At 69.5% G+C, this 57454-nt stretch carries 50 protein-coding genes and 1 pseudogene (2 of these 51 cut by a window edge); 20 read left to right on the top strand and 31 right to left on the bottom strand.

The genetic code is table 11. The annotated features are described in order from the left end of the window. The 8 genes from EIZ44_RS07870 to EIZ44_RS07835 form a co-directional block, all read right to left on the bottom strand. Positions 1-1190, bottom strand: the 5' portion of a protein-coding gene (locus EIZ44_RS07870) for an MFS transporter (protein ID WP_167754032.1). 340 nt of this gene lie to the left of the window's left edge; only the first 1190 of its 1530 coding nucleotides appear in the window; the start codon lies at positions 1188-1190; its stop codon lies off the left edge, out of view. Between the two features lie 35 nt (positions 1191-1225). Further along, positions 1226-1483 (bottom strand): acyl carrier protein, encoded by a 258-nt coding sequence (locus tag EIZ44_RS07865; protein ID WP_037817205.1) that lies wholly within the window; start codon positions 1481-1483, stop codon positions 1226-1228. 100 nt (positions 1484-1583) lie between these two features. Continuing rightward, on the bottom strand, positions 1584-2789 hold the full coding sequence (locus EIZ44_RS07860) for a ketosynthase chain-length factor (protein WP_134728117.1): 1206 nt from the start codon (positions 2787-2789) through the stop codon (positions 1584-1586). Further along, the gene (locus EIZ44_RS07855; RefSeq protein WP_037817211.1) at positions 2786-4039 is read right to left on the bottom strand and encodes a beta-ketoacyl-[acyl-carrier-protein] synthase family protein; all 1254 of its coding nucleotides are present in this window, start codon (positions 4037-4039) and stop codon (positions 2786-2788) included. The genes EIZ44_RS07860 and EIZ44_RS07855 overlap by 4 nt, the downstream gene beginning before the upstream one ends. A gap of 203 nt (positions 4040-4242) precedes the next feature. Next, positions 4243-6330: an AfsR/SARP family transcriptional regulator gene (locus EIZ44_RS07850; RefSeq protein WP_134728116.1), complete on the bottom strand. Its 2088-nt coding sequence runs from the start codon at positions 6328-6330 to the stop codon at positions 4243-4245. Between the two features lie 122 nt (positions 6331-6452). Then, on the bottom strand, positions 6453-7208 hold the full coding sequence (locus EIZ44_RS07845) for an SDR family NAD(P)-dependent oxidoreductase (RefSeq protein WP_134728115.1): 756 nt from the start codon (positions 7206-7208) through the stop codon (positions 6453-6455). A gap of 85 nt (positions 7209-7293) precedes the next feature. Further along, positions 7294-8844: an FAD-dependent oxidoreductase gene (locus EIZ44_RS07840; protein ID WP_205673070.1), complete on the bottom strand. Its 1551-nt coding sequence runs from the start codon at positions 8842-8844 to the stop codon at positions 7294-7296. Then, complete coding sequence (locus EIZ44_RS07835; RefSeq protein WP_134728114.1) at positions 8841-9863, bottom strand: methyltransferase; 1023 nt, start codon at positions 9861-9863, stop codon at positions 8841-8843. Before EIZ44_RS07835 ends, EIZ44_RS07840 begins: the two co-directional genes overlap by 4 nt. A gap of 281 nt (positions 9864-10144) precedes the next feature. Here EIZ44_RS07835 and EIZ44_RS07830 point away from each other — a divergent pair, with 281 nt between their 5' ends. After that, positions 10145-11644: an FAD-dependent monooxygenase gene (locus EIZ44_RS07830; protein WP_240691239.1), complete on the top strand. Its 1500-nt coding sequence runs from the start codon at positions 10145-10147 to the stop codon at positions 11642-11644. A gap of 229 nt (positions 11645-11873) precedes the next feature. Beyond that, positions 11874-15557: a multifunctional oxoglutarate decarboxylase/oxoglutarate dehydrogenase thiamine pyrophosphate-binding subunit/dihydrolipoyllysine-residue succinyltransferase subunit gene (locus EIZ44_RS07825; protein WP_078870629.1), complete on the top strand. Its 3684-nt coding sequence runs from the start codon at positions 11874-11876 to the stop codon at positions 15555-15557. 97 nt (positions 15558-15654) lie between these two features. Here the strand turns inward: EIZ44_RS07825 and EIZ44_RS07820 are convergent, their stop codons facing one another. After that, on the bottom strand, positions 15655-16104 hold the full coding sequence (locus EIZ44_RS07820; protein ID WP_134728112.1) for a nitroreductase family deazaflavin-dependent oxidoreductase: 450 nt from the start codon (positions 16102-16104) through the stop codon (positions 15655-15657). A 149-nt stretch (positions 16105-16253) separates the two neighbouring features. On the opposite strand from EIZ44_RS07820, the gene EIZ44_RS07815 reads away from it, so the two are divergent. Both EIZ44_RS07815 and EIZ44_RS07810 read left to right on the top strand, forming a co-directional pair. Next, positions 16254-17492: an FAD-dependent oxidoreductase gene (locus EIZ44_RS07815; protein ID WP_240691238.1), complete on the top strand. Its 1239-nt coding sequence runs from the start codon at positions 16254-16256 to the stop codon at positions 17490-17492. A 59-nt stretch (positions 17493-17551) separates the two neighbouring features. Continuing rightward, positions 17552-18751 carry an MFS transporter gene (locus EIZ44_RS07810; RefSeq protein WP_134728111.1) on the top strand — a complete coding sequence of 400 codons (1200 nt, stop codon included), beginning with the start codon at positions 17552-17554 and terminating at the stop codon, positions 18749-18751. Here the strand turns inward: EIZ44_RS07810 and EIZ44_RS07805 are convergent. After that, positions 18644-19171, bottom strand: coding sequence for a WapI family immunity protein (locus EIZ44_RS07805; RefSeq protein ID WP_205673068.1), 528 nt, complete (start codon positions 19169-19171; stop codon positions 18644-18646). The two genes, EIZ44_RS07810 and EIZ44_RS07805, sit on opposite strands and share 108 nt — an antisense overlap. Positions 19172-19241: 70 nt before the next feature. Here EIZ44_RS07805 and EIZ44_RS07800 point away from each other — a divergent pair, with 70 nt between their 5' ends. Then, a complete protein-coding gene (locus tag EIZ44_RS07800) occupies positions 19242-19769 on the top strand; it encodes a GNAT family N-acetyltransferase (RefSeq protein WP_134728110.1) in 528 nt (175 codons plus the stop codon). A gap of 49 nt (positions 19770-19818) precedes the next feature. Here the strand turns inward: EIZ44_RS07800 and EIZ44_RS07795 are convergent, their stop codons facing one another. The 4 genes from EIZ44_RS07795 to EIZ44_RS07780 are packed head-to-tail and all read right to left on the bottom strand — an operon-like array spanning position 19819 to position 23190. Further along, the gene (locus EIZ44_RS07795; RefSeq protein WP_037817221.1) at positions 19819-20712 is read right to left on the bottom strand and encodes an ABC transporter substrate-binding protein; all 894 of its coding nucleotides are present in this window, start codon (positions 20710-20712) and stop codon (positions 19819-19821) included. Beyond that, positions 20709-21413 (bottom strand): ABC transporter permease, encoded by a 705-nt coding sequence (locus EIZ44_RS07790; RefSeq protein ID WP_037817223.1) that lies wholly within the window; start codon positions 21411-21413, stop codon positions 20709-20711. The genes EIZ44_RS07795 and EIZ44_RS07790 overlap by 4 nt, the downstream gene beginning before the upstream one ends. Beyond that, positions 21410-22102: an ABC transporter permease gene (locus tag EIZ44_RS07785; RefSeq protein ID WP_134728109.1), complete on the bottom strand. Its 693-nt coding sequence runs from the start codon at positions 22100-22102 to the stop codon at positions 21410-21412. Before EIZ44_RS07785 ends, EIZ44_RS07790 begins: the two co-directional genes overlap by 4 nt. Continuing rightward, positions 22102-23190: an ABC transporter ATP-binding protein gene (locus EIZ44_RS07780; protein WP_037817227.1), complete on the bottom strand. Its 1089-nt coding sequence runs from the start codon at positions 23188-23190 to the stop codon at positions 22102-22104. The genes EIZ44_RS07785 and EIZ44_RS07780 overlap by 1 nt, the downstream gene beginning before the upstream one ends. A 97-nt stretch (positions 23191-23287) precedes the next feature. Here EIZ44_RS07780 and EIZ44_RS07775 point away from each other — a divergent pair, with 97 nt between their 5' ends. Continuing rightward, complete coding sequence (locus EIZ44_RS07775; RefSeq protein WP_134728108.1) at positions 23288-24712, top strand: bis-aminopropyl spermidine synthase family protein; 1425 nt, start codon at positions 23288-23290, stop codon at positions 24710-24712. Between the two features lie 658 nt (positions 24713-25370). Here the strand turns inward: EIZ44_RS07775 and EIZ44_RS07765 are convergent. Together EIZ44_RS07765 and EIZ44_RS07760 are read right to left on the bottom strand one after the other, a co-directional pair. After that, positions 25371-26246, bottom strand: a complete 876-nt coding sequence (locus EIZ44_RS07765; RefSeq protein ID WP_134728106.1) for a TIGR03620 family F420-dependent LLM class oxidoreductase — start codon at positions 26244-26246, stop codon at positions 25371-25373. 106 nt (positions 26247-26352) lie between these two features. After that, positions 26353-27534 (bottom strand): NAD(P)-dependent malic enzyme, encoded by a 1182-nt coding sequence (locus EIZ44_RS07760; RefSeq protein ID WP_037816832.1) that lies wholly within the window; start codon positions 27532-27534, stop codon positions 26353-26355. Between the two features lie 373 nt (positions 27535-27907). Here EIZ44_RS07760 and EIZ44_RS07755 point away from each other — a divergent pair, with 373 nt between their 5' ends. Beyond that, positions 27908-28516 (top strand): dTDP-4-dehydrorhamnose 3,5-epimerase family protein, encoded by a 609-nt coding sequence (locus tag EIZ44_RS07755; protein ID WP_134728105.1) that lies wholly within the window; start codon positions 27908-27910, stop codon positions 28514-28516. Here the strand turns inward: EIZ44_RS07755 and EIZ44_RS07750 are convergent. Both EIZ44_RS07750 and EIZ44_RS07745 read right to left on the bottom strand, forming a co-directional pair. Then, on the bottom strand, positions 28513-30135 hold the full coding sequence (locus tag EIZ44_RS07750; RefSeq protein ID WP_043832876.1) for a GMC oxidoreductase: 1623 nt from the start codon (positions 30133-30135) through the stop codon (positions 28513-28515). The two genes, EIZ44_RS07755 and EIZ44_RS07750, sit on opposite strands and share 4 nt — an antisense overlap. 124 nt (positions 30136-30259) lie before the next feature. Continuing rightward, positions 30260-30736 (bottom strand): hotdog fold domain-containing protein, encoded by a 477-nt coding sequence (locus EIZ44_RS07745; protein WP_037816508.1) that lies wholly within the window; start codon positions 30734-30736, stop codon positions 30260-30262. Positions 30737-30822: 86 nt separating this feature from the next. Here EIZ44_RS07745 and EIZ44_RS07740 point away from each other — a divergent pair, with 86 nt between their 5' ends. Both EIZ44_RS07740 and EIZ44_RS07735 read left to right on the top strand, forming a co-directional pair. Further along, positions 30823-31413 (top strand): acid phosphatase, encoded by a 591-nt coding sequence (locus EIZ44_RS07740; protein WP_134728104.1) that lies wholly within the window; start codon positions 30823-30825, stop codon positions 31411-31413. A 1-nt stretch (position 31414) separates the two neighbouring features. Then, positions 31415-31897, top strand: coding sequence for a GNAT family N-acetyltransferase (locus tag EIZ44_RS07735; RefSeq protein WP_134728103.1), 483 nt, complete (start codon positions 31415-31417; stop codon positions 31895-31897). 51 nt (positions 31898-31948) lie between these two features. On the opposite strand, the gene EIZ44_RS07730 is transcribed toward EIZ44_RS07735, so the two are convergent. After that, complete coding sequence (locus tag EIZ44_RS07730) at positions 31949-33532, bottom strand: alpha/beta hydrolase (protein WP_134728102.1); 1584 nt, start codon at positions 33530-33532, stop codon at positions 31949-31951. Positions 33533-33652: 120 nt separating this feature from the next. Beyond that, positions 33653-34135: a hypothetical protein gene (locus tag EIZ44_RS07725; protein WP_037816520.1), complete on the bottom strand. Its 483-nt coding sequence runs from the start codon at positions 34133-34135 to the stop codon at positions 33653-33655. A 357-nt stretch (positions 34136-34492) separates the two neighbouring features. On the opposite strand from EIZ44_RS07725, the gene EIZ44_RS07720 reads away from it, so the two are divergent. Then, positions 34493-35419, top strand: a complete 927-nt coding sequence (locus EIZ44_RS07720; protein ID WP_037816524.1) for a diacylglycerol/lipid kinase family protein — start codon at positions 34493-34495, stop codon at positions 35417-35419. Between the two features lie 271 nt (positions 35420-35690). After that, positions 35691-35945: a WhiB family transcriptional regulator gene (locus EIZ44_RS07715; RefSeq protein ID WP_009082948.1), complete on the top strand. Its 255-nt coding sequence runs from the start codon at positions 35691-35693 to the stop codon at positions 35943-35945. Positions 35946-36206: 261 nt separating this feature from the next. Here EIZ44_RS07715 and EIZ44_RS07710 read toward each other — a convergent pair whose 3' ends face one another. Beyond that, positions 36207-37109: a GNAT family N-acetyltransferase gene (locus EIZ44_RS07710; protein WP_240691250.1), complete on the bottom strand. Its 903-nt coding sequence runs from the start codon at positions 37107-37109 to the stop codon at positions 36207-36209. Between the two features lie 101 nt (positions 37110-37210). After that, a complete protein-coding gene (locus EIZ44_RS07705) occupies positions 37211-38731 on the bottom strand; it encodes a sensor histidine kinase (RefSeq protein WP_009082952.1) in 1521 nt (506 codons plus the stop codon). A gap of 192 nt (positions 38732-38923) precedes the next feature. Here EIZ44_RS07705 and EIZ44_RS46245 point away from each other — a divergent pair, with 192 nt between their 5' ends. Further along, on the top strand, positions 38924-38998 hold the full coding sequence (locus tag EIZ44_RS46245; protein ID WP_098515123.1) for a 50S ribosomal protein bL37: 75 nt from the start codon (positions 38924-38926) through the stop codon (positions 38996-38998). 62 nt (positions 38999-39060) lie between these two features. On the opposite strand, the gene rsrA is transcribed toward EIZ44_RS46245, so the two are convergent. Next, a complete protein-coding gene (rsrA, locus tag EIZ44_RS07700) occupies positions 39061-39384 on the bottom strand; it encodes a mycothiol system anti-sigma-R factor (protein WP_037816528.1) in 324 nt (107 codons plus the stop codon). Continuing rightward, the gene (locus tag EIZ44_RS07695) at positions 39381-40007 is read right to left on the bottom strand and encodes a sigma-70 family RNA polymerase sigma factor (protein ID WP_037355674.1); all 627 of its coding nucleotides are present in this window, start codon (positions 40005-40007) and stop codon (positions 39381-39383) included. The genes rsrA and EIZ44_RS07695 overlap by 4 nt, the downstream gene beginning before the upstream one ends. A gap of 189 nt (positions 40008-40196) precedes the next feature. Between EIZ44_RS07695 and ybaK the strand changes: the two genes are divergently transcribed. Next, a complete protein-coding gene (ybaK, locus tag EIZ44_RS07690; protein ID WP_037816530.1) occupies positions 40197-40676 on the top strand; it encodes a Cys-tRNA(Pro) deacylase in 480 nt (159 codons plus the stop codon). On the opposite strand, the gene EIZ44_RS07685 is transcribed toward ybaK, so the two are convergent. Together EIZ44_RS07685 and EIZ44_RS07680 are read right to left on the bottom strand one after the other, a co-directional pair. Next, positions 40673-41377 (bottom strand): class I SAM-dependent methyltransferase, encoded by a 705-nt coding sequence (locus tag EIZ44_RS07685; protein WP_134728101.1) that lies wholly within the window; start codon positions 41375-41377, stop codon positions 40673-40675. The two genes, ybaK and EIZ44_RS07685, sit on opposite strands and share 4 nt — an antisense overlap. Continuing rightward, complete coding sequence (locus EIZ44_RS07680; protein ID WP_134728100.1) at positions 41374-43338, bottom strand: sensor histidine kinase; 1965 nt, start codon at positions 43336-43338, stop codon at positions 41374-41376. The genes EIZ44_RS07685 and EIZ44_RS07680 overlap by 4 nt, the downstream gene beginning before the upstream one ends. Positions 43339-43482: 144 nt before the next feature. Between EIZ44_RS07680 and EIZ44_RS07675 the strand changes: the two genes are divergently transcribed. Continuing rightward, positions 43483-44658 carry an alpha/beta hydrolase gene (locus tag EIZ44_RS07675; protein WP_134728099.1) on the top strand — a complete coding sequence of 392 codons (1176 nt, stop codon included), beginning with the start codon at positions 43483-43485 and terminating at the stop codon, positions 44656-44658. A gap of 3 nt (positions 44659-44661) precedes the next feature. Here EIZ44_RS07675 and EIZ44_RS07670 read toward each other — a convergent pair whose 3' ends face one another. Together EIZ44_RS07670 and EIZ44_RS07665 are read right to left on the bottom strand one after the other, a co-directional pair. Further along, the gene (locus EIZ44_RS07670) at positions 44662-45339 is read right to left on the bottom strand and encodes a response regulator transcription factor (protein WP_134728098.1); all 678 of its coding nucleotides are present in this window, start codon (positions 45337-45339) and stop codon (positions 44662-44664) included. A 99-nt stretch (positions 45340-45438) separates the two neighbouring features. Then, positions 45439-46413 carry an Lrp/AsnC family transcriptional regulator gene (locus EIZ44_RS07665; protein WP_134728097.1) on the bottom strand — a complete coding sequence of 325 codons (975 nt, stop codon included), beginning with the start codon at positions 46411-46413 and terminating at the stop codon, positions 45439-45441. A gap of 170 nt (positions 46414-46583) precedes the next feature. Here EIZ44_RS07665 and EIZ44_RS07660 point away from each other — a divergent pair, with 170 nt between their 5' ends. The 5 genes from EIZ44_RS07660 to EIZ44_RS07640 are packed head-to-tail and all read left to right on the top strand — an operon-like array spanning position 46584 to position 52450. Further along, positions 46584-47885, top strand: a complete 1302-nt coding sequence (locus tag EIZ44_RS07660; RefSeq protein ID WP_134728096.1) for an MFS transporter — start codon at positions 46584-46586, stop codon at positions 47883-47885. Continuing rightward, positions 47882-49042, top strand: coding sequence for a M20 family metallopeptidase (locus EIZ44_RS07655; protein ID WP_134728095.1), 1161 nt, complete (start codon positions 47882-47884; stop codon positions 49040-49042). The genes EIZ44_RS07660 and EIZ44_RS07655 overlap by 4 nt, the downstream gene beginning before the upstream one ends. Beyond that, entirely contained in the window at positions 49039-50145 is a 1107-nt protein-coding gene (gene menC / locus EIZ44_RS07650) for an o-succinylbenzoate synthase (protein ID WP_134728094.1), read from the top strand. Before EIZ44_RS07655 ends, menC begins: the two co-directional genes overlap by 4 nt. Beyond that, on the top strand, positions 50142-51038 hold the full coding sequence (locus EIZ44_RS07645) for an MBL fold metallo-hydrolase (RefSeq protein WP_134728093.1): 897 nt from the start codon (positions 50142-50144) through the stop codon (positions 51036-51038). Before menC ends, EIZ44_RS07645 begins: the two co-directional genes overlap by 4 nt. Then, a complete protein-coding gene (locus tag EIZ44_RS07640) occupies positions 51035-52450 on the top strand; it encodes a carboxylesterase/lipase family protein (protein WP_205673067.1) in 1416 nt (471 codons plus the stop codon). The genes EIZ44_RS07645 and EIZ44_RS07640 overlap by 4 nt, the downstream gene beginning before the upstream one ends. Positions 52451-52595: 145 nt before the next feature. Here the strand turns inward: EIZ44_RS07640 and EIZ44_RS45375 are convergent. Continuing rightward, positions 52596-52853: pseudogene (locus EIZ44_RS45375) on the bottom strand (alpha/beta family hydrolase); the annotation flags it as partial. 705 nt (positions 52854-53558) lie between these two features. Here EIZ44_RS45375 and EIZ44_RS07630 point away from each other — a divergent pair. Continuing rightward, positions 53559-56300 carry an AfsR/SARP family transcriptional regulator gene (locus EIZ44_RS07630; protein WP_134728091.1) on the top strand — a complete coding sequence of 914 codons (2742 nt, stop codon included), beginning with the start codon at positions 53559-53561 and terminating at the stop codon, positions 56298-56300. Here EIZ44_RS07630 and EIZ44_RS07625 read toward each other — a convergent pair whose 3' ends face one another. Together EIZ44_RS07625 and EIZ44_RS07620 are read right to left on the bottom strand one after the other, a co-directional pair. Then, a complete protein-coding gene (locus EIZ44_RS07625; RefSeq protein WP_037816548.1) occupies positions 56301-57350 on the bottom strand; it encodes a hypothetical protein in 1050 nt (349 codons plus the stop codon). Positions 57351-57359: 9 nt separating this feature from the next. Next, positions 57360-57454: the 3' portion of a hypothetical protein gene (locus EIZ44_RS07620; protein WP_037816550.1), read on the bottom strand. Its footprint extends 238 nt past the window's final position; the window shows 95 of its 333 coding nt (coding positions 239-333); its start codon lies off the right edge, out of view; its stop codon occupies positions 57360-57362.

Raw genomic sequence — 57454 nt, 5'->3', positions numbered from 1 at the left:
GAACCGACCCCGGCACGCTCGCGCGGGACCGCCGACATGATCGTGGTGGTCGCGGGCGGCATCACGTTGGCCATCGCGAGACCGACCAGGAAGTCGGCGACGAACACCGGCCACAACGGACTGTTCTGGTCCAGCAGCGCGAAAATCGCCACGCCGACAGCCAGCAGCAGCAAGCCGCCGACCAGCACGTTCTTGGTGCCGAACTTCGCCGACAGCGTCGCCGAGCGCGGCGAGAACACGGCCAGGGCCAGCGCCAGCGGCAGAATCGCCAAGCCGGTCATCAGCGGGCTCACGCCGAGCACGCTCTGCAGGTAGAAGATCAGGAAGAACGGCACGCCGAAGTTCACGAAGAACGCGAGCGACACCGCGCTGGTCGCACCCGCGACCCGGCGGTCCGACACCAGCCGCAGATCCAGCGCCGGAGCCGCGGACCGCAGTTCCACCAGGACGAACACGACCAGCAGCACCACGCCGAGCACCAGCGGGACGTACACCCGCGGATCGGCGATCGTGGCCAGGTTGCCCGCCTGGATGATCCCGTAGACGAGCGCGGTGCTCCACGCGACCGACAGCACCACGCCGGGCACGTCGAGCTTGCGCGCGGTCGAAGTGGACTCCGGGACCATCAGCACGGTCAGCACGATCGCGGCGAGCACGATCGGGCCGTTCACCAGGAAAATCGAACCCCACCAAGCGAACTGGATGAGGAAGCCGCCGAGCACCGGGGCCACCACGGCCGCGATGCCCGCGGCGGACACCCAGTACCCGATGGCGCGCGGGCGTTCCTTGTCGCCGAACACGTGCGAGATGGTCGCGAGCGTGGTCGGCGGGATCGCCGCGCCGCCCGCGCCCATCACGACGCGCCACAGCACCAGTTCGCCGGGCGAGTGCGCGAACGCCGCCAGCACGCTGGAAACGCCGAACACCACGAGCCCGATCAGGAGCACCTTCCGGTGCCCGAGCCGGTCCCCCAGCACGCCCCACGCCAGCAGCAAGCCGGCGTACACGAGCGTGAACCCGTTGACCACCCACTGCAGCTGGTCCGCGGACGCGCCGAGCCCGTCGACCGGATCGGCGAGCGCGCGGAAGGCGATCGTCACGATCGTCGCGTCCAGCACGGTGAGCAGAAAGGACGTCAGCAGCACCGCGAGGATCGCCCAGCGGCGCGGGTTCAGGGCAGGCTCGGACACCTGTCCTCCTTCGGAAGGCTTTGGCGGAATTCCCCTTACACCGCGGAACCGAGCCTGCTGTTCACCAGTTCGACCAGAGCGCGCGGCGTGTCGATGTCGACCACCGTTTCGTCCGGCAGCTCGACTCCGTAGTCGCGCTGGAGCATACTCGCGGTCTCCATCAGCGCGAGCGAGTCATAGCCCAATTCGGCGAAGGGAATGTCGCGCGCGTCGGTGGTTTGTGCCATTTCGTCGCTCTCTCCGGCGCAACGGCGGATGATCTCCATCAGATCCTCGTAGGTCAGCTCGCGCATGATCGCTCCTCCTGCCGCGCGAATGCGGCTGTCAGTGGGTTCTTCTTGCTGGACAAGGCTTTGCGGTTCGGCCGTTCGGGTGATCTTGAAAACTCTTCCCTCACACTCCGCGCAACACGAGCGCGGCGTTGTGGCCGCCGATGCCGCGGGCGAGGACGACCGCGGCCCGCACCGGCGTTTCCCGCGCGGCACCGGTGACCAGGTCGATCCCGTGCTCCGGCACCGGATCCGAGACGTTCGGCGTCGGCGGAACCACGCCGTGGCGGATCGCCAGCGCCGCGCACGCGACGTCCAGCCCGGCGCCGCCCGCGGCCAACCGGCCGACCCCGGCTTTTGGCGCGGTGACCGGGACACCGCGTTCGCCGAACACCGCGCTGATCGCCTCGGCTTCCTCACGGTCGAGCACGAGATCCCCGGCCGCGTCGGCAAAAACGACGTCAACTTCGGCGGCGGAAATGCCCGCGTCCGTCAGGGCGAGTTCGATCGCCCGCCGCAGTCCCGGCGGACGGCCGCTGCCCGGTTTCGGGTCGAAAGTGGACGCGTATCCGGCAATCTCGGCGTACGGCGGCTGCCGGTCCCGCGCCGAGTCCGCCGGTTCGAGCACGAGCACCGCGCCGCCTTCGCCGGGCACGTACCCGGCGGCGGACCGGTCGAACGGCAGATAAGCCTTCGCCGGTTCGCTGCTCGTGCTGAGCCGTCCGGAGGTGAGCATCGCCGCCCAGCCCCACGGGCACAGTGCGCTGTCGATGCCGCCGGTCAGCGCGACCGCGGTCCCGGAACGCACCGCGCGCCGGGCCTTTCCGATCGCGTCCAGCCCGCCGGCTTGTTCGGACACCACCACCGCACCCGGCCCGCGCATGCCGTGCCGGATGGAGATCTGCCCGGTGTTGACCGCGTAGAACCACGCGAACGACTGGTACGCGCTGACGTACTTGCCGCCCTTGCTCCACATGTTCTGCAGTTCGCGCTGCCCGAACTCGTAGCCGCCCGCCGAACTGGCGGTGATCACCGCGAGGTCGAACCCGTCGTGCGCCTCCGGGTCGACGCCGGCGTCGGCCAGCGCCCATTCCGCGCCCACGAGCGACATCCGCGTGGAATGGTCGGTCTGCGGCAGCAACCGGCTGGGCAGGATGCCCTTCGCGCTGAACCCGGCGACCTCGCCGGCGAGCGAGCTGGGATAACTCGAAGCGTCGAACCGGGTCACCGGGCCGATTCCGCTGGCCCCTTCGAGGGTGGCTTCCCAGAACTGCTTGACCCCGCTTCCGGTCGGCGCGAGCACGCCGAGCCCGGTGATCACCGCGTTCATGCCGGACCGCCGACGTTGCTGGTGAGCACCATCGCGCTCTGGAACCCGCCGAACCCGCTGCCGACCGTCAGCACCGTGTCCACCGCGGCTTCTCTTGCCACCAAAGGAATGTAGTCCAAGTCGAGCTCCGGGTCGGGTTCGTTGAGGTTGGCCGTCGGCGGCAGCAGCCCGTCGCGCATGGCGAGCAGGCTGGCGGCGATTTCGATCGAGCCGATCGCGCCGAGCGAATGCCCGACCATCGACTTGATCGAGCTCACCGGGACGCGATAAGCGTGTTCTCCCAGCGAATTCTTGAACGCCTGCGTCTCGTGCCGGTCGTTCTGCTTCGTGCCCGAACCGTGCGCGTTGACGTAGCCGATCGCTTCCGGCGTCACCCGCGCCTGGCCCATCGCCTGCCGGATCGCCTCGGTCATTTCGACGCCGTCCGCCCGCAAACCGGTCATGTGGTAGGCGTTGCACCGCGTCGCGAACCCGGCGATCTCGCCGTAGATCCGAGCCCCGCGGGCGAGCGCCCGGCCCAGTTCCTCCACCACGAACACCGCCGCGCCCTCGCCGAGCACGAACCCGTTGCGGGTGTTGTCGAACGGACGCGACGCCGTCGCCGCCTCGTCATTGCGCGGCGAGGTTGCCTTGATCGCGTCGAAGCACGCCACGGTGATCGGCGAGATCGGCGCGTCCGAACCGCCCGCGAGGACGACGTCCGCGCTGCCCTCGGCGATCAGGTCCCGCGCGTGGCCCACCGAGTCCAATCCGGACGTGCACCCGGTCGAGATGACCTGCACCGATCCTTCCGCGCCCGCTTCCCAGGCCACTTCCTTGGCCATCGAACTCGGCACGAACTGGTCGAACAGATGCGGCACCGCGTAGTCCGCGTCGACCTCCCACTTCCGGCCGCCGTCGCTCACCACGACGTACTCGCGTTCGAGGCTCATCGTGGCTCCGACCGCGCTGCCGATCGAAACCCCGGTCCGGTACGGGTCCACATCGGACGGTGCGAGCCCCGCGTCGGCCAGCGCCTCCCGCGTGCACGCCACCGCGAACTGGGCCACCCGGTCCATCCGCCGCACCTGCTGCGGACCGAGCCCCGCCGCCTCCGGATCGAAATCGCATTCGGCGGCGATCCGCGAGCGGAACTGGGAGGCGTCGAAGAACGACACCGGCCGGGTGGCGGTCCGCCCGCCCGACACCATGTCCCAGAACGGTTCGCGTCCCGGTTTCCCCGGCGCCACAACGCCTATCCCGGTGATCACCGCCCGCCGCGGACCTCCGCTGCCGTGCCGCGCCGGCACTCCCGCTGCCCCGGGGTGCCCCGCACTCGTACTCACTCCGTCTGCACCTGCCCTTCGCGCTCCGAGCGCCCGACGTCGCTGTTGTCGAGTCTGGGCCCGGGGTGTCCAAGACGGATCGAAGCGGGGTCGAACGCGCTCCAGCCGGATTCGACCCCGCCTCGTTCTCAGCCGGTGGCGACCGCCGCCTCGCGTGCTGCGGGCTCGGCTTCCCTTGCGAGCCAACGGCCCGCGAACGACGGGAGCCGGGGAACGCAATAGACCGCGTCCGCCGTGGACGGCCGCAGAACGTCTACATTGGACTCCGCGTCGTGGTACCGGTGCGGTCCCGAACCGCCGCGTTCGCCGATTTCCTCGGCCAGCCCGGCGGATTCGAGGTCCTCGAGCACTTCGCGCACCAGTTCTCCAGGGCGGCCGAGGAGCTTGACCGCGTCCGGCACGGTGAACTCGTCGATGCTCGCCAGCTGCCGGAACGCTTCCTGCGCCGGTCCGCACAGCGTCCGGTAACTCGCCCGGACGCTCGCGTCGACCGTGCCTTCCCCACACGGCAACCGAAGCACCGCGCCGGGATCGCGGGACAGCCGGTCGTGCATCCGGCGCAACGACCAGGCCGGGCGGTAGGCCAGGTACCCGCCGACCGCCGCGACGGCCAGCGGCAGCCTGCCGCACATCCGCACGAGCGCGCTGGCGCAGTCGAGGTCCTCCAGCATCCGCCGGCGCCCGATGAACTGGCCGAGCAGCTCCAGCGATTCGTTGACCGTCAGCGGCGGCAGGTTGACGGGCGCGACCACGCCGCGCAAGTACAGCCGCCGCCTGCTCGCGACCAGCAGCAAGCTGCCGGAACCGCTGGGGCGCAACAGATCCACTTCGGAAGACCGGGCGGCGTCGTCCACGACGACCAGCAGCCGCCGGGTGGCGGTGTAGTCGCGGTAGACGTTGACCAGCTCCGACATCGAGGGCGACGGCGACAGCGGAACACCGCACGCGCGCAGGCAGCCGGCGAGCACGTCGGCCATCGTCTCCTCGCCGCGGTGCACCGGCGTCAGCGACACGAAGATCTGCCCGTCCGGGAACGTCGCGCGGACCCGGTGCGCGACGTGCACGAGCAGCGCGGTCTTGCCCGCCCCCGGTCCGCCGGTGATCTCCACGACCGTGCTGCCGCCGGTGAGCTTGGTGCGCGCGGCGGAACACCGCCGCACCAGCTCGCGGATCTCCTCGTCCCGGCCGACGAAGTCGGGCACGTCGGACGGGAGGTGGTTCGGCCCCAGCACCTCCGGCGCCGCGGGCCGCAGCGGGACCAGATCACCCTCCGCATCGGCACGCACGACGGAAACCACTTCGACGACACTGCTCTCAGTCACGGTGTCGTTGTCGTCGATACTCCGGACGGCTACTTCCGCAGTGCGCTCATTTTGCGTGGTCTGCCCGGTTTGCCCATTGTCTAGACCAGTTGTGGCTTCACTCACACTGGAGCCGCGCGGGGCCGGAAGGGTGAGCGCGGGATCGTCCACCAGGATCTGCTGGTGCACCGAACGCAGCGTCGCCGACGGCTCGATGCCCAGCTGTGCGATGAAATCGCTGCGCACCCGGTGGTAGACGTCGAGCGCCTCGACCCGGCGGCCGCAGCGGTAGAGCGCGACCATCAGCTTCGCCGAGTACGCCTCGTGCGTCGGATTCGCCTTGACCACCCCGGCGAGTTCGTCGACCACGCGCCGGTGCCTGCCCAGCGCCAGTTCGGCCTCGAACCGCAGGTCAAGCGCCGCCTTGCGGCTCTCCTCCAGCTGAGTCGCCCGCGCGGCGAGGGTCGGGCCGAGCGGGAGATCGGAGAGCGCGGCCCCGCGCCACAGTGCGAGCGCCTGTCTGGACAGCTCGGCACAGGCTTCGAGATCACCGGCGTCGTGCCGGTCCCGAGCCTGGTCGAGCAGCGCCGAGAAGCGCACCGCGTCGACCACGTCCGCCCGCGGCACCTGCAGTTCGTAACCGTGCGGGCGCGTCAGCAGTACTGTCGCTCCCTCCTCGGCCGAACCGGCCAGGCGCAGCGATTTGCGCAGCTGGTAGACGTAGGTCTGCAACGTCGTGGCCGCGCTCGCCGGAGGGTTGTTCTCCCACAGCTCCTCGACGAACTGCTCGAAGTGCACTGCCCGGTTGGCGTTCAGTGCGAGCATGGCCAGCACCGTGCGGAGCTTCGGCGCGGACGGCGTCTTGCCCACTCCGTCCGCGCGTACGGCCAGCGGTCCCAATATTGCGATCTGCATCCGACCCCCAGATACCTGCCGAAAGAGCACGCCAGGCAGCTGCCCGCGTGCTTCGCTTTCCCCCAGTGAGACGCCAGCGACGCTAGCAGAGAAACGGCTTCCTGATCCCGGGCGGGAAAAACTTAACGTCCGCCTGATACTTCTGCGAACTGTCCGTTCGTATTGCCGTTGGCGGCCGAACACAGGAACACTGCGAGTTGTGCGACATCACCCGGACAGCTCAATCGGCCACTGGGCGTGATGGCTCGCTCGCGCTCCAGCATCTCGGCCGGAACCTGTTGCGCAACACGGGGAGTGACGGTCAGGCCAGGAAGAATGGTGTTGACCAGCACTCCGTCGCGGCCGACGTCCCAGGCGAGGCTCGTAGCGAAACCGTGCAATGCGGACTTCACCGCCCCATAAGCCTCGCGGCCCGGCTTGCCCGCGGTCGCCGCGCGCGACGAAATAAATGCGATCCGTCCCCATTTTTTCGCGCGCATACCGGGCAGCACCTTCGCCACGGTGTGGAACACCGGCGCGATATTCACATTGATGAACGAAGCGCAATCCTCCGTAGGTAGTTCTTCGAACAATTTTCCCGGCTTGCGCAGCGCGCCGGGACTGATCGCATTCGCGACCAGCACGTCCACCGGGCCCCAGTGCCGCTCCACGGTCTCGACCGCCGCGTCCACGCTGGCCAGTTCGGTCAGGTCGTAGTGCACGGCCAGCCCGCGGTCCGGCCCGCACTCGCGCGCGACCTCCTCGGCCGCCTCGCGGTTGGCCCGGTAGGTCACCGCGACCTTGGCCCCTTCCGCGGCGAACGTGCGCGCGAGTTCGGCCCCGATCCCGCCGCTGCCGCCGGTCACCAGCACGACCTTGCCGGTCAGCCCCAGATCCACCTTCGCTCCAGTCTCCTCAGGTCCGTGAAGGGCTCCTTGAGGGAATCTGATTCCCTCAAGGAGTCCTTCACGGACGTTCCGCTCCTCAGGCAGAGATGTGCGCGTGCCGCAGCACGGCGCGCACGACAGCGGCGGACATCCGGTCGCCACGGTCGGCCACGTAGCCGTCCGGGCGCGTCAGGATCCAGCCCGTCGCCGAAAGGCCGAGCGACCGCCGCAACGCGCCGTCGGCGTCCGGCAGGTCCCCGCCAGGGCCCGCCACCTGCGGTACCAGCCAGCCGCCCACGGACGGCAGTTCGGCTCGCTCCGCGTCCGGGCCGAGCACCAGCGTCCAGCCCGGTTCGCGCAACTGCGCCAGCAACGCTTGCCACGCCGGGGTTTCCGCGTCCGCACCGGCGACGACCGACAGCCGCTCGCCCGGTCGCGGTCCTGGCCCGGCCGCCGCGGGGCCGTCGCCATACGAAAGGCCCAGTGCGGACATTCCGCCCATGATCTTGCGTTCCAGCTTGCCGCGCAGCGCCGAAACGTTGCGCATCACGCCGAACGCCACCGGCAGCACCGCGGCGACGTACGGATTTTTCAGCTGTACCAGGAAAGTCGCCTTCTTTGTGGTGCGCAGCAGCTCCGCACCCACCGGCACGCGCTCGCGCGAGTAGCTGTCGAGCAACTGCTCGTCGGCGTACCCGTCGATCACCATCGCCAGCTTCCACGCGAGGTTGTACGCGTCCTGCACACCGGTGTTCATGCCCTGACCGGACGCCGGGCTGTGCACGTGCGCGGCGTCGCCAGCGACCAGACAGCGACCGGACCGCATCGACGGCACCATCCGCTGCTGGATGGAGAACACCGAAACCCACGTCGGCGGGGAAACCACGGTCGGCACGCCGGTCGCCGCGGACACCTTCTCCGAGAACCGCCGCGCGACCGCCGCGTCGTCGCCCGAGCCGGAGTACTCGACGTCCCGGGTGTCGAGCAGCCGCCATTTGCCCTCGTCCGGGAACGGCACCATCATCACCGAACCGCCCGGGGTCCGGATGAGATGAATACTGTCGCGCGGCAACGCGGTGTCCGCCTGCGCGTCGGCGATCAGCCAGGTCTCCGACGAGTCACCTTCGAGCTTCAGCCCCAGCTTCTTGCGCACCGCGCTGTGCCCGCCGTCGCAGCCGACCAGCCAGTCCGCCGAGGTCTCCTCGACCTCGCCGTCGCGTTCGAGCCGCACCTGGACGCCGTCTCCGGTGTCGGTGAAGTCGGCCAAGGCGACGCCCCATTCGACCTCGACGCCCTGCTTGGCCAGCGCGGTCCGCAGCACCTCCTCGGTGATGACCTGGTCGACCATCAACGTGAACGGCAGCCGCGTCGGCAGCCGCGAGTAGTCCGCCCGGAGACCGACCATTCGCTTGCCGCGCATGTGAATCGTGAACGCGCGCACCTGCTGCCCGCGCGGCAGCAGGTCGTCGAGCACGCCCATTTGGTCGTAGATCTCCAGCGAACGCGGATGCGTCGCCAGGGCCCGGCTGGTCACCGCCGGACCGGCGGCCCGGTCCACGATCCGCACCCGCACGCCGCGCCGGGCCAGTTCGTGCGCCGCGGTCAGCCCGACCGGCCCGGCCCCGACTACCAGCGCTTGCGCACTCACGGTTTCACCGCGACCACAACGGTGTCGTTGCCCTTCGGCAGAGTGGTGGCGGCGCGGAATTCCAACCCGGCCTCGGCCAGCCACTCGCGCAGCTGGGGCACGGTGTACTCGGAACCGCCGTCGGTGATCAGTCCGACGTTGATGCTGCCGACCAGGCTGCGCAGATCCGGGTTCTCGGCGTCGAGGATCTGGTCGTACACCACGACCGCGCCCCCGCTCGGCACCGCGTTTTTGGCTCGCACCAACAGTTCCACGCGCCGCTGCGGGTCCCAGTCGTGCAGCACGTGGCCGAACACGACGACGTCGGTCTCCGGCAGCGGCGTCTCGAAGAAGTCGCCGGGGTGGAACGTGACCCGGTCCGCGACGCCCAGCTCCGCCATCAGCTCGTCGAAGTGCGGTTCGATCGGCGGCAGCTCGAACACGCCGCCCTGCAGATGCGGGTGCGCGAGGCACAACTGCGCCGCGACGTTGCCGCGCGCGCCGCCGACGTCGACGAAGCTCTTGTACTCCGACCAGTCCACGTGCTCGGCCAGCTGCGGCGCGACCAACGCGTTGTTCGCGTCCATGTGCACCAGGAAAGCCTTGGCGCGCACCGGATCCTCATACAGCTTGGCGAACGCGCCGTGCCCGCCGATGTCCGCCTTCGGCTCGCCGTCGCGCAGCGCCTCGGACAGCTTGCCCCACATCGCGTAGTGCCGCTGCGACGTCGTGCGGACCCGCGCGCCGAGGTAGCCGCCGCCGGACGCGCCCGGCACCAGCACCTCCGCGGCCGCCGGCGCGTTGCTGAACTTCTCGCCGTCGCGCTCCAGCAGGCCGAGCGCGGCCAGCGCCTGGACGAAATCGCCGGTGAACCGCTGGTGCAGACCGAGTTCCCGGCGGATCTCGTCGATCGTCCTCGGCGCGTCCGCCAGCAGTTCGAACACTCCCAGTTCGACCGCGCTGTGCAGGATCTTCGACTGGGTGAACAGCATGTTGAGGCGGCCGATCGCCTGCGCGTCCACGGTGGTGTGGGCAGTCATCCCGGGTCGTACCTGCCTTCCTTATCTGGTGGTCCGCGCGCACGACAGCCGCGGAAACCTTCGTGTGCGGCGATGCTTCCGGCCGGGTCTCGAAGGCCCCTCAACACGCTCTCGACCTCCGCCGACGCCCCGCTCAGGCCGTCCCGGAGACCGTCCAAGACCGCTCGGCTAGCGCTGAATCCCCAGCACAGCGCGTATAGCCGCGGACCCGCGCGGTGCTCCAGGCTTGTCCGTGCTGACAACAGGGTGAGCACAGGCACGGACACATGGGGAGCACCGGGATGGATGTCGAGTACGACGTGGTGATCGTGGGCGGCGGCCCGGTCGGGCTGATGCTCGCGAGCGAACTCGGGCTGCGGCCCGGCCGGGTGCTCGTGCTCGAGCGGCTCGCCGAGCCGAGCGGGCAGTCCCGCGCGCTCGGCCTGCACTCGCGCACCGTCGAGGTGCTCGACCAGCGCGGCCTGCTGCCCCGCTTCAGCGAGGGCGCGCCGGTGTGGCCGAAGGGGCACTTCGCCGGCATGCGGCTGCTCGACCTCAGCAAGCTCAACGGGCGCCACACGTACGCGCTGATGGTCCCGCAGTCGCGCACCGAGGCGATCCTCGAAGAGCGCGCGCGGGAACTGGACGTCGAGATCCGCCGCGGGCACCGGCTCACCGAGCTGGAGAACGGGCCCGACGCGGTGGTCGCCACCGTGACCGGCCCGGACGGCGAGTACCGGATCCGCTCCCGCTACCTCGTCGGCTGCGACGGCGGCAGCAGCCTGGTCCGCAAACTGGCCGGCATCGACTTCCCCGGCACCGCCTCCAACATCGACGCGATGCTCGCCGACGTCCACCTCGACCAGGTGCCCGACGGCCCGCACCTGGCCCGCTGCAAGGGCGGCGTGTTCGGCACGGTCCCGCTCGGCGGCGACCTCTACCGCGTCGTGTCGGTCGAGTTCCGTCCGCCGACCGCGCACCGCGACGACCCGGTCGAACTGGAGGAACTCGCCGCTTCGGTCAAGCGGGTCACCGACCAGGAACTCCCGATGCGCGACCCGGTGTGGCTCTCGCGCTTCGGCGACGCGACCCGGCAGGCCGCGCAGTACCGCAAGGGCCGGGTCATGCTCGCCGGCGACGCCGCGCACGTGCACTTCCCGGCGGGCGGACAGGGCCTCAACACCGGCATCCAGGACGTGGTGAACCTCGGCTGGAAGCTCGCCGCGGTCGTCAACGGCAGCCCGGACCAGCTGCTCGACACCTACCACGACGAACGCCACCCGGTCGGCGCGCGCGTCTGCTTCAACACCCAGGCCCAGCTCGCCCTGATGGACCCGCGCCCGGAGATCGGCCCGCTGCGCGAGCTGTTCGGGACGCTGATGGAGTTCGACGAGGTCAACCGCTACCTCGCGGAGATGATCACCGCGCTCGACGTGCGCTACCCGACCTTCCCCGCCTCGGACCACCCGCTGGCCGGGACACGAGTGCCGGAGTGGTCGATCGTCGCGGACGGCGCCGCGACGACCACGATGAAGCTCCTGCACTCCGGCCGCGGCGTGCTCGTCGACCTCACCGACGGCCCCGCCGTCGCCCGCACCGCCGCGCCGTGGCTCGACCGGCTCGACCTCGTGTCCGGCACCCCGTGCACCAGCGACGTCCCCGCCGCCTTCCTGCTCCGCCCGGACGGGCACGTCGCCTGGCTCGCCGAAAGCCCGGACACCGATCCCGCCGATCTGCGCGAAGCCCTGCGCGCGTGGTTCGGACCAGCACCGGTGCGTTCGCTGCCCGCCGCGGCGAGCTGACGCTGTGTCCGGGATCACCCCAAACCGGCCGAGGTGACGGCATTCGGCCCTTGCGACGCGTACGGTGGGCCCTGCTGTCTGTCAGGCTGGGCCTCTCAACCGATCCAGACAATGACCTGTCTCACGAGCGTCCAGGTGGCGTGTTTCGGGCCACCGGCAGGGGACTAGCCTGGCGGTCAGCAGATGCTTGTGATATCGGATCGAGAATGGATAGAGGCGAGAGCCAGCCGTGGCCAGCAGCAGTCCCGCATCGCAGTTCGGTGCCAATGAGTGGCTCGTCGAAGAAATGTACGAGCGGTTTCTCGCGGACCCCCAGTCGGTAGACGCCGCCTGGCACGATTTCTTCGCCGACTACAAGCCCACTCCGGGCGGCAACGGCACCCAGGCGGAAGGGAACGGGGAAGCCAAGGCGGCCCCCGCCGCCAAGCCCGCCGCCCCCGCCGCGAAGGCCCCGGCGGCTCCGGCCGCCAAGGCAGCGCCCGCCCCGGCGGCCAAGGCCCCGGCCAAGCCCGCCCCGGCCGCGAAGCCCGCGGCTTCCGCGCCCGCCAAGTCCGCTCCGGCGAAGGACGCCGAGCCGGAGTCCAAGCAGCTGCGCGGCGCCGCGGCGGCGATCGCCAAGAACATGGACGCCTCGCTTTCCGTGCCCACCGCGACCAGCGTGCGCGCGGTCCCGGCGAAGCTGATGGCGGACAACCGCATCGTCATCAACAACCACCTCAAGCGCACCCGCGGCGGCAAGATCTCCTTCACGCACCTCATCGGCTACGCCATGGTGCGGGCGCTGAAGGACTTCCCGAACATGAACCGGCACTACAAGCTGATCGACGGGAAGCCGTTCGCGATCACGCCGGAGCACGTCAACTTCGGGCTTGCCATCGACATGAAGGGCAAGGACGACTCCCGCACTCTCGTCGTGGCCTCCATCAAGGCCACCGAGAACATGACCTTCATGCAGTTCTGGCAGGCCTACGAGGAGATCGTCAAGAAGGCCCGCACGAACAAGCTCACCGCGGACGACTTCGCGGGCACCACCATCTCGCTCACCAACCCGGGCGGCATCGGCACGAACCACTCGGTGCCGCGGCTGCAGGCGGGCCAGGGCGCGATCATCGGCGTCGGCGCGATGCAGTACCCGGCGTCGTTCGAGGGCACCAGCGAGAAGACCCTCGTCGACCTCGCGGTCAGCAAGATCATGACGCTGACCTCGACGTACGACCACCGCATCATCCAGGGCGCGGAGTCCGGCGAGTTCCTGAAGCGCATTCACGAACTGCTGCTCGGCGAGGACGGCTTCTACGACGACGTCTTCACCAGCCTGCGGCTGCCGTACGAGCCGATCCGCTGGGTCGCCGACATCCCGGACGGCCCGGTCGACAAGACCGCGCGCGTCATGGAGCTGATCGAGGCGTTCCGGATGCGCGGCCACCTGATGGCCGACACCGACCCGCTGAACTACCGCCAGCGCAGCCACCACGACCTCGACGTGCTCAGCCACGGCCTGACCCTGTGGGACCTGGACCGCGAGTTCGCCGTCGGCGACTTCTCCAGCCGCGAGCGGATGAAGCTGCGCGACATCCTCGGCGTGCTGCGCGACTCCTACTGCCGCACGGTCGGCGTGGAGTACACGCACATCCTCGACCCCGAGGAGCGGCGCTGGATCCAGGAGCGCGTCGAGGTCCGGCACAGCAAGCCGGAGCCGTCCGCGCAGAAGTACATCCTGTCGAAGCTCAACGCCGCCGAGGCGTTCGAGACCTTCCTGCAGACCAAGTACGTCGGCCAGCGGCGGTTCTCGCTGGAAGGCGGCGAGACCCTGGTCCCGCTGCTGGACACGGTGCTCGACAAGGCCGCCGAAGCCGAGCTCGACGAGGTCGTCATCGGCATGCCGCACCGCGGCCGGCTGAACGTGCTGGCGAACATCGTCGGCAAGCCGATCAGCCAGATCTTCCAGGAGTTCGAGGGCAACCTCGACCCGGGCCAGGCGCACGGCTCCGGCGACGTGAAGTACCACCTCGGAGCCGAGGGCAAGTACTTCCGGATGTTCGGCGACGGGGAGACCCGGGTCTCGCTGGCGTCCAACCCGTCGCACCTGGAGACCGTCGACCCGGTCCTCGAGGGCATCGTCCGCGCCAAGCAGGACGTCCTCGACAAGGGCGGCGAGGGCTACACCGTGCTGCCGGTCCTGATGCACGGCGACGCGGCCTTCGCGGGCCAGGGCGTCGTGGCCGAGACCCTGAACCTGGCGCTGCTGCGCGGCTACCGCACCGGCGGCACCGTGCACGTGGTCGTCAACAACCAGGTCGGCTTCACCACCGCGCCGGAGCACTCGCGGTCGAGCCAGTACGCCACGGACGTCGCGAAGATGATCGGCGCGCCGGTCTTCCACGTGAACGGCGACGACCCCGAGGCCGCGCACTGGGTCGCGAAGCTGGCGGTCGACTACCGCCAGGCGTTCCACAAGGACGTCGTGATCGACCTGATCTGCTACCGCCGCCGCGGCCACAACGAGGGCGACGACCCCTCGATGACGCAGCCGGCGATGTACGACATCATCGACACGAAGCGTTCGGTCCGGAAGATCTACACCGAATCGCTGATCGGCCGGGGCGACATCTCCGTCGAAGAGGCCGAGGCCGCGCTGCGCGACTTCTCCAGCCAGCTCGAGCACGTCTTCAACGAGGTGCGCGAACTGGAGAAGCACCCGGCGAAGGCGAGCCCTTCGGTCGAGGGCGAGCAGCAGATCCCGGCGAAGGTCACCACCGCCGTGTCGCGCGAGGTCGTCGAGAAGATCGGCGACGCGTTCGTCAACCTGCCCGAGGGCTTCACCCCGCACCCGCGGGTCAAGCCGGTCATGGAGCGCAGGCACAAGATGTCGCGCGAGGGCGGCGTCGACTGGGCGTTCGGCGAACTGCTGGCGTTCGGGTCGCTGGCGCTGGAAGGCCGTCTCGTGCGGCTGTCCGGCCAGGACTCCCGGCGCGGCACGTTCACCCAGCGGCACTCGGTGTTCATCGACCGCAAGAACGGCCAGGAGTACTCGCCGCTGCAGCACCTGGCCGACGGCCAGGGCCGCGTGATGATCTACGACTCGGCGCTGTCGGAGTACGCGGCCGTCGGCTTCGAGTACGGCTACTCGGTGGCGAACTCCGAGGCGCTCGTGATGTGGGAAGCGCAGTTCGGCGACTTCGTCAACGGCGCGCAGACCGTGATCGACGAGTACATCTCCTCCGGCGAGGCCAAGTGGGGCCAGCGCTCGGACGTCGTGCTGCTGCTGCCGCACGGCCACGAGGGCCAGGGCCCGGACCACACGTCCGGCCGGATCGAGCGGTTCCTGTCGCTGTGCGCGGAAGCGTCGATGACCGTCGCGGTGCCGTCCACCCCGGCGAACTACTTCCACCTGCTGCGCCGGCACGCCCTCGACGGCATCCAGCGTCCGCTGATCGTCTTCACTCCGAAGTCGATGCTGCGCAACAAGGCGGCGACGTCGACGGTCGAGGACTTCACCGGCCAGAGCCGCTTCATGTCGGTGATCGACGACGCCACGCAGGACCCGGCGAAGGTCCGCAAGGTGCTGCTCACCTCGGGCAAGCTCTACTGGGAGCTGGTGGCCGAGCGCGAGAAGCGCGGCGCCGACGACGTCGCGATCGTGCGGATCGAGCAGTACTACCCGCTGCCGAAGAAGAAGCTGCTGGCCGCGGTGGAGCGCTACTCGAACGCCAGCCAGATCGCGTGGGTCCAGGAGGAGCCGGAAAACCAGGGCGCGTGGCCGTTCTTCGGCCTCAACCTGCCCCGGAAGTTCCCGGAGTTCTTCACCGGCCTCGACGTGGTGGCGCGCCGCCCGATGGCCGCCCCGTCGGCGGGTTCGTCGAAGGTGCACGACGTCGAGCAGAAGGCGCTGATCGCCAAGGCGTTCGACTGATCCTCAGTTACGCAGAAGGCCGCCGCGGGACTCGTTCCCGCGGCGGCCTTCGCCGTTTCCTGCGCCTTGGCGATCGTGCGTCCGGCCTTCGCCGTTCTCAGATCGTTTCCACCCGAAAAACCGCGATCCTCCCCGCAGCAGCCGCCACCCCGTCCGGCGTCGGCGACTCCGCCAGTCCCGTCGTGACATAGCGCCGCCCCACGCTCGGCGGCCCGTCCGCGACCACCTCTCGCAGCACCGGCCCCCGCTCCGCGACCGGCAGTTCCGCGAACCGCACCCGTCGCGATCGCCGTCCCCGCGACAACGTGCCCTCCCCCGCCGCGCGGACGTTCGCCACCCACGCCGCCTTCGGGAACGCCTGGATCAGGTACTCCCCGCCCTGGACTTTCAATACCGCCAACGGAAACGTCCGCGGCTCGCCGCTGCGCCGCCCGGGGACGGTGAGCAGTTCCATCGGCCCGAACGCGAGCCCCGCGCGCTGCAGGGCGGTGATGACCCGGTTGATCGTGTTGACCTTGCGCCGGTATCCGGCTGCCTTCGTGTCCATGCCCCGAGCGTACGCCAACTTGTATGAGTTTCATACTTTCTGATCTTCATAGATATACCTTGCGGGTATGCCCGGGGTGCCGGATAGGCAGTGGCGACCTCCCGGCCGGACCCAGTTCACTGGGTGCCAAACACCCGAGGAGGGCTGGAGTGCACTACGACGTCGTCGTAGTCGGAGGCGGTGCTGGGGGTATCGCCTCCGCTGCCGGGGCGGCGCGCACCGGGGCGCGGGTGCTGCTGGTCGAGCAGTACCCGTACCTTGGCGGCGCGGCGACGATCAGTTCCGTGCTGACCCTCTGCGGTTTCTTCGACCAGACCGGCCAGCAGGTCGTCGCGGGCGTCGGCGAGGAGGTGCTGCGGCGGCTGCGGCACCGGGGCGCCTACGAAGAGAAGACGATGGGCTGGACCGGCAACAAGATCGTCTTGCTCGACCTGGAAACCACCAAACTGGTGTACGACGAGCTGGCCGCCGACGCCGGCGTGGACGTCCTCCTGCACACCAAGCTCATCGGCGCGCGGCGGACGCACGGCATCGTCACCGAGGTCGAACTGCACCACCGCGGCGGCCGGGAGCGGGTCACCGCCGGCGCGTTCGTCGACGCCAGCGGCGACGGCGCGCTCCTGGCCGCCGCCGGAGCCGCCGTCCGCGTCGCCCCGCTGCGCGACCGGCAAACCAGCACGCTCGTCTGCCGGTTCTCCGGCGTGTCCGAAGACGCGGACCTCTCGCGCGAGGGCTTGCGCGCCGCCGTCGCCGCGTACCAACGGGAAACCGGCGTCCAGTTGCCCCGCGATTACGGCATCGCCGTGCACCTTCCGTTGACCCGCAACGTAATCGCCCTCCTGGTGGACGAACAAACCGACGTCCTGGACGCCGCCTCGCTGAGCCGCGACGAAGCCGACGCGCGACGTCAGGCATGGCAATACCTGGACGCCCTGCGCAAACACCTCGCCGGCTGGTCGTCAGCGCGCCTCGAAGAAACCGGTCCCCAGCTAGGCATCCGCGAAGGCCGCCACCTGGTCGGCCGCGAACAGCTCACCGGCCGCGACGTCCTGACCGCCCGCAAACGCCCCGACGTGTCCATCGGCCGCTGCGGCTGGCCGATCGAAGACCACGCGGGCCCCGGCATCACCCGCTACGAACCGATCGCCGACCGAGGCTGGTACGACCTCCCCTACGGCGCGATCTGCTCCGCCGACACCGCGAACCTCTGGGCAGCCGGCCGCCTGACCAGCTCCGACGACGACGCGTACGCCTCCGTCCGCGTCATGGGCACCGCCTTCGCGACCGGCCACGCCGCGGGGATCGCCGCCGCCCAGTACGTCGGCGGCCGAGCCCACGACGTCCGCGCGATCCGGGCCGAGTTGCACCGTCAGGATGCCTTGGCTTGACCCGCGACCGCCGGTAACGGGAACCTTCCCTGATCATCCGTCAGGTCGAAGGAGGCCCCATGCCGAGCCGCTATCGCTGGGTCGTCCTGCTGCTCTGCTGGGCTGTGTTCACGATGACCTCGGTGGACCGGTCGACCTGGGGCCCCGCGTCCTCAGCGGTCAGCGATTCGCTCGGCGTGCCGCTGGCCGCGCTCGGGATCTTCGCCACCTGCTACTACATCGGCTACGTCATCTCCAACACCGCCGGCGGCTTCCTCTCCGACTGGCTCGGCAGCCGCGCGATCCTGGGCATCAGCTCCTTCGTCGCAGGCGCGCTCATGGTGGGATTCGGCTCGACCACGTCCATCGCCTGGGGCCTGGTCCTACAAGCTCTGCTGGGCCTGTTCGCAGGCGTCGACTTCTCCGCCGGACTGAAGCTGATCACCACCTGGTTCCGCCCGGAGGAGCACGGACTCGCGAGCGGCATCTTCATGACCGCGACGTCACTGGGCACGGTCGTAGCCAACGCCGTCGTGCCCACGCTCGTGAAAAACAGCGGCTGGCCAGTGTCGTACCACCTCTTCGGCGGCGTCACCGTCGTACTCGGTCTGCTGTGCCTGGTCTTCATCCGCAACGGCAACGTCGCCACGTCCACCCGCCGCGGTTTGCCGGACCCCCGCCCGCTCTTCCGCAACCGCGACCTGTTGCTGCTGGGCTTAGCCGGTTTCGGCGGACTGTGGGGCACCTACGGTTTCGTCACGTGGTCCAACACGCTGATGATCCGCGGCGAACACATCGACCCCGTACGGGCCGGCGTAGTCCTGGTCATCTTCTCCGGCACAGCGGTAGTGATCAAACCGCTGATCGGCTGGCTCACCGACAAAGTCGGCCTGGGCAGGCGAATCCCCATCATCGCCGTCCTCATCCTCTTCGGCGGCGCTCTGCTGGTCTTCGGTTCCCTGAGCAGCTACGGCGCTTTCCTAGTGGTGGCCCCGATTCTCGGCATCGGCGCGTACGCCTACAGCCCGCTGACCGCCGCCATGATCCCCGCGTTGACCGGTGTCCGCCTAGCCGGCTCCGCCGCAGGCGCGGTGAACGCCTTCTGGCAACTGGGCAGCGTCATCGTGCCCGCCGTCGTCGGCCCGGTCTTCCACGCGACCGGCTCGTTCTATTCAGCGTTCCTCACTCTGGCCGCCGGACCGCTCGTGGGAGCCGCCGTCCTCCTCTTCATGCGAGACGACCGCCCGGCCCGGGTCGCTCCCCAAACTGTCACGGCCTAGCACCGGAAACTCCGTCTCGATCGACGCCAACCCGTCGATGATCGCCGGCAGCTCGGCCTGATCAAGCTCGCCAATCCGAAACGACAGCCGGTTCCCCCGCCCGTCGATCGCGGTTCCCTCAACCTCAACCCTCCCGGATTTGGCGACGGTGACCGTCAGATCGAGCCACTCCTCCATCGACGTCAGCCGAGCGACCCCGCCGAAGTCGGCATACGCCTTCGCCAGCTGCTCCCGGAAACTCCGCAACTCCTCGGCCCGCAACCCAGCGGGCACCCGAGCGCTGAACCCGCCGACCACCAGGTCAACCGGACTGAAAAGCCAGTTGCCGTCCCAGAAATCGACCGCCCCCGCGTGCATCCGCCCCAGCACGTCGATCACCAGCCGATCGCCGTGCGCCGCCCCTATCGCCACCTCGCTCATCGCCCCCCACTCTAATGCGGCCCGCCAAAATGAATTTCCGTTCAAGCCGCCGCTCAGGGAAACTGGGCGCATGCAGATCCGCCAGTCGACCGCCGCCGACGCACCAGCGATCCATGCTGTGCACACCGCCGCGTTCCGCGTCCACAATCCCGATGTCACCGGCGAAATGCCGGAAGCGAAACTAGTCACCGAACTCACCGCCGACGGCGATCTGCTCCCCGCCCTCTCGCTCGTCGCCGTCCGCGACGGAGAGGTCATCGGCCACGCCTGCTCCAGCCCAGGCCGCCTAGGCGGCGACCCAAACTCCGCCATCGGCTTCGGCCCGCTAGGCGTCCACCCGGACCGCCACCGCGGCGGCGCAGGCTCAGCCCTGGTCCACGCAACGATCGGCGCCGCCAACGCACTCGGCTACCGCCTGATCGTGCTGTTGGGCGACCCAGGCTATTACTCCCGCTTCGGCTTCGTCATGGCCGAAAAGCTCGGCGTCACGCCGCCGGTACCGGAATGGGCCCCGCATTTTCAGGCGCTGCCGCTGGCGGCGTACACCCCGGAAAACCGCGGCGCGTTCCGCTACGCGGCGGCTTTCGACCGGCTCTGAGGCGGTAGCGCTCGTGAGTGGCGAATCCGGTTAGAACCGGCAACGCCACTCACGAGGCCGCCAACCCGTTCCGCCGCAAGAACTCCTCAGCGATATCCTTAGCGTTCCGCTTCTCATCCGTGTACTGCACGTTCAGCTCAGTCAACTGCTCCGTAGTCAACGCCGCCGAAACCCGGTTCAGCGCAGCCGTTTCAGCGGCATTCAACGTCCCCCGCGACACCAGCGGCACGATGTTCTGCGCCGGGAACATGTGCTTGTCGTCCTCCAGCGGCACGAACCCATTGGACGCGATAGTCGCCGACGTGCTGAACAAGTCCGCCACTTGCACCTCACCCGACTTCAACGCCGCCACCGTCACCGGCCCGCCGGTATCCGTCGTGCGGATTTCCTTGAACTCGCACCCGTACAGCTGCTTGATCCGGTCCTTCCACCGGCTGCTCCACTGCCCCGGCCCGCCCATCACCAGGTCCTTGCAGCGCGGTCCCAGATCAGAAAAGGTCTTCACCCCGGTGGCCGCGAGTTCCTTGCCCACCACGAGCAAATCCTTGTCCTGCGCGGGCGACTGGTCGAGAACCTCGAACCCGCCCGGGATTTTCTGCTTCAGCTGTGCGTAAACATCTTCCGACGTCGTCGCCGGAGTGTTCTTGTCGAAATACCGCAGCAGGTTCCCGGAGTAATCCGGCACCACGGACAAAGACTTGTCCTGCAACGCTTTCACCACGACCTCGCGGCTGCCGACCGGCGGTCGCACCGTCACGTTGTGCGCGCCGACATTCCGCAAAGCCCCGGCATAAATCTGGGCCAGCAAAGAGCTTTCCCCGACATCCGACGCGCCGATGATGATGTCGCCGGTACTGCCGCCCTCACCGCCGCCGGACAGCGGGTTTCCGCATGCCGACGCCAGCAGCGCCAGCCCGGCCACCAGGATCCCCCACCGTTTCACGCTGCTCCTCCCGCGGCCGCTGCCCGGCCGGACGCTGCTTGCGCGGCCAGCCGGACTCCCTTGGGCACCAAGGCTCGCTGTGCGGCGGCGAGCAGCAGGTCGACCACGATCGCCAGCAACGCGGTGAGAATCGCCCCCGCGACGACCTCGGTGTAGTCCAAAATGGCCAGTCCGTCGAGCAGGAACCGGCCGAGGCCGCCGAGACCGACATACGCGGCTACCGCGGCTGTCGCGATCAACTGCAGGACCGCGTTGCGGATTCCGCCCAGTACCAACGGAAGCGCGATCGGCACCTCGACCTGCCACAGTCGTTGCCAGCCGGTCATCCCGATGCCTTGCGCGGCGTCGACGACATCGTGCTCGGCCGCCTGCAGACCGGCGTAGGTCCCAGCCAGCACCGGCGGGATCGCCAGCACCACCAGGCCGATGATGGTCGCGGTGGTGCTTTCGGTGAAGAGCAGGAACAGGAAGGTCACGAGCCCGAGCGTCGGCAGCGCGCGGATCGCGTTGCCCACCCCGACCAGCACGACGCCGCCGCGGCCGGTGTGGCCGACGAACAGTCCAATCGGGATCGCGATCACCAGTGCGATGACCAGCGCCAGCGCGATGTAGCCGACGTGCTGGGCGAGCCGGGCGAGAATGCCGCCCGTGCCCTGCCAGTTCGCGGCCGTGGTGAACCAGGTGAAGACGTCGCCGATCATCCCGCCACCTCCGCGGCCGGCGCGCGACCCGCTCTCTCCCAAGGCGTCAACAGATTGCGCAGCAACACCAGCAGCAGGTCGACGATCAACGCGAGCAGCATCGTCAGCACGATCCCGACCACGATCGGCGAGAAGTACTCCCGCTGGAACCCGTCGGTGAACAGCACGCCGAGCGCCCCGGTCCCGATCAGCGCACCGACGCTCACCAGGCTGATATTGCTCACCGACGCCACCCGCACCCCCGCCGCGAGCACCGGCACCGCGAGCGGCAGTTCGACGCTGAAGAACCGGCGCGGCCCGCGATATCCGATCGCCGTGGCAGCCGCGACGATGTGCGGCGGCACGGCTTCCAACGCGTCGAGCACCGGACGCACCAGCAGCGCGGTGGTGTAGATAGTCAACGCGACGATCACGTTGACGCTGTCGAGAATCTTCGTCCCGATAATGCCGGGAATCACCACAAAAAGCGCCAGCGACGGAATCGTGTACAGCAGATTCCCCACCACCAGCAGCACACTGCGCGCGGGCCGCCAGCGATGCCCGAGCCAGCCGAGCAGGATCGCCAGCACGATGCCCGCGACCAGCGGCACCAGCGCGAGATAGATGTTCTCGAGCAGATTGGCGAGGATTTCGCCGCGGTTGTTGGAGCTCGACAGGTACCGGCCGAGTTCGCCGAAGAAGTCGCCCATCAGGACGCCTGCGGGGAGGCCTCGATTACATCCAAGACCTGGTGCGCGACCACCGTCCCGAGCACGCGGTTCTCGTCGTCCACCACGACGCCGAGACTGGCCGGCGACGACAGCGCCGCGTCGAGCGCCCCGCGGATCGGCGTGCCCTGCACGTACAGCGATCCGCCTGCCACGAGGTCGGTTTCCGCCAACGGGCCGTCCACTGTGGAGCCTGGCGGAAGCCAGCCGCGCGGCTGCTTCTCGTCGTTCACCGCGAGCAGCCAGCCCTCCGACGGGCCGTCGATCTTGCTGCCGAGCTCGATCGTCCGAGCCGGCGAAACCTCGACGCCGCTCGCCGGCAGGAACGAAAGCCCGCGATACCCGCGGTCCCGGCCGACGAACGACGCGACGAAGTCGTCGACCGGATGCCGCAGCACCTCGGCCGGCGTGCCGTACTGCGCGAGCTTCCCGCCGACGCGCATCACCGCGACCTTGTCGCCGAGCCGCACCGCCTCGTCGATGTCGTGCGTGACGAACACGATTGTCTTGCCCAGCTGGGATTGCAGCCGCAGCAGCTCGTCCTGCAGCCCTTCGCGGACCACCGGGTCGACCGCGGAGAAGGGCTCGTCCATCAGCAACACCGGCGAATCGGCGGCAAGCGCACGCGCTACGCCGACGCGCTGCTGCTGCCCGCCGGACAGCTGCGCCGGATACCGCTTCCCGAGTTCCGTCGGCAGGCCGACCGTCTCGAGCAACTCGGCCGCCCTGGCGCGCGCCTTGCGTTTGTCCCATCCGGACAGCAGCGGCACGGTCGCGATGTTGTCGAGCACTGTCCGGTGTGGAAAGAGCCCGGCGTGCTGGATCACGTAGCCGATGCCGCGGCGCAGCACCGCCGGGTCGCCTTCGCTGACGTCCTTGCCGTCCAGCAGCACCGCGCCGGAGGTGGGCTCGACCATCCGGTTGATCATCCGCAGCGAGGTCGTCTTGCCGCACCCGGACGGACCGACGAACACCGTGATCGTTCCGTCTTCCACGGTGAGCGAGAGGCCGTCGACCGCGACCGTGCCGTCCGGATAGCGCTTGACGACGTCTCGGAATTCGATGGTCACAGACTTCTCCCCACGTCCTGGTGCAGAGTCCGACGGTAGCCCACTCGCGCGGCCTTGGCAGCCTGTCCCGCAGCGTGGCCGACTACCCTCGGACCCCGTGACCGCCCTAGACGACGTCCTCGCCGCACATGGCGCCGCCGTCCGCCCGCTCTACGAAGTGCTCACCCTGCTCCGCAGCGGCTCGTACGAACTGGCCGACCTAGTGCGGCTCACCGCCGCCCCGCGCCGAAGCGTCGAAGACCTTCTCGCAGCACTGGAACCGGACCTGGAACGCTCCCCCGCAGGCGTCCGCATCGCCCCGTCCGCACGCGCCACCTACGCGTCGTACTCCCTGCCGCCCCTGCCCGACCCCCTCGACGCCGCGGTCGCCGCCCAACCGGCCCTGCTCACCATGCTGGCCGAACGAATCGCCGCCGTCCCGCCCCCGCTCGCGGCTCTGGACCACGTGCAAGCGACCCCGGAGACCGTGCTGCGTCGCGCGTTGTGGCTGAACTCCCGCTACGACCTCCGCCGCAGCAAGGTGCTCTTCCTCGGCGACCACGATCTGACGTCGCTAGCCGTGCGCGCGGTGTGCCCGGAAGCGGAACTGTCCGTAGTGGACCTGGACGAACGCGTCCTGTCCTACCTGGACACCACCGGCGAACGCACCATCTTCACCGCCCACGCCGACCTGCGCGTCGGCCTGCCCCCGGCCCTGACCGGCAAAGCAGACCTGGTCTTCAGCGACCCGCCCTACACGCCGGAAGGCATGGGCCTCTTCGCCGCCCGCGCAGTGCAAGCCTTGCGCGAACCCACCGAAGGCCGAATCCTCCTGGCCTACGGCTACAGCCCGCGTCACCCCGCGCTAGGCGCGCAAGTGCAGCGCTCCCTCGCCACCCTGGGCCTGACCTACGAGGCGATTCTCCCGGACTTCAACCGCTACACCGGTGCCCAAGCAATCGGCAGCGCGGCAGACTTGTACGTCTGCCAGCCAACCGCGAAGGCGAAGAAATCGTTCGCCCGCAAGGGAAGCTCCGCCATCTACACGCACGGCCCGCAATCAGTCGAATCAGCCGGCACCAAACCGGGCCTCCTGGCGGCCGCCCGAGAAATCGCCTCCGAAGGCGGCCTGGCCCTGGAAACGCGCCCCGTCGGCTGGGCCACGTCCGGCCCCGAAGGCGACGCCGTCGCCATGGACCTCACCGCCGACCCCGGCCCCTGGCTACTGCGCACCCTGCTGGGCACGAACGCCCGACGCCTGGCACTGCTGCTGCCGAACAACCACCCCGACCTGGCGGACGCAGCCGCCCAAGCAGCCCTGACCGCACTGGTCGCGGACAAGTACCGCCTCCGCCTGCTCCGCAGCACCCCCGACAACCGCCACGCGATCGTCGCCGCAGACCTGGTCGACCACCCGTCCGAACTGCTGACCCGCGCCCACGCGAGGCTGGCTAATGCCGCACTGAACGTCCCAGAGGATTTGGCGGACCTACGCCTGGTGGACGTCCCCCGACACCGCCTAGCGGAACTGCTCCCCGGCTGACCACCAGCCGCTACTGGGCGGCCAGGTTGAAGCAGCTGGAGCGGCCAGATTGAAGACCCAGTAGCGGCCAGATTGCCGTCAACCTAGCGGCCAGATTGACGGCAGTGCAGCGGCCAGACTGCGCTATCCGCCCGCTGACCAGCGCAATCGCTTCTCGCTCGCCGCCCCGGGCTCGCGCGCGATCACGGCTTCCGGCAATAGGTCGTGAGGGCCACCCTCATTGACTATGACTCCCTCAGGGTTCCCCTCACGACCGTCGGCGGGCCGTGAGGGGCTCCTTCAGAGACCCAGATTCCCTCGAGGAGCCCTTCACGGACCACACCACACCGCCCCGCCCGCCGCCCCGGGATGCGCCCCAATGTGGCATTGGGTGCGTCCCACGCACCGAACGCCACATTGGGTGCGCCACATGCACCCAATGCCACATTGGGGCGCAAGCCCCCACCTCAAGCAAACCGCCACCGATGCACCCAACTCGAAGTGCACCCACACCACCCCCGCACCCCGATACGAAGCTCCCCTGCGGTCTGGGGTGGCTTGTCAAGGCATCTTTCCCGCCTTGACAAGCCACCCCAGACCGTCAGCACAATCAAGCTTCGGGGTGCCCACCGCACGCCAGGGCGCAATGTCGCCGCCAGGCGACGAGCCGCCCAAAACCCTAAAACAACTCCCCAGCCAACCCCCGATAAACCCCCACCACCTCATCGTCATAAACCTGCAACCGCACCCCCGGCAACCCAGGATGCAGCTGATACTTCTCCGTAACCACCTGCACCACAACATGATCCGCCCCAGCCGCCCGATGCTCCCCCAACCGAACAGCAACCGCGGAAACATCCCCCAACGCCACCAAATCGTCAATCAACCGATCAGACCCAGCCCCGGCCAAATCCTCAGCCGAATACCCCAACCGCCGCAAATTGCGAGTGTAATTACCCAACCCCAAATAAGGATTCTCCACCCGCCCCCGAGCCACGCGCCGAGCCCGAACCAGATCCGAAGTCACCACAACCTTCTGCTCCGGCGCCAAAAACCCACCAGCACCCAACACCGTCCGAGCCGCCCGAGTATGCCGAGGCGGAACCAAATAAGGCACCGCCCCGCCAGCCCGCTCCGCAGCCAACTCCAACATCCTCGGCCCCAACGCAGCCAGCACCCGCCCGGAAACCGGCACCCCACCCGCATCCAGCACATCAAGAAATCGCCGAACCGCATCCATCGGCCGCTCATACCCCGCCGACTGCTCCCGATGCCCAGCCCCGATCCCGAGCACAAACCGCCCGGGAAACTGCGAAGCCACCCGCTGATACGACTCAGCCAACACCGCCGGATCCCCCGACCACACGTTGACGATGCTCGACCCCACCACCAACGACTCGGTAGCCGCCAGCAGCTCGTCAATCCCGGCCAGATCCACCCCAGGCCCGCCAAGCCACAACGCCGAATACCCCAACTGCTCGATCTCGGCAGCCATCGCCGGAGTAGTCAACGCCCCGACCTGCCACACGCCGTACCCACGCAATCCGATCTCCATGAAGACCACCGTGGCGACGAAAAAATGGACTGGCAAGTCCAAAACCAGCCCACAAAGAAGGGCTCCCCGGCACCAGAAAGCCGGAGAGCCCTTCCCCAAGAAAACCTCAGCCAGTCACGCCATCCTGCTCAGCCGCCTTGGCCACCGCGGCCGCCACCTCAGGCGCGACCCGCGGGTCCAGCGGGCTGGGCACGATCCGATCCGGCCCCAGATCATCCGAAGCCACCGCCACGATCGCCTCCGCGGCCGCCAGCTTCATGTTCTCCGTGATCGACCGCGCGCCGGCGTCGAGGGCGCCGCGGAACACGCCGGGGAACGCCAGCACGTTGTTGATCTGGTTCGGGAAGTCGCTCCGCCCGGTCGCGACGATCGCCGCGTGCTGTGCGGCGACCGCAGGGTGCACCTCGGGGTCCGGATTGGACAGCGCGAACACGATCGAGTCGTCCGCCATCGTCGACAGCAGGGACGGGTCGATCGTCGCACCGGACAGGCCGAGGAACACGTCCGCTCCGCGCAGCGCCTCGGCGAGACCGCCGGTGAGCCCGGCCTTGTTCGTGGTCTCGACCAGCTGCCGCTTGATCGGGTTCAGGTCGTCGCGCCCGGCGTGCACGATGCCGCGCGAGTCGAGCACCGTCACGTCCGCGACGCCGGCCGCGAGCAGGATCTTCGCGCAGGCCACCCCAGCCGCGCCCGCACCGGAGACCACGACCCGCTCGCCGGCGATGTCGCGGTCGAGCACCAGGTTCGCGCCGCGCAGGGCGGCGAGGGTGACGATCGCGGTGCCGTGCTGGTCGTCGTGCATGACCGGGCAGTCCAGCGCCTCCTTGAGCTTGTCCTCCAGCTCGAAGCAGCGCGGCGCGGAAATGTCCTCGAGGTTGACCGCGCCGAACGACGGGCGCAGCCGCACCAGGGTCTCGACGATCTCGTCGACGTCGGTGGTGTCGAGCACCAGCGGGATCGAATCCAGCCCGCCGAAGGTTTTGAAGAGGACCGACTTGCCCTCCATGACCGGCAGCGACGCGCTCGCGCCGATGTCCCCGAGGCCGAGCACCGCGGTGCCGTCGCTGACCACTGCCACGAGCCGGTCCGCCCAGGTGTACCGCTTCGCCTTGGCCGCGTCCTCGGCGATCGCGCGGCTCACCTTCGCCACGCCGGGCGTGTAGGCGATCGAGAGGTCGCGCGGGTCGGAGATCGGCCGGGTCGCCGCCACGGAGAGCTTGCCGCCCTCGTGCCCGGTGAAGATCTCGGCGTCGGTCACGGCCGCGACGCTGCTGGCCTGGTCGGTCATCGGAGAACCTGTCGTGGGATCGAGGGAAGCGGGCGGATGGGTCTGGGTCATCGAACGTACTCCTGGGACTGCGAGCGGGGGACCACCTGGTTGACGGGCGAGCAAGCGCCCGTCGAGAGTGGGAACTCGTCCTCCGGACGGCAGCCCAGCGCGGTAGCGCCGGCCTGTCGGCGAGGCGTCTGCGCGGCCATCCGATCCGTGGGGTGTGGCGATGGCCGCCGACGCTGCGGTCCGTCAATCATGACAGGCCCCCGGCAGGCCCCGACCCCTCGGTGCGGCTCATGTCACAGATTCGCGATTCCCAAGACGTCCGTCCGGTTTTGGAAGCAGTTCCGTTCCGGGTCCGGGAAACGCACTCGATAGGGTGGCCACCATGGACTTCCGCCCGCTCAAGGTCTCCGGCGCGTTCGAGTTCGTCCCGCGCGTGTTCCCCGACGAACGCGGACTGTTCGTCGCACCGTTCCAGGAAGAGGCGATGGTCCGCGCGACCGGGCATCCGCTTCGGGTCGCGCAGACGAACCACAGCGTTTCGCGCGCGGGTTCGATCCGCGGCGTGCATTTCGCCGACACTCCGCCGGGACAGGCAAAGTACGTCTACTGCCCGGGCGGGTCGCTGCTGGACGTGGTGGTGGACCTGCGCGTCGGCTCGCCGACGTTCGGCGAATGGGACGCGGCGCGGCTCGATGCGGCCGAGTTCCGCGCCGTCTACGTGGCGGAAGGCATCGGGCACGCCTTCATCGCGCTGGAAGACAACACCGTGATGGCGTATCTCTGCTCGGAGCCGTACAACCCGGCGGGCGAGCACGGCATCAACCCGCTCGACCCGGCGCTGGACCTGCCGTGGCCGACCGGACTGGCCCCCATTGTGTCCGAAAAGGACAAAGCAGCGCCAACCCTGGCCGAAGCGCTCGACCAGGGCCTGCTGCCGTCGTACGCCGATTGCGTGGCGTACTACGAAAAGCTGCGGTCAGCGCACCGCTAAGCGCGCACGCCGTCCTCGGCGATGACCCGTTCGATATTGCGCTCGGCCAGCGCGGTGATCGTCACGAACGGGTTCACGCCGGTGCTGCCCGGAATCAGCGAACCGTCCGTCACATACAGGTTCCGGTACCCCTTCACCCGGCCGTAGTCGTCGGTCGCTTCGCCGAGCACCAATCCGCCGAGCGGGTGGTAGGTGAAGCGGTTCTCGAACGCCCGCGTGTCGCCGAAGAGGTCGTAGCGGTAGATCGTGGAGTTCGCCTTGTTGATCCGGTCGAACAACGATTTCGCCGCGTCGATCGACGGCTGCCCCTGGTCCGGCGACCACTGCAGTTTCGCCGAATCGCTGGCGGCGTCGTAGGCGAAATGGCCGCGTTCGGGGTTCTTGGTGATCGCCAGGTACAGGCTCGCCCACGTTTCGAGCCCGGCGGGCACCGGCGCGATCTCGGCGAACACCGGATGCGTCGGGTTGTCCCAGTCGTCGATGCCGAGCGCGGGCATCCCGGCTTCGAGGCTGCCGGTCGTGTCCCACACGTGGTTGGCGCGGCCGAGCATCACGTTGCCGTTGGTGCCCCAGCCCTGGCCGACCGCCTCGGACAGCCGCGGCAGCCGTCCGGTGTCGCGGGCGCGCACCAGCAGTTCGGTCGAGCCGAGGCTGCCCGCGCCGAGGAACAGGTACTTCGTGGAGAGGTGCTTGGTGGCGAGCACATTGCCGAGCGCGTCGGACTCGCGCACCACCAGCGTGTACGTGCCGTCCTGCTGCTGGATGATCTCGCGGACCTCGTGCAGCGTCTGGATGGTCACGTGCCCGGTGCCGAGCGCGGCGGCGAGATACGTCTTGTCCAGCGAGCGTTTGCCGTGGTTGTTGCCGTAGATGACCTCGGACGCGAGCGCCGAGCGTTCGACCGTGCCCGCCTCTTCCTTCTTCATGTACTCGAAGTCGTAGACGCTCGGCACGAACGTCGTCTTCAACCCGGTTTTCTGCGCGGCTTTCCGGGAAACGCGCGCGAACTGGTACGACTTGCAGGTCTCGAACCAGTCCTCGTCGATGTGGTTCACGCCGAGGCCCGCGTTGGCGCGCGGGTAGTACTTGCCGTACATCTCGTCGGCGTTCACCCTCGGCAGGATTTCCTCGAAGTACGAACGCTTCGGCTGCACCGCCATCGCGCCGTTCACCAGCGACCCGCCGCCGACGCCGCGCCCGACGTACACCGACATCCCGCCGTAGTTCACCCGGTCCAGCACCCCGGCGTACGGATCGATGTCGTGGTTCGCGACGTCCAGCCACAGGAAGGACGCGAGCGGCGCTTCAGTGCGCTTCTTGAACCACATCGACCGCCGGTCCGGCTTCAGCATGTCGCAGAAGACCTTGCCGTCCGGGCCCGGTTCGTTCCACAGCTGGCCCATTTCGAGCATCACCGTGGGCACGCCCGCCTCGCCGAGCCGCAGCGCGGTGACCGCCGCGCCGTACCCGGTGCCGATCACCACCGCGGGCGAGTAGTCCGGCAGCGGCGGAGGCGTCGCGGCACGCGCGGTCGTCGCCGAAATGCTGGTCAGTCCAAGGGCCGCGGCGGAGTTCAGCGCGGCGAGGCCGAGAAATCGGCGACGGTTGAGGGAGGCCATGCCCGGCATGCTGACGCGGCCCGGAGCACCCTGGCAAGGCTAAAACGAACGCTATTCGCATTTGCCCAGTAAACGGTGTTAAGTTTCACTCGGCCGGGGTAACGGGAGGTCCAGCTTTCGCCGGTCAGGCGGCTTTCCGGGGCGTGACCCACACCGTGATCGTCGCGGTGACGACCTCGGTCCCGCGCGCGTCCACGATCCGCACCGGAACGGGAAGATCGAATCCCTTGTCGCCGAACTCGGGGATCTCCGGCAATTCGGCGATCGCCCGCAACCCGGTTTCGGCCTTCGCGACGTACCTCACTTCCATGCCCTTGGGCAGCCACCGGTGCGTGGCCGGGACGGTGGCCTCGGCCAGCATGCCCATCGCGATCTCGGCGAGGTTGCAGGCGGCGATCGCATGGAAGGTCCGGATGTGGTTGTGGACACCCCACCACTTCGGCGCGGTCACCGAACAGTGGCCGGGACGGATCTCCCGGATGCTGGGCAGCACGGTGCCGAAGTAGGGCACCCGGAGGCACATCGCGGCGGAAAACAGCTGCTTGCCGCCCGGTTTCGCGGCCAGTTTGCGCCACAGCCCGTACGTCGACGGCGTACCCATCGGCACCTCCCAGGTGAAGTTACTCACCAGTAGCCTTACACACGACGAACCTGCCGGGCAAACCCGCCCCGGCTATATTCGGCCGCGTGGCACATCGGCTCTTTCTTCTCCGGCACGGCCAGACCGAATGGTCGTCGAACGGCAAGCACACCGGGCGCACCGACATCCCGCTGACCCCGGCGGGCGAGGACCAGGCGCGCGCGGCGGGCGGCACCCTGCGGACCCTGCTCGGCGGACCCGGGCTGGTGCTTTCCAGCCCGCGCGGCCGCGCGCTGCGCACGGCGGAACTCGCCGGCCTGCGCGTGGACGAGGTCACCGAAGACCTGGCCGAATGGGACTACGGCGACTACGAAGGCGTCACCACGCCGACGATCCGCGAGACGGTTCCGGACTGGACCGTCTGGACCCATCCCGTCCCCGGCGGCGAAAGCGCGGACGACGTGCAGGCGCGCGCGGACAAGGTGCTCGACCGCGCCCGGCGCGAAATCGAAAACGGCGACGTCGTCCTGGTCGGGCACGGGCACTTCAGCCGCGTGCTCGTCGCGCGCTGGCTCGGCCTGCCCGGCGCCTCGGGTGTCCACTTCGGACTGGACCCGGCCGGTCTCGCGGTGCTCGGCGACGAGCGCGGCGAACCGCAGATCGAACACCTGAACCTGCTGCCCGCGTTGGAGGGATGAAGTGACCGACCCCCGCGTACGGCGGATCCGGCCGGAAGACGTCGACGCCGTCGTGGAACTCGTCTACGCACTGGCCGAGTACGAACGCGCCCCGCAGGAATGCCATCTCACCGCCGAGCAGTTGCACGGCGCGCTGTTCGGCGAGGCTCCGGCGCTGTTCGGCCACGTGGCCGAAGCGGACGGCGAGATAGCCGGATTCACCTTGTGGTTCTTGAACTTCTCGACCTGGCGCGGCACGCACGGGATCTACCTGGAAGACCTGTACGTGCGCGAGGAACAACGCGGTTCGGGCCTCGGCAAGGTGCTGCTGGCGACGCTGGCCGCGGAATGCGTGGACAAGGGCTACCACCGGCTGGAGTGGTCGGTGCTGAACTGGAACCCGGCGGTCGGGTTCTACCGGGCACTGGGTGCGCTGCCGCAGGACGAATGGTCGGTGTACCGGCTGACTGACGAACCGTTGCAGGTGCTGGCCAAAGAGGCGTGAGACTCGTGCGCGCCCAGGCCGGTGAGAACCGGCTTAGGCGCGCACGAGCTTTTACGGCGTGGGCAACGGCAGCCCCGGCAGGCTCTGGTCCCTCGGCACCACCCCGTCGACCAGGTAGTCGTCGACCACCTTGTCCACGGCCTTGTTCCCGCCAATTCCGTAGATCCCGTGGTCGCCTTCCCCGGTGACGGTCAGCATCCGCGAGTTCTGGAACGCGGCGTGCGCCTTCCGGGCACCTTCGATCGGCGTGGCCGGGTCGTGCTCGGACTGCGCGATCACCACCGGCGGCACGCCTTTCCCGTTCAGCACCGGCATCGGCCGCGGCTGCCCTGGCCAGAAGGCGCAGACCTGGAGCCCCATCCACAACGAACTGTGCACGGTCACGCCCTGGTCGAGATACTCCTGCGACCGGCGGATCAGCGACTGCCGGTTGCCCTTCCACGGCCCGTCGTTGCACAGGGTCGTGATCAACGTCGACACCATCGCGTCGTCCGCACCGGCCTGAACCGCAACGCCCATCGGACTGGTGTTCTTCGCCTCCGACAACGTCTTCCCGAGCGCCGCGCGAGCGTCGTCCTTGACCTGTGCCGAGGACCGCGCGTCGGTCAGCGTTTTGACCCGGACCAGCACGGTCGCGATCGTCGGGAACTGGCTCTTGGCCTTGAGCGCGCCGACGATGAAGGAGTCCAGCGCGACCGCGCCGAGCTTCGTGCCGTTCACCTCGACCGGCTCGCGGGTCAGCGCGTACCGGACGCTTTCGTAGGTTTGCCGGGCCGCCTCGCCGGTCGTGCCGAAGTGGAACTTCGCGTCGTAGCGGGCCAGCCACGGCAGGAAATCCTGCCGCCAGCGGCGTTCGTAACCCGCCGGCTGGAAGTCGAACGACTGCTGCCAGGAGCCGGTGAACTGGGTCGAGGAATCGAGCACGAACCGGCCGGTGTGCTGCGGGAACTGCTGGGCGTAGTGCGCGCCGAGCCAGGTGCCCGCCGAGTACCCGATCCAGTTGATCCGGTCGCGGCCGAGCAGGGTGCGCAGCAGGTCGAGGTCCCGGACGTTCTGGAAGGTGCTGATCAGCGACCCCAGTTCGCCCGAGGCCCGATGGCAGGCGGTCGCGACGTACCGGACCGCGTCGACGATCTGGTTCAGATTGCGCGGATCGCGGTCTCGCGGATCGAGATCGGCTCCGGTGTCGGCCGCGCCGCCGCAGGTGACGTTGGTGCTGCGGCCGGTGCCGCGGGTGTCGATGCCGATGATCTCCTGGTGCTCGCGCAGTTTGCCCTGTCCGCGCAGCATCGCCGGGAACCAGCGGCCGGCGCCGCCGGGACCGCCCGGGTTGGTGAGCACCGACGCCGTCGTGGCCCCGGTGGATTTGAGCCTGCTGATCGCGATGGTCAGGTACTGCCCGTCGTCCGGACGGTCCCAGTCCCGGGGCGTGCGATAGGCGGAGCATTCGAGGCCCGAGATGTCGGTGCCCGGTGGCAGGTCGGCCAGCTCGCCCGGCGCGCAGGCGTGCCAGTCCAGCGCCTGCCCGGCGTAGCGGGCCGGGATCGCGGCGGCGTCCGCGGCCGCGGGCAATGCCCCGGCAAGCAGCCCGCCCGCCACCGCGGTGCTGGTCACGACGAGACGCAGTCTCCTCATGGGTTCCCCTCTTCGGAATTCGGATGAATTCGGTTGCGCAGTCCCGATTCCATCGGCTGAGGGGTGCCGCTACCAGTGCCGCCGCGTCACCTGTCCGCTATGACGTGACGTCACTGTCGTTCAGTCCTGTTCGTGCCGCTCCCGCTCGGCCCGCCGCCCCGCGAGACCGCCGCGTTCGGCCGCCTCTTCCTCGGTCTCGTCGTCGTGCATTCCGAGCGCCCACGCCCGCGACGGGCGGCGGAACAGCAGCACCAGCGCCGCCAGCCCGCACAGGCCGATCGGGACGCCCCACAGCGGCTGCCCGGACGGTCCGAGCAGGTACCAGCCGACCCCGATCAGCAGCAGCGCCACGACGACGCCGGGCGACCGCGCCCACGTCTGGCCCAGCAGCAGCCCGACCGAGGCGGCGAGGAAGACCACCGCCAGCACCGCGTACGTGCCGAACTCGGCCCACACGTTGTTGCCCGGGATCGGCGGGTTCTGCAGCCCGTGCACCAGCAGCACCACGCCGAAGACCAGCAGGCCGATCCCGGGCACTCCGGTCAGGACGCCCGCGAGGCGGACCTCGAACGGGGTGGGCGGCGGGTTCTCGGGATGCGACACGGGCGCGGCCCTTTCAGCTGCTGGGGCGGGACTTTTGCGGGGAGCTTCGCCGGGGCACAGCCACCCGACCAGCGCGGGTCACCGTGCGTGAGCACTACTGATCGTATGCCACCCGGTCGGCCGTTTTCCGGGGCGGCGGCCGCGGAGAAAATCGGGGTAGTCGTCGATGAGCGGGCGGTCGGCCCGGGTGCACTTGTCACGACGCGCGGAGTTTTCGCCGTCTGCAGAGGAGGACCGCCCGCCACAGGGTCGCCACAGGTCACCGAGCCGGGACGGCGCGCGCGAGCGGCTGAGCTTCGCGTCACCATGTGGCGCTGGAGGTACGTCCGCCGGGCGGAAAGCACTTACCCTGCGGTAGTGCGCGCCATCCTCGTCGTGAACCCCCAGGCCACCTCGACCACCGCGGGTGGCCGGGACGTGCTGGCGCACGCGCTGGCCAGCCAGGTGAAGCTCGACGTCGTCGAAACCGACTACCGCGGGCACGCGCTCGCGGTGGCCCGTTCGGCGGCCCGCGACGGTTTCGACCTGGTCGTGGCCCACGGCGGCGACGGCACGGTCAACGAGGTCGTCAACGGTCTCCTCGCCGATACCGCGGGCGCGCCCGGACGCTCCGGGTCCGTCCCGATGCTCGGTGTCGTGCCGGGCGGCTCCGCCAACGTGTTCGCCCGCGCGGTCGGCCTTCCCGCCGATCCGGTCGAGGCGACCCACCAGCTGCTCAACGCACTGGAAACCGAACGGACCCGGCGGATCGGCCTCGGACTGGCCGACGGGCACTGGTTCACCTTCAACGCGGGCCTCGGCTGGGACGCCGACGTCGTCGGCCGCGTCGCGAAACGACGCGGCAAGCAAACCAGCGCGAGCCTCTATCTGCGGGCCGCGGTGCGCTCCTACTTCCGCCCGCCGCTCGGGCGGCCGGCGCTCACCGTCCGGATCCCGGGCGAGGAGCCGGCCGAGGCGGTGACCGCGTTCGTGTCGAACACCGATCCGTGGACTTACCTCGGGGAACGTCCGGTCCACCTCAACTCCGGCTGCTCGTTCGAGACCGGATTGGGCCTGTTCGCGTTGAACGGTCTGCGATTGCCCACCGTGTTCACGCATGTACGGCAAGCTCTGCTCACGGAGAGCGATCAGCACGGCCGCCGTCTGCTCCGTCGCGACGATGTGCCTCTGATCCGCATCGACGCAGCTGAACCGGTCAACTTCCAGGTCGACGGGGACCTCGTCGGACAACGCACCCGGGTCGAGTTTCAGAGCGTTCCGGATGCACTCACCGTAGTCGGGTAGCCGAGCGACCACTGATCGCCCGCGGCAAAGTGCGTTCTGCCGCTCGGCGACGCAAACCCTCCGTTCACCGCACCGGCCTTCCGGCGAGCGGAGCTTTTCAGAACGAAACCGCAGGTCAGAGGCATAGCTCGGCCGGGTGAGCTGACTCACCGATCTTGTCGAAACCCTTGTCGAACGCGGTGCTTCGTGAAAGCATTCACAAGCACCCAAAAACACGACCGCCACTACTGTGGCGCGGCCCTCCCGCGTCACTGTGAAGGAGCTCACGAACATGGACTGGCGCCACGACGCGGCCTGCCGAGACGAGGACCCCGAGCTGTTCTTCCCGGTGGGAACCAGCGGTCCGGCTCTGTTGCAGGTCTCCGAGGCGAAGGCCGTGTGCCACCGCTGCCCCGCGGCTTCCGACTGCCTGGCCTGGGCTCTGGCCAGCGGCCAGGACGCAGGCGTCTGGGGCGGAATGAGCGAAGACGAGCGACGCGCGCTCAAGCGCCGCCGTACGCACATCGGCACGCGTACCACCGCCTGAGTCTTTTCGACTCAGCTGCAGTACCCAGCATCAGCTGCACCACCTCGGACCGGACTTTCGCCCGGCGGGCATTCGCGTGCCCGTGCCGCACATGGCGACATATACCCGGTTTGAGCGTAACAACCGAGGTCGGCCACCCCGCATCCGGGTGCCGCCTCGCCAAGGACTATCCAAGTCCTCCCGCGGAACGTTGAACGGGCCGGTACCGCCGAGCTTCACTGGTACCGGCCCTTCACCGCGTCTGGGGTCCGATGTGGACACTCAGGCTTCGCGTGCCCAGCGCACGTAACGCATCTTCGGCGTGAACCCGGCGCGCTCGAAAACTCCGGGAGCCCCGGCCGCGCTCGCCGTGTCCACGGTGAGGCTGGCTTGGTCGTACCCGTGCTCCGCGGCAGCCCGCAACGCGTGTGCGATGGCCGCGCTGGCCAGTCCTCGGTTCCGGTAGCCGGGAATGGTGCCGATCACCATGAAGTGCGCGTCGCGAATTCCGGTCGCTTCGGTGTCGGCTGCCCAGGACAGGGTCAGCACGAGACTCACCGGAACGCCGGTTGCCTTGTCCCGCAGCAGAAAACTGATCTCGGGCTGAAGAGTGTGGTTGGTGAACTTGTTCTGCCACGCTTCCGCGTTCACCGGGGTCGCGCCCCAGTGGTCTGAAAAGGACTCGTTGCGGACGAGCCGAAACTCCTCGTCGAGGTCCCGGGTCCACTGTTCCGCTTGGAATCCGTCCGGGAGCGGCGCTTCGCCGGCCGTCCCGAGTGGATGTTCCATGCGCTGGAACCAGCGAGCGGGCGAAAAACCTTGCGCGGCAAAGAGTTCTTTCGTCCCGGCGATGTGCTCGGCCTTGTGGATGTCGACGGCGAGCTTCAGCGTCGGATGGTGCAGCTCGTGCACCGTCTTCGCCCCCGCGATCCCGGCTTCCACCAGCCTGGTGCCGATCCCCTGGCGGCGATAGTCCGGATGGACCCCGCCGTCGAGGAAGACCCGGTGGATTTCCTCGGGATGCTGCTTGTACCGGGTCTTCACGTAGCCGACCATCCGGTCGCCGTCGAACGCGGCGAGGCTCGCGCGTTCGAGATCGGAGAACGGGTCGATCAGCTCTTGGAGAGTGTCGTCGGCGGTGTAGTTCTCGCCGATCAGGTCGGCCGTTTCGATGGCGTTGAGCAGATCGGCCGAGGACTGGGCGTCCGCTTTCGTGAGCGGGCGCCACTCGAGGGCAGGCAGGCGCCGGACAGTAATCCGGCGCCTGCGGGCTGTCGCCGGATTTTCTAGAGCCGCCGCGACAACGGAATCCGCAGCGCCGCCTCGGTGCCCGGCACCCGGTTGCCCGCCTCGTCGGTGCGGACCTGGCGCAGCGAAAGCGACCCGCGCAGCTCCGATTCCACCAGCGTCCGCACGATCTGCAGCCCGAGCCCGTCGCTGCGCTCCAGCGAGAACCCGGACGGCAGGCCGCGGCCGTTGTCGCGGATCAGGATGTCCAGCCAGCGCGCCGACCGCTCCACGATCAGCTCGACCTTGCCCGGCCTGCCCTGCGGAAACGCGTGCTCGATCGCGTTCTGCACGAGTTCGGCGAGCACCATCACCAGCGGCGTCGCGATCTCGGCCACGACCACGCCGAACGAGCCCTTGCGGGTCATCCCGACCTTCGATTCCGCGGTGGCGACCTCGCCGACCATCGGGAGCACGTTGTCGAGCAGTTTGTCCAGGTCCACGCGTTCGTCGACGGAGATCGACAGCGCCTCGTGCACCATCGCGATCGACGACACCCGCCGCACCGATTCGCCCAGCGCCAGCCGGGCCTCCTCGCTCGTGGTGCGCCGCGACTGGAGCCGCAGCAGCGCGGCGACGGTCTGCAGGTTGTTTTTCACCCGGTGGTGGATCTCGCGGATCGTGGCGTCCTTCGACATCAGCGCGCGGTCGCGGCGCTTGACCTCGGTGACGTCGCGGACCAGCACCAACGCGCCCGCGGGCTGTCCGGCCGGGCGCAGCGGCAGCGCACGGAACAGCACGACCGCGCCGCGCTTCGAGTCGGCCTCGGTGCGGGTGGACGGCTTGCCGTCGAGGGCCTCGATGATCCGGTGCGACACCTCGGTGGCGTCGAACGGGTCGCGGATCAGCGACCGGGTGAGCGGGGCCAGCCGCTGCCCGACGAGGTCGGATTCGTGGCCCATCCGGTGGTAGGCGGACAGGCCGTTCGGGCTGGCGAACACGACCGTGCCCGCCTGGTCGAGCCGGACGAGACCGTCGCCGACGCGCGGGCTGGTGTGCGTGTCGGTCTGGTTGCCGCCGGCGGGCGGGAAGGTGCCATCCACGATCATCTGGCACAGGTCGCCCGCGCTGCCGAGGTACGCGATCTCCAGCGGGCTCGGCACGCGCGGCGCGGCGAGGTTGGTCTCGCGGCTCAGCACGGCGATCACCTCGCCGCCGAAGCTCACCGGCACCGCCTCGCGGCGCATCGGCAGGTCGCGGTACCAATGCGGGTCTTCCTCGCGGCAGATCTTGACCTCGCGCATGGCCTTGGCCAACTGCGGGTGCTCGTCCACGGTGAACCGGGTGCCGACGACGTCCTCAGGATGCGCGGTGGGCGCGGTGGTCGGCCGGGCGTGCGCGACGCACACGAAATCGCCGCCGTCGGGCTGGTGCTCGGCGGAAACCGGGACCCAGAGCAGGAAGTCGGCGAACGAAAGGTCGGCGAGCAGCTGCCACTCCGCGACGACGGTCTGCAGGTGGTCGGCCGCTTCGCCGGGGAGGCCGGTGTTCTCGGCGAGCAGGTCGGAAAGGGTCGACACGGCTACCGGCCGCCCTCGAATGCGGTGTGTTCGTTCATGCCTGCGCACCTCCTGAGTTCATCCAACCAGAGCGTAGGCGCGGGTGCCGCCGAGGAGCTCAGCGGCCACATGACACACTGGAACGGTTGACCCGTTCCGGCCGGTGTGTCGAACCCCGCCCCGGGACATGCAGCGGACACCCGAGGAGAGAACATGTCGAAGCGCGCCCGCAAGCGTCGCGACCGCAAGAAGAACGGCGCCAACCACGGCAAGAAGCCCAACGCCTGAGTCCGCGCCCGGACGTGACACGGCCCCCGCACCGGATCGGTACGGGGGCCGTTGTCGTGTGGTCAGTCGCGGCTGGTGCGCTGCTCCACGGTGATCTCGGTGCGCTCCACGGTGACGCCGCCCTGCGTGGCGACGGTCTGCCGGATGGAGGCGCGCAACCTGCTCTTCAGCTCCGCCGGGGCGAGGTCGCCGCCGCATTTGCGGGCCAGCAGGTGCTTGATCTGCTCGTCGATGCCGTACTCCTCGAGGCACGGCGGGCAGTCCTCGATGTGCCTGCGCAGTTCCGCGTCCCGCTCCGGACTGCACTCGCGGTCCAGCAGCAGGTAGATCTCCGCGAGCGCGTCCTCGCAGGGCATCTTCTCCGCGGGCACGTCTTCCGAGCTCATCGTTTCGCCACCTCCTCGCGGTTGCCCCGGATGAAGCCGCGCTCGCGCGCGACGTCGGCCAGCAGGTCGCGCAGCTGGGCGCGGCCGCGGTGCAGCCTGGACATCACGGTGCCGATCGGAGTGTCCATGATCTCGGCGATCTCCTTGTACGCGAAGCCCTCGACGTCGGCGAGGTAGACCGCGAGCCGGAACTCCTCGGGCAGCTTCTGCAAAGCGGCCTTGACGTCGGTGTCCGGCAGGTTGTCCATCGCCTCGACCTCGGCCGAGCGAAGGCCGCTCGAGGTGTGGCTTTCCGCACGAGCGATCTGCCAGTCGCTGATCTCGTCCGTCGGCTGCTGCACCGGCTGCCGCTGACGCTTGCGGTAGCCGTTGATGTAGGTGTTGGTGAGGATGCGGTACATCCACGCCTTGAGGTTCGTGCCCGCCTTGAAGGACGCGAACGCCGCGTACGCCTTCAGGTAGGTTTCCTGGACCAGGTCCTCGGCGTCGGACGGGTTGCGGGTCATCCGCATCGCGGCCGCGTATAGCTGGTCGAGCAGGGGCATCGCGTCGCGCTCGAAGCGCTCGGCGAGCTCCAGTTCGTCGGCCGCCGTCTCCGGCGCGGAGTTGGGGGTGCTCGGCAAACCGTTCCCTTCCCGTTCGGCGTCGATGCGCGTCTGCGCATACGGCAGCACCGAGTTTACGCGGGGATTCGGAAAGCCGGTCCCGGGACGGCTCCTTGCGGGGCGGGGGGTGGCGAGCGTGGTGGTCACGCTGTCTTCAACAGAGTGTGCCGACCAGGCATTCCCGAGCTGTTTCGTAGACTCGCCGTCATGGCGGGCAAGGGCACTCCGGCGACGGCGCTGCTGCAGAAGCAGAAGGTGGCGCACACCGTGCACACCTACGACCACGATCCCCGGGCCGAGTCGTTCGGCCTGGAGGCGGTGGAAGCGCTGGGCCTCGAGCCCGGCCGGGTGTTCAAAACGCTGGTCGCGGACGTGGACGGAAAACTGGTCGTCGGCGTGGTGCCGGTCACCGGCCAGCTGGACCTGAAGGCGCTCGCCGCGGCGGCCGGGGGCAAAAAGGCGAAAATGGCCGACCCGGCCGCGGCCCAGCGGGCCACCGGATACGTGCTCGGCGGGATCTCGCCGCTCGGCCACCGGAGCCGCCTGCCCGTGGTCCTGGACGGCTCGGCGCTGGACCACCCGACGATGTTCTGCTCCGGCGGCCGGCGCGGTCTCGAGGTGGAACTGGACCCGGCCGAACTGGTCCGGCTGACCGGCGCGGTCGTGGCCGGGATCGCGGCGGGCTAAGCGGCTTCGGGTACTTCGAGGACGAAGAACAGGAAGCAGAGGAAAGCTTCCTTACCCTGCATTTCCTCGGGGAACTTCTCCTTCGCCCCCTCGGCCGGGTACGGCTCGCTGACCACTGAGATGCGGAACCCGGCTTTGGCGAAGTCGTCGGTCATCGCGTGCAGCGGACGGTGCCAGTACTCGAGGACGCCCTTTTGCCCGTTGAAGGTGTACTCCTCGGACCATCGTTCGACGGCGAAGTAATTGCCCTCGGGATGGACGAATTTGTAGAGAACCGGGTGGTTGACGGCCAGGATCAGCCGTCCGCCGGGCCGGATGATCCGCCGCAGCTCGGCCAGCGGGGCGGTCCAGTCCTCCAGGTAATGCAGCACCAGGACCGCGATGACGTCGTCGAACTGCTGGTCGGCGTACGGCAGCGGCTGGCTGATGTCGGCCACCCGGAGGTCCGCGTCCGCGCCGAGTCTTTTCCGGGCGAGCTCGACCATGGTGACGCTGAAATCGAAACCGCTCACGTCCGCGCCGCGTTCCCGCAGCGAAGCTGCCAGCGGTCCGGCACCGCAGCCCGCGTCGAGGATCTTCCGGCCTGCCACGTCGCCAGCGAGATCGAGAATCGCGGGGCGGGTGTAGTAGGCGTTGATGAGACTGTGCTCGGTTTCGATCGCGTAGGCCTCGCCGAACGTGTCGTAGTCGTTGGCAGTCATGGACTCCACCCTGGCACGGATGCGCTTTCCCGGACCGGCAGCTGGGCACGCACCGCAGTGCCCGAGCCCGCCCCGCTGATGATCGTCAACCTGCCGCCGACAGTGTCCGCGCGATCGTGCAATCCGGCCGGGCGGGCATCCGGAGGGAAGCCGCGGCCGTTGTCGCGGATTTCCAGGAACAGCTCCCCTGCCTGAAGCGAAAGCCGGATGGTCACCTGAGTGGCCTGGGCGTGTTTGAGCACGTTGGCCAGCGCCTCGGAGACGATGAAATAAGCGGCTTCCTCGAGATCGACGGAGAACCGGGTGGCCCGCACGTCCGGATCGGCGTCGACCTCGACGGGGACCGGCATCCGGCGCGCACGGGATTCCACCGCGGCCGCCAAGCCCTGATCGGTCAGCTCTGCCGGGTGAATGCGGTGCGCCGCCTCGCGGACTTCCTCGACGACGCGGCAGAGCGCCTCCTGCGCCTCGCCGAGTGCCGGATCGACCTGGCCGGGATCCCGCCGGAGCTGGTTGCGGGCAAGCCGAAGCGAGGTCAGCAGGACGATCAGCTCCTGCTGGATGCCGTCGTGCAGCCGCCGCTGGATCCGCCGCCGCTCGTTGTCCTGGGCGTGCACGATGCGGGCTCGCGACGCCTCCAGCTCGCTGGCCTGGCGTTCGATCTGGTCCAGCCGGGCCGAGAGTTCCGCGGAAAGCCTGGCGTTGTGCACCGCCAGTGCGCTCTGCCGGGCGAGGGTCGCGACCAGTTCTTCGTCCGAGGCGGTGAACTCTCCCTCGGTTTTGCCACCGCATTCGAGCACGCCGAGGTCGGCGCCACCGTGTCGGAGCACCACCTCCAGCCGAACAGCCGCACCCGGTTCGCCCGCGATCGCGACGACCGGCTCCGGCGACCGCAGGCGCACCCGTGCCCAGCTCAGGTCCAGGACCTCGCGCAGCCCGCCGGCCAGCTGATCGGCGAGCGCGGGCAGGTCGAATGCCTGCTCCAGCGTCCCGCCGAAGTGCACCAGGAGTTCGTAGCTGCTGGGCCGGCGTCCGAACACCCGCCGGGCAGCGGCGCGGGAAAGCCGCGCCTGGATCGGCAGCACCGCCAGAGTCGCGGCGACCGTGACCAGCATCGCGGGCCAGAGCGAGAGGAAGCGGCTCGCGGCGAGGCTCAACCCGGCCACCACGCCGATGTACCACAACGCGATGAGCAGCCAGAGCAACCGGTACCGGGTCGAACGCCGGACCTCGACGCCGAGCATCCGGTAGCGAAAAGCCGCCGCCGTCAGCGCGACCGGAACGGCCGTCGTCGCCGCCAAGACGAGGATCGGCGTGAGCGGGCGCGGCCCCAGCCTGCTCGCCATGACCAGCGGCACCAGCACCGTCGTGCCGACGAGCACCGCCATTCCCAGCAGCCAGCGCAAGAGCCGCCGTTGTGCCCGCGGCAGCTGGAAATACCGCGCGGCCAGCAGAACCGGCCCCAGTACGAGCAGCCACAGGCCCAGCGGAATCGGGCTGATCGGAAGCGGCCCGCCCACGTAGGTGAGCACCAGCGCGAAAGGCACCACCAGCCACAGCGAGCGCAGCACTGCCTTCTCCCAGGCGAACCGATAACGCCCGTCCGGCAGCAACCCCACCAGCCGGACCACGGCCACGATGAGGACGGCCGCGATCCCTCCGATCAGCACTCGCCACATCCGGGGCAGCTGAACGAAATCGAACGCGTTCCCCGCCGCGGCGGCGAGGAACGCGACGGCCGTCAGCATCGCGAACAGCACGCCCGTCGCGAGTGCCTGCCGCGCGACCGGATGCCGCGGCGCGAGCCGCCACGCGAAAACCCCGACCAGCCAGCTCGGCAGCGGCCCGGCGACCGCGACCGCCACCGTGAGCGGGCTGTCCAGCACGGTCAACGCCGCGACCACCGACCAGAGCACACAGATCGCGCCGATCAGCGCGGACCCGCGGAGCAACCACCGCATATTCCCTCCCCAGTGGCCACCATGGTCGCCGGACGCGCCGGTAGAGGCAAACCTCCATCGCGACGCCAGGACTGCCGGATGTTCCGGGACAGCGCGGCCCGCGAGAGTTCTGGGACCGGACCCGAAACCGTTGCGGGAGAAGAAATGTTTCGTGGATTGCTCGTGTTCCTCACCGCGTCGCTGCTCGCGGGAAGCACCGCCCGGGCTCAGCCCGCGCAATCGCTCGTCCTCGACCTGCCGTCGCCGACCGGCCCGCATCGGGTCGGAGTCGCCGAACTGCATCTGGTCGACCGCACCAGAGCGGACCCGTGGGACGCCGAACTGGGCTTTCGAGAGCTGATGACGACCGTGTTCTATCCCGCCGCCGACACCCGTGGCTACCGTCTCGCCCCGCAGATGACCGCGGCCGCGGCCGGGCTGTTCGCGGCGATAGACGTCCCTTATCTGCATCGGGAGCTGCCGCGAACGGGGGTGGATTGGGCCGCCACGATGACGCACGCGCACACCGGCGCACCCGCCGAACCAGTCCGGCGGCCGGTGGTGCTCTACAGCCCGGGCTTCGGCGACCCGCGCACGCTCGGCACCAGCGTCGCCGAAGACCTGGCCAGCCACGGCTACGTGGTGGTGACTGTCGATCACCCGGGCGAGACAAGCGAAGTCGACCTGCCGAACCGACCGCCGCGCACCATCCAGGAACTGCCCGCCGACCCGCGTACCAGCCCAGCGGTCTTCCGCACGATGATGACCACGCGCTTCGCCGACCTGCGCTTCGCCCTCGACGCACTCGAATCCCTTGCCGCGGGCCAGAATCCGGACGCGGAGAAACGCATCCTGCCGCGCGATCTCGGCCGGGCCCTGGATCTGCGACGCGTCGGGATGTACGGCCATGGCGCGGGCGGCGCGGCGGCCGCCGAGGTGCTGTACGAGGACCGGCGAGTCGACGCGGCCGCCGATTTGGACGGGTATCTCGACTACCTGCCGGACTCTCCTGGCCAGAACGGCGAACTGCTCCCGGTGGCCGCACACGGCGTGCACCGGCCGGTGTTGCTGCTGGGCACAGCCGGATTCCGGGACGCACGGATCACCCGGACCTGGTCCGCACTGCTCGCCCACCACGGCGGTCGCACCCGCTGGTCGCAGATCGGCGACGCCGCGCACTGGGCACTCACCGACTTCGGCTCCGAAGCTCCCCAGATGGAAGCCGCGGGGCTGATGAGTTCGCCGGACCGGAACAAACTCATCGGAACCATCGCGAACGCGGCAGCTGTGGTGCGCGATCGCGTGCTGTCGTTCTTCGATCAGCACCTGCGCGCCTGCTGACGGTCAGGCGGACGTGCCGTGGCGAAGATAAGCCAGCACTGCCGCGACACGATGGTGCAAACCGGACTCCTCGGCCAGACCGAGCTTCGCGAACGTCGAGTTCACGTGCTTCTCGATCGTCGACTCCGCCAGACCCAACGACTCAGCGATCCCCCGGTTGTTCCGTCCCCCTGCCATGAGCCGCAGCACGTCGAGTTCGCGGGGAGTCAGCCGGGCCAGCGGCGAGGCGGTGCCGCGCGCCCGGCTGTGCACGAGGACTTCCACGACGCGCGGATCGACCACCGACCCGCCCGCGGCGACTTCGCCGAGGGCGCGGACGAGTTCGCCGACGTCGCCGATCCGTTCCTTGAGCAGGTAAGCCAGCCCGGACGTGCCGTGCTGGAACAGGGCGAACGCGTACTGCTCGCTGGCGTGCTGGGACAGCACCACCACTCCGATCCCGGGGTTCCCGGCCCGGATGGCATGCGCGGCGGTGATGCCTTCGAGGTGCTGGCCTGGCGGCATCCGGATGTCGGCGACCACCGCGTCCGGACGTTCGCGCTCCACGGCGGCGAGCAGTTCCTCGCCGGTGCCGACCGTGGCGAGGACCGTGACACGGCCGGAGTCCTCGAGGAGCTTCCGGGTGCCTTCCCGGACCAGGTAGTGGTCGTCGGCGAGCACGACGCGCAGTTGATCGGTCATGTCGCGTTCTCCGAATCTGCCTGGCAGTGGAATCAGCGGCAGTGCCGGACGACCCGCCGCCGCGGCACGCACCACCGCGTGCAAGTTAACCGCTGACCGTCACGCAGCCGGCGCTCGCCAATAGCGTTTCAGCACCTCCAGTTGCAGGGTGCACTCGACCGCGGTGACATCCTCGCTGCCGACGAAACCGCCGCTGACGAAGTCGGCCAGCTCGTCTTCGCCGCGGAAGACGCCGTCGCAGACGAAGGTGGACGATGCCGCGGTGAGCGCGAGGAACCGGGTCGCCGGGTGCGCGGCGATCGCAGTGCCGACCCGGGTCGTCACGGCCGGCGGGCACGAGATGCCGAGGACGGCCTCGACCCGGTAGCCGAGCTTGCCTGGTTCGATCTCGACGCGAGGCCGCAGCAGCCCGGAGCCGAACATCGCGGTCGCGACGCGGCGAGCCCGGGACTCGGAGATGTCGAGCACGCGAGCGACGTCCGAATACGGCGTCCGCGCGTCGTCGCGCAGGACCGCCGCGACTTCGCGTTCCAGCGCGCCGAGTTCGGTGCCGGATTCCTCCGCCGCGGCTCCGGCGTGCGTTGCGAGCGCCTCCTCTTGCTCGCTCGTCAGCCTGCGCAACCGCCACGCCGCGGAACTGGTGAGCCTGCGCAACACCGACTCCGCGCGCACCGAGCGGATGCCGGGCACGGCGGGGATCTCGTCGACCAGCGCGCGGGCCGTGGCACCGCGGGTCATCCCGTGGACGACCGCGTAAACCTCACCGCGGCCCGAGGCGAGCGCGACATGCGTGGTGTCGTCGCGCCGCGCCAGCGCCTCCGCCACCTCGCGAGCCCGGCCAGGCTCGGCGCCGAGCCACACGTGCGCGGGCGGCCCCTCGGCGAGCAGCGACCAGTCGACCTCGCAGATGACGCGCAGCAGGCCGTCGTCCAGCATCCGGCCGTAGCGCCGCCCGACCGTGCGCGCCGAGCTGTCCAGGACACGAGCCAGCACGTCAAAGGGCGCACGGGGCGCGTGCTGCAGCGCGGCGACCAGATCGAGATCGATGTCGTCCAGCACGCCGTCGTCGGCCACCGGGCGCCTCCTTCAGGTTCGGGCAGGCGCAGCCTACCCAAGCTCACGCATGACTGAATCAGGCGTAATCTACAGCTAGTTGCATGAATACGGCACAGCATGCAAGACTTCCGCACGAATCAGTCAACCAGGGGGTGCCGAGCTTGTCTCGGACGGAAAAAGGTGACCGCATGACCGCACCGCCCGCAGCCCGCCCCAGCCCGTTCAAGGTCTTCTTCGTGTCCGGGATCGGGACCACGCTCGAGTACTACGACTTCCTCATCTACGGCACCGCCGCGTCGCTGGTCTTCGACAAGCTGTTCTTCCCCGCCGCCGATCCGCTGGTCGGCACGCTCTTGGCGCTCGCCGCGTTCGGAACCGGGTTCCTGGCCCGTCCGCTCGGCGGGGTGCTGGCCGGACACTGGGGCGACCGCGTCGGACGGCGCCGGATCCTGGTGGTCACGCTGACCGTGATGGGTCTGTCCACAGTGGCCGTCGGCCTGCTGCCGACGTATTCGGCGATCGGGCCGTGGGCGCCCGTGCTGCTCGTGGTGCTGCGCCTGGTGCAAGGCATCGCCGCCGGCGGCGAATGGGGCGGCGCAGCCCTCTACGGGATCGAATCGGCGCCCCCGCGCAAACGGGCGTTCTACGGCAGTTTCACCGGTGCCGGAATCAGCATCGGCGGCTTGCTGGCGATCGGCGTCTTCGGACTCGTGAACACGCTCTTCCCGGCGGCGATGCTCAGCTGGGGCTGGCGTATCCCGTTCCTGCTGGGCAGCCTGCTGATCGTGGTCGGCCTGGTGGCTCGCCGAGGCGCGGCCGAGACGCCGGAGCGCGCGGCCGCCGAGGCGCCGCCGCGAATCCCGCTGGTCACCGTCTTCCGTCAGCACCCGAGGGCGCTGCTGCTGACATTCGGGCTGAGCCTCGGCTACAACGCCATCGCCTACATCGGCTTCTCGTTCTTCCTCGCCTACGCCGTGGCCGTAGGTCGCACACCGGGCGAAAGCCTTGGCGCACAAGCGGTCTTCCTCACCGGGACGACGCTCTTTTCACTCGTTTCCGGCATGCTCGCGGACCGGTTCGGACGCCGTCCGGTGGTACTCGCCGGCGCCGTGCTGACCGGGCTGTATCTCTTCGCCTTCTTCTGGCTGGTGAAGAACGGCAACAGCGTTCTCTTCTACTTGGCCTTCGCGTTCGCCTCCCCGCTGACCGCGGCCATGAAGGGCGCGACACCAGCCCTCATCGCGGAGCAGTTCCCCGCGTCGGTCCGCTACAGCGGCGCCTCACTCGGCTACCAGCTCGGCGCGGCGCTGGGCGGCGGATTCGCCCCGGCCGTCGCCACGCTCGTGTTCGTTTCGTCCGGGAAGGCGACGTGGAGCGTCGCGTTGCTCGGCTTCGCCGTCGCGGCTCTCGTCACCGGCTGCGTTCTCGGCCTGCCCGAAACCTTGCGCACCAGCGCGGAAAACAAGATCGCCGAGGAGGCGCTGCGATGATCACCGACCACGTCGACGTGCCCGGTCTGCACCGGTGGCTCGACGACCACCGGGACCAGTTGCTGGCCGACGTCCTCGCTCTCGTCCGGCACGAAACGCCCAGCACCGACCGGGAACTGCTCGCGCGGGCACTGGACTGGCTGGACCGCTGGGTCACCGGGTCGCTCGGCGAACCCCGGCACCGGTCCCGCACCGGCCACGCGATCGTCTTCGACTACCCGGGCGTCGGATCCGCACCGGTCGTGCTGCTCGGGCACTACGACACGGTGTGGCCCGCGGGCACCCTCGCCGGATGGCCTGCCGAAGTGAGCGGCGACCGGGCCAGCGGACCGGGGATCTTCGACATGAAAGCCGGGCTCGTGCAGTCGGTCTGGGCGCTGCGCGCGCTCGCCGCCACCGGCCACGACCGGCCGCCGGTCCGGCTCGTGCTCACCGGGGACGAGGAGATCGGCAGTCCCGCGTCCCGCCCGGTGATCGAACAGGAATGCGCCGGCGCGGCGGCGGTTCTCGTCTTCGAAGGCAGCGCGCCGGGCGGTGCGCTGAAAACCGGCCGCAAGGGCGTAGGGCTCTTCGACGTCGCGGTGACCGGACGCGAAGCGCACGCCGGGCTGGAGCCGGAGAAAGGGGCGAGCGCGATCGACGAACTCGCCCGCGTCACGCTGGAGCTGGGCGCGCTCGCCGATCCGGCGGCCGGCACCACGGTCAACGTCGGGCTCGTGGCGGGCGGCAGCGCGGTCAACGTCGTCGCGGGCCACGCTCGCGCCCGGATCGACGTGCGGGTCGCGAGCCAGGCCGAGGCCGCCCGGCTGGACGAAGCGTTCGCCCGGCTCGTCCCGCACGACCCGCGTGCCGCGATCGAGGTCACCGGCGAATGGAACCGGCCGGTGATGGAGCGCACGCCCGCGATCAGCTCGATCGCCGCGCTCGCCAGAGCCGCCGCCGCGACGCTGGGACGCGACCTGCCGGACGTTTCCGTAGGCGGTGCCAGCGACGGAAACTTCGCCGCCGCGCTGGAGGTTCCCGTGCTCGACGGCATCGGCGCGGTCGGCGACGGAGCGCACGCCCGCCACGAGCACATCTCGGTCGCGGCCCTCTCCGAACGCGCCGCGATCGCCGCGGCCGTGCTGGCCGCCCTCCCGGAAGGACAGACTCCGTGAAAATCGACGGGATCGAACTGATCCAGGTCAAAATGCCGCTGCGACAGCCGTTCCGCACGTCGTTCGACACCGTCCGCGAACGCGATTTGCTGCTCGTGCGCGTCGCCTCCCCGGATGCCGAGGGCTGGGCCGAATGCGCGGCCTTCGGCACGCCGATGTACTCGTCCGAGTACGTGGCCGGAGCCCTCGACGTCGTCGAGCGGTTCCTCGCCCCGCGGCTGCTCGAACGCGGCGACGTGCGCGCGGAGGAGGTCGCCGAGCTGCTCGCGCCGGTGCGCGGGCACCGGATGGCGAAGAGCGCGGTGGAGACCGCCCTGCTCGACGCCCAATTGCGAGCCCGCGGCGAACCGCTGGCGCACTATCTCGGCGCTACCCGAGACCGGGTGCCCGCCGGTGTCTCGGTCGGCATCCTCGACTCCGTGCCGGAGCTGCTCGACGTCGTCTCGGGGCACCTCGCCGAGGGCTACCTGCGGATCAAGCTCAAGATCGAGCCCGGCTGGGACGTCGAGCCGGTGCGCGCGGTCCGCGAACGCTTCGGCGACGATCTCCTGCTGCAGGTCGACGCGAACGCCGCCTACACGCTGGCGGACGCCCCGCACCTGCAGCGGCTCGACGCGTTCGGGCTCCTGCTCGTGGAGCAGCCGCTCGGCGAAGAGCAACTGCGCCAGCACGCCGAACTCGCCCGGCTGCTGCGCACGCCGATCTGCCTCGACGAATCGATCGTTTCGGCGGAGAGCGCGGCCGACGCGCTGGCGCTCGGCGCGTGCCGGATCGTGAACATCAAGCCGGGGCGCGTAGGCGGTTACCTCGAAGCCCGGCGCGTGCACGACGTCTGCCGCGCCCACGGAGCCGCCGTCTGGTGCGGCGGGATGCTCGAGACCGGCATCGGCCGCGCGGCCAACGTCGCGCTGGCCGGGCTGCCGGGATTCACCGTTCCCGGCGACACCTCCGCATCGAGTCGTTACTACGAGCACGACCTGACCGAGCCGTTCGTGCTCCGGGACGGCCACCTCGACGTACCCGCCGAACCGGGCATCGGCGTCACGCCCGACGAAGCGGCACTGGCCGAACGAACCGTCGAGAAGACCTGGGTGACCGCATGACCGACACGATCGGCTTGGGCTCGGTGACCGCGACGCGCGTCGTCGAGTACGAAGGAACCACCCGGCCGCCGGAAGCGATGTTCCCCGGCCTCGCGCAGGACACGTGGCGAGCGCACGAATCCGGGCTTCCGCCGGACTCCTGGGACCGCGAGTCCGGGCTGCTGCGCACCTGCGTGCAGACGTGGGTGCTGCGCAGCGGGGGCGCCACGATCCTGGTCGACACCGGGGCCGGCGACGGCAAGGAGCGGCCCGGCACCCCGGCGTTTCACCAGTTGCACACCGGGTTCCTCGACCGGCTGGCCGCGGCGGGCGTCGTGCCCGAAGAGGTCGACTTCGTCGTGAACACGCATCTGCACGCCGACCACGTCGGCTGGAACACCCGGCTCGACAACGGCGAATGGCGTCCGACGTTCCCGAACGCGACCTACTTGCTGCCGCGCGCCGATCACGACTTCTGGGACCCGTCCGGGCCGCACCGGCCGAAACTGGCGCGGGCGAACGAAAACGTCTTCGCCGACAGCGTCGCCCCGGTGGTCCACAGTGGACAGGCGCGGTTGTGGGAGGACGGCTGCGACATCGACGGCGCCCTCCGGCTCGAACCGGCGCCCGGGCACACGCCTGGATCGTGCGTGCTGACCGTGCGCTCGGGCACCGACCGGGCGCTGTTCGTCGGCGACCTGCTGCACCACCCGCTGCAATTCGCCGAACCCGGCCTCAGCAGCTGCTTCTGCGAGGACCCGGCCCGCGCCGCGGCCACCCGGCACCGGTTGCTCGGCCAGGCCGCCGACGACCGCGCCCTGGTTTTCCCCGCGCACGTCGGAGCCGGGCCGGCCGTGGAAATCGTCCGGGACGGTGCGAAGTTCGCGGTTAATCGATGGGGGTCCGACGCATGACCGTGGTTTCCGTTGCCGCCGGACGAGTCCGCGGCACCGTGCGGAACGGGGTGCACACGTTTCGCGCGATTCCTTACGCCGCACCGATGTCCGGTGCCGCGCGGTTCCAGGCACCCGCCCCCGCACCACGTTGGGACGGCGTACGCGATGCCACCCGACCAGGCCCGACCGCACCGGCCGCCCGGCGTGATTTCGGCGGGGTCGACCTGACGCCAGTACTGGGTTCCGGCTGGATTCCCGGTGCCGACTACCTATCGGTCACGGTCAGCACCCCCGACCCGGCCAACGCGGGCCTGCCGGTGCTGGTCTTCTTCCACGGCGGCGGATTCACCGCGGGCACCGGGCAGACCGAGCTCTACGACGGCGACACCTTCGCCCGGGACGGCGTCGTCCTGGTCACGGTGCAGTACCGCCTGGGGGTCGCCGGATGGTTGCGGCTCCCGGACGCCCCAGCCAACCGCGGCCTGCTCGACGCGCTCGCGGCACTGCGCTGGGTCGCCGAGAACATCGCGACGTTCGGCGGCGACCCGGGCAACGTCACGGTGGCCGGACAGTCTGCCGGGGCCATGCTGGTCTCCGCCCTGCTCGTCACCCCCGGGGCTGCGGGCTTGTTCCGCCGGGCGATCAGCCAGAGCGGCAGCGGCGAATGCGCTTTCCCGGTCGAGAAAGCCGACCTGATCACGCGCGCCACAGCCGACGCGCTTGGCGTGGCACCCACCGCAGCCGCGCTGAGCGAGCTTCCCGACGAGCGACTGGTCGCCGCACCCGCCGCGATGCCCGGGGCGGCGATCGCCGAATTCCGCGATACGTCACTGGGCAACAGCCCGTACAAACCAGTCCTGGACGAGGAGACCCTGCCGACCCAACCCGCGTCCGGGAACACGGCCCCGGTCAGCCTCCTGATCGGCACCAACGCCAACGAGGCGAACCTCTACACCGCGAACCTCGACGACACCGGACTCCAGGCCGCGGCGGCCCGCCGGTTCCCAGACCCCGCCGCAGCGATCGCCCGCGCCCGGGCACGGCACCCCGGCGCGTCCCCCGGCGACCTGGCCGCGCGCCTGATGACCGAGGCGTACCAAGCGAGCAACCGACTCCTCGCGGACGCGCACAGCAGGGCCGGAAACCCCACCCACGTCTACGAGTTCGCCTGGCCCCCGCCCAGCCCGGACCACCCGCTGGGTGCGTGCCATTGCGCCGAACTGCCGTTCGTGTTCGACCACGCCGCGCTGCCCAGCCTCTACGGACCATCCGGACTGCTCGGCACAGCACGACCGGATCCCGCGCTGGCTGCGCGCACCCACGCGGCGTGGGTCGCCTACGTCACGAACGGCGCCCCGGGCTGGTCGCCCCACTGCCCGGACGCGCCCGCGATCATGCGCATCGCCGAAGATTGGCACCTCACAACCTGACGTCGCTGCCCACCCTACCCGGCACAAGCGCCCCGGAACCGGTCTCCGCACCAGTTGCCCACAGGCTGGCCAGGTTGTGGACAACTCCACAGAAAGAGCCCTGAACAGCGGAAACGAGCTCTCAAACTATCCACAGCCAGCGTCGTCACAGATGCGGCCGGACAACCCGCCTCAGCCGCTCCTCCGGCAGCCCGCGCCACCGCGTCCAAATCGCTCGCCAGCGTGTGGTCCTCCGCCACCATGACGACCTCGTGATGCGGAGCCGCCGAAGGCCTCCCGAACGGGTCCCGCTCCCCTGGATCACCAGCGCGGGCACCTCGACCGCGTCCAGTTCGGCTTGCCGGAACTTCGGCTTCCCCGGCGGATGCTCCGGAAAAGCCAGGCACAGCACGGCGACCGCCTGCCTGACGGGCGGCTCGGTTTCCGCGCGCCGCACCAGTGCCGGCCAGTCGCGAAGCGAGGTGCTCGATCGCCTCTCGCACCTGTTCACGGAACCGGGCGAGCAGCTCCGCACCAGCTTCGACGAGGTGCGGGAAAGCGCGACCGCCCGGCTGTGCCGTCGATCATGGCCGCGCGACTTGATTCTTCGACGCCGAGCACGTCCTGGCCATCAGCTCGGCCGTGTTCGGAGCCACCCGAATCCAGGCGAAGCGACCTCCGCCATCGTCACCACGCACGCACGACCGGATGGACGCCGCCCACGCGATGACCGTCGCGCCATCGAGCTGCCGCCGGCCGCCGGAGCGGACGGCTTCGCGCTCCGGCGGCCGTGGCCGCTGTCGCGAACCTCGGTATGTTCGGCGCACCCTGCCGGACGTTCGACGCCGACGACCGCGCTGATCTGCTTATCGTCTTCCAGTGCTCCCGCGACCGACATTACCGGCGACCTCGACGGTGAAGCGGTCTGGCGACACAGAACCCGCACAGTTGCCCACCGACCCGCCCAGCTGTGGACAACCCGAAAGATCTCGCTCTGAGCTGGGACAACGTCCGAATTGCAGCCATCCACGGCCAACAGTCTTGCCGGGTGTTCACGAAGGAAATCCGGATTGCCGCGAGTATCGCCAAGGGGCTGTTTTCGCTCTGTTCCCCGGCGATACTGCAGAGCATGGAACTGACGTTTCAGGTGCTGGGACCGGTGCGGGCGGTCGAGGACGGCATCACGCTGCCCACCGAGGGCGAGCGTCCGCTGGTAGTGCTTGCCGGGCTGCTGACTCATCCCGGGCAGGAAGTCGGCGTCGCACAGCTGACGCGCTGGCTCTGGGACGGCGACGGGCCGCGCAACGCCCGCGCGTCCGTCCATACCTACGTCTCCCGCCTGCGCCGCATGCTCAGCACCGCAGATGTGCTGCGGACCGGGCTGGGCGGCTACCGCCTGGACGTTCCCGAGAACGCCGTCGACCTGACCCGGTTTCGTTCGGCTGCCGCTCGCGGCTGGGCAGCTGCCGAGCGCGGTGCGCACGCCGAGGCCGTCGCCGCGTTTGAAACCGCGCTCGCCGAATGGTCCGGCGAGCCACTGTCCAATGTGGAATCCGAAGTACTGCGCCGGGACGTGGTGCCCGCATTGCGCGAAGAAGCGCAAGCAGTGCGGGAAGCCCGCGCGGACGCAATGTTGGCACTGGGCCAGCACCGGCAGCTGATCCCGGTCCTGACTGAATCAGCCGCCGAACACCCCTTGCGCGAACGCGTGCACGAGCAGCTGATGATCGCCTTGTACCGCGCCGGACGCCAGGCGGACGCGCTGGCAGCGTTCGACCGCATCCGCGCTGTCCTCGACGAGGAACTGGGGCTGCGGCCCGGCCCCGGCCTGCGCGAGGTGCGCCAGGCGATCATCACCGCCGACCCGGCGCTCGACCACCGGCCGCATGCCACGCCGTCGCCGGTGCCTCGGCAGCTGCCCGCTGACGTCGCCGGGTTCACCGCGCGTACCAGCGAATTGGCCGAGCTGCACGGGGTGCCGTCCGGCGTGGTGCTGCTCGAAGGCACCGCGGGCGTCGGCAAGTCCGCGCTCGCGGTCCGCTTCGCCCACCAGGTCGCCGCCGATTTCCCGGACGGCCAGCTCTTCCTGGAACTGGCCGGGTTCTCGCCGGGCGGGCCGGCGAGCCCGGACGCGCTGCTGGCCCGGTTGCTCTGGGCGATCGGAGTCTCCGGCGAGGAAGTCCCGGCAGGCCCGGCGGAACGTGCCGCCCTGTGGCGGTCCCGCACCGCCGACCGCCGGTATCTGCTCGTGCTCGACGACGCGTGGGACACCGCGCAGGTACAGCCGTTGCTGCCCGGTGCCAGCTGCCTGACGCTGGTCACCAGCCGACGCCGGCTCGGCGGCCTGATCACCCGGCACGGAGCGCGCCCGATCACCGTCCAGCGCTTCGCCCCGAGCGACGGCGGCGAACTGCTCAGAACCTCGCTCGCGGACATCCAGCCCGAATCCGCGGCGTGGGTGCGCGCGCTCGAACTGTGCGCCGGGCTGCCGCTGGCCATCCGGATCCTCGGCGAGCGGGTCAACCGGCAGGCCGGCCGCTCCCTCGAAGCAGTCGTCGCGGAATTCGACGAAGACGCCGTCCTGCGCGGTTTCGATCTCGACGACGGCGACGACAGCAACCTCGCCGCTCTCTTCGCCTATTCCTACGCTGCGCTCCCTGCACCGGTCGCCCGGCTGTTCCGGCTGCTCGGGCTGCATCCGGTCGGCGGCGTATCGGCGCGCTCGGCCGCCGCGCTCGCCGCGGTGGACGTCCACGAAGCCCGCCGCCTCCTCCACCAGCTCACCGCCGCGCACCTCGCCGAGCAACGCCACCCAGACCGCTGGGATCTGCACGACCTCCTGCGCGACTACGCGGTCAGCCTGACCGCCGAGAAAGACGAAACCGCGACCGCCCGCCTGGTGGACTGGTACGCCGCGTCCGCGGTCAACGCCTTCGACGCGTCCCGGCCCTACACCGAAGCGGAAGGCGCGGACGGCCCGGCGGTCGAACGGTTTTCGAGCGCCGACGCGTCCGCCGACTGGGTGCTGTCCCAGCAAACCAACCTGATCTGGGCCGTCCAGCAGGCGTACGAAACGGGGCTGGACCGCCAGTCCTGGCAGATCGCCCGGACGATGGCGCACGTGTTCCTGATGTGCGGAGAGTGCACCCTGTTCGTCCGAACGCATCGAACCGGCCTCGCCGCAGCCCTGCGCTCGGACGATCGCGTCGGCGAAGCGTGGATGCGCAACGGCCTGGGGCTGGCTCTGCTCGGCATGGGCGAAGCGGACCGAGCCGTCGCGGAATACGAGCAGGCGCTTTCGGCCTGGCGCGCATTGTCCTCAGTGGACGGCGAGATGATGTGCTTGTTCAACCTCGCTTCGGCGTACACCGTGCTGGACCGCAACGAGGAAGCGCTCGATGCCGGCTACCGCGCTCTGGAGTTGGCGCCTCGCTCCGGCAATCCGATCAACGTCGCGGCCGCGAACGGAGTGCTCAGCGACATCCTGCTCATCCTGGACCGGCCGGCGGAAGCGCTGACGCACGCCGAACAAGCGCTGGCGATCTGCGAGGAAGTGGGGGCGGGTTGGGAAACCGGCGAAGCCCGGCACGGACACGGCCGTGCGCTGCTCGGGATGGGCCGGTGCCCCGAGGCCGAACACAGCCTCGGGGCAGCCCTGCGGATCGCCAGGGAACTCGGCTCGACCGCGCTGGAAGGCGGCGTGCTCTGCGACCTGACCCGCGCCTGCTACCTGCTGGGTCAGCACGATCGAGCCCGTGCCTTGCAACGGGAACTCGACGGACTGGTCGCCGCCAACCCGACCATCGCAGTCGACTACCGGCGCCATTTCCGGGAGCTGGCCGACGTGCGGGCCGGGTCGGCGGCGCGGTGATCAGCGCGCTTCCGGCTCCAATTCGCGGTGATTCGCGTCGAACTCGGCTTTCGTCAGCGGCGGAGCCGGCGGCGGGAGATATCGGGATTCCATGTCTCCGTACGACTGCGCGATCTGCGTGATCCCCTTCCGGACATCCTCGATGATCGCGTCGGCGTCGTGGAAGTACTGCCGGGCGGCGGCCTCGTAATCGGCCGAGGTCACGCTGTTGGTGCCCCCGCTGCTCAGCATCTTGTCCGCGACGTTCCCGGCCAACCCCAAAACCGGCTGGGCGACCGCGTTGACGATCTCCGCCGTCGCGGCCGCCGCCGGCAGCGCGGCCAGCCCGAAGCCGCCGCTCGCCACCGCGACGACCGCGGCCGCGACGATCCCCCACGGGAAGGCCTGGTCCTCGGAAACATCCTCTGCTTCCCGCTTCTGCATCGCCGAGACGAACCCGCGCATGAGGTTGACCAGCTTCTTCCGCGCTCCGACGAGCACGCTGCAGTACGCCAGCAGCGCATCGGCCGCCTCCGCGACGATCACCTGCTCGTGCTGCAGGAAATCGTAGATCGACCCGGCGTAGTCAAGGCACTTGTCCTTTGCCGCCCCCGACCAGTTGTCGAAGAGATGGTCCAGCGCGTCGTGCAGGCCCATCTGCCCGCCGCTCGCCTGCCGGGCCGGACTCTGCGGATCGTGCACGTCGCCCGGCTGGTTGGTCAGGTTCACGGTGAGGTTCACCAGCAGATCGCCGAGCAGCCGGTGCGGATCCTCGAATTTGTCCAGCTGGGGCTGTGACAGCACCCGGGCGTGGTAGAAGAAATGGTTGATCGTCGTGTCCGGCATCGGCAGGTTGGCCGGCCGGTTGTCCTGCATGATCTTGGAACGGTCTGGCCACTGCCGCGAATCGTCCAGGACGTGGTTGTTGATTCCGGATTCCGGATGCTGAACCGGCGCTCCCCGTGGCGCGGTGCACAGGTCCGCCCAGTTGGCGACGTCTGCCAGCAGCTTCCGGTCTGCCAGGAATTCCGGTGCCAGGCCGGCGAAGACGCTCGGATCGACGTTGGCCATCGCTCCCCCTCAGCCCTTGCCGATTCCGTGCAGCCGGTCGGTGTGCGCCTGCTCGGTGCTCGAATAGACGCGGTACGCCTCCCACAATGCGTCGTCCAGTCCGC

Origin of the sequence: Amycolatopsis nivea, from assembly GCF_004522235.1 — a bacterium.
Classification (GTDB): domain Bacteria; phylum Actinomycetota; class Actinomycetes; order Mycobacteriales; family Pseudonocardiaceae; genus Amycolatopsis; species Amycolatopsis nivea.
The sequence above is the reverse complement of the archived record's forward strand: the minus strand, read 5'-3'. Positions and strand labels throughout refer to the sequence as shown.

Bases quoted from the DNA above. Each gene is read 5' to 3' on its own strand.
- EIZ44_RS07685 (WP_134728101.1), bottom strand. From the start codon at position 41,377: ATGACTGCCAACGACTACGACACGTTCGGCGAGGCCTACGCGATCGAA.
- EIZ44_RS07755 (WP_134728105.1), top strand. From the start codon at position 27,908: ATGGACTTCCGCCCGCTCAAGGTCTCCGGCGCGTTCGAGTTCGTCCCG.
- EIZ44_RS07785 (WP_134728109.1), bottom strand. From the start codon at position 22,102: ATGGGCGACTTCTTCGGCGAACTCGGCCGGTACCTGTCGAGCTCCAAC.
- EIZ44_RS07860 (WP_134728117.1), bottom strand. From the start codon at position 2,789: ATGAACGCGGTGATCACCGGGCTCGGCGTGCTCGCGCCGACCGGAAGC.
- EIZ44_RS07675 (WP_134728099.1), top strand. From the start codon at position 43,483: ATGTTTCGTGGATTGCTCGTGTTCCTCACCGCGTCGCTGCTCGCGGGA.
- EIZ44_RS07730 (WP_134728102.1), bottom strand. From the start codon at position 33,532: ATGAGGAGACTGCGTCTCGTCGTGACCAGCACCGCGGTGGCGGGCGGG.
- EIZ44_RS07835 (WP_134728114.1), bottom strand. From the start codon at position 9,863: ATGACTGCCCACACCACCGTGGACGCGCAGGCGATCGGCCGCCTCAAC.
- EIZ44_RS07625 (WP_037816548.1), bottom strand. From the start codon at position 57,350: ATGGCCAACGTCGATCCGAGCGTCTTCGCCGGCCTGGCACCGGAATTC.
- EIZ44_RS07830 (WP_240691239.1), top strand. From the start codon at position 10,145: ATGGATGTCGAGTACGACGTGGTGATCGTGGGCGGCGGCCCGGTCGGG.
- EIZ44_RS07630 (WP_134728091.1), top strand. From the start codon at position 53,559: ATGGAACTGACGTTTCAGGTGCTGGGACCGGTGCGGGCGGTCGAGGAC.
- EIZ44_RS07765 (WP_134728106.1), bottom strand. From the start codon at position 26,246: ATGGAGATCGGATTGCGTGGGTACGGCGTGTGGCAGGTCGGGGCGTTG.
- EIZ44_RS07645 (WP_134728093.1), top strand. From the start codon at position 50,142: ATGACCGACACGATCGGCTTGGGCTCGGTGACCGCGACGCGCGTCGTC.
- EIZ44_RS07640 (WP_205673067.1), top strand. From the start codon at position 51,035: ATGACCGTGGTTTCCGTTGCCGCCGGACGAGTCCGCGGCACCGTGCGG.
- rsrA (WP_037816528.1), bottom strand. From the start codon at position 39,384: ATGAGCTCGGAAGACGTGCCCGCGGAGAAGATGCCCTGCGAGGACGCG.
- EIZ44_RS07745 (WP_037816508.1), bottom strand. From the start codon at position 30,736: ATGGGTACGCCGTCGACGTACGGGCTGTGGCGCAAACTGGCCGCGAAA.
- ybaK (WP_037816530.1), top strand. From the start codon at position 40,197: ATGGCGGGCAAGGGCACTCCGGCGACGGCGCTGCTGCAGAAGCAGAAG.
- EIZ44_RS07660 (WP_134728096.1), top strand. From the start codon at position 46,584: ATGACCGCACCGCCCGCAGCCCGCCCCAGCCCGTTCAAGGTCTTCTTC.
- EIZ44_RS07820 (WP_134728112.1), bottom strand. From the start codon at position 16,104: ATGGACACGAAGGCAGCCGGATACCGGCGCAAGGTCAACACGATCAAC.
- EIZ44_RS07805 (WP_205673068.1), bottom strand. From the start codon at position 19,171: ATGAGCGAGGTGGCGATAGGGGCGGCGCACGGCGATCGGCTGGTGATC.
- EIZ44_RS07810 (WP_134728111.1), top strand. From the start codon at position 17,552: ATGCCGAGCCGCTATCGCTGGGTCGTCCTGCTGCTCTGCTGGGCTGTG.
- EIZ44_RS07680 (WP_134728100.1), bottom strand. From the start codon at position 43,338: ATGCGGTGGTTGCTCCGCGGGTCCGCGCTGATCGGCGCGATCTGTGTG.
- EIZ44_RS07790 (WP_037817223.1), bottom strand. From the start codon at position 21,413: ATGATCGGCGACGTCTTCACCTGGTTCACCACGGCCGCGAACTGGCAG.
- EIZ44_RS07850 (WP_134728116.1), bottom strand. From the start codon at position 6,330: ATGCAGATCGCAATATTGGGACCGCTGGCCGTACGCGCGGACGGAGTG.
- EIZ44_RS07760 (WP_037816832.1), bottom strand. From the start codon at position 27,534: ATGACCGACCAGGCCAGCAGCGTCGCGGCCGTGACCGACGCCGAGATC.
- EIZ44_RS07800 (WP_134728110.1), top strand. From the start codon at position 19,242: ATGCAGATCCGCCAGTCGACCGCCGCCGACGCACCAGCGATCCATGCT.
- EIZ44_RS07655 (WP_134728095.1), top strand. From the start codon at position 47,882: ATGATCACCGACCACGTCGACGTGCCCGGTCTGCACCGGTGGCTCGAC.
- EIZ44_RS07715 (WP_009082948.1), top strand. From the start codon at position 35,691: ATGGACTGGCGCCACGACGCGGCCTGCCGAGACGAGGACCCCGAGCTG.
- EIZ44_RS07750 (WP_043832876.1), bottom strand. From the start codon at position 30,135: ATGGCCTCCCTCAACCGTCGCCGATTTCTCGGCCTCGCCGCGCTGAAC.
- EIZ44_RS07865 (WP_037817205.1), bottom strand. From the start codon at position 1,483: ATGCGCGAGCTGACCTACGAGGATCTGATGGAGATCATCCGCCGTTGC.
- EIZ44_RS07670 (WP_134728098.1), bottom strand. From the start codon at position 45,339: ATGACCGATCAACTGCGCGTCGTGCTCGCCGACGACCACTACCTGGTC.